Source organism: Erythrobacter epiphyticus, from assembly GCF_034653295.1.
In the GTDB taxonomy this organism is placed as follows: Bacteria; Pseudomonadota; Alphaproteobacteria; order Sphingomonadales; family Sphingomonadaceae; genus Erythrobacter.
Genome location: NZ_JAYEEU010000005.1, coordinates 57,672 through 111,892, shown reverse-complemented (window position 1 = coordinate 111,892; position 54,221 = coordinate 57,672). Strand labels below are relative to the sequence as shown.

At 64.7% G+C, this 54,221-nt stretch carries 60 protein-coding genes and 1 riboswitch (2 of these 61 cut by a window edge); of the genes, 38 read left to right on the top strand and 22 right to left on the bottom strand.

Going from position 1 to position 54,221, the window contains the following annotated elements:
* The 6 genes from SOQ14_RS04320 to pyrE all read right to left on the bottom strand — a co-directional run.
* Nucleotides 1-267, bottom strand: the beginning of a protein-coding gene (locus SOQ14_RS04320; protein ID WP_322896829.1) for a DUF3089 domain-containing protein. 876 nt of this gene lie to the left of the window's left edge; 267 of the gene's 1,143 nt are visible here — the first part of the coding sequence; it begins with the start codon at nucleotides 265-267; the stop codon falls past the left edge of the window.
* 11 nt (nucleotides 268-278) lie between these two features.
* A complete protein-coding gene (lepB, locus tag SOQ14_RS04315) occupies nucleotides 279-1,172 on the bottom strand; it encodes a signal peptidase I (RefSeq protein WP_322896828.1) in 894 nt (297 codons plus the stop codon).
* A gap of 14 nt (nucleotides 1,173-1,186) precedes the next feature.
* Nucleotides 1,187-1,588, bottom strand: coding sequence for a holo-ACP synthase (gene acpS / locus SOQ14_RS04310; RefSeq protein ID WP_322896827.1), 402 nt, complete (start codon nucleotides 1,586-1,588; stop codon nucleotides 1,187-1,189).
* Between the two features lie 61 nt (nucleotides 1,589-1,649).
* Entirely contained in the window at nucleotides 1,650-1,910 is a 261-nt protein-coding gene (locus SOQ14_RS04305; RefSeq protein ID WP_322896826.1) for a pyridoxal phosphate biosynthetic protein, read from the bottom strand.
* A gap of 26 nt (nucleotides 1,911-1,936) precedes the next feature.
* Nucleotides 1,937-2,689: a pyridoxine 5'-phosphate synthase gene (locus tag SOQ14_RS04300; protein ID WP_322896825.1), complete on the bottom strand. Its 753-nt coding sequence runs from the start codon at nucleotides 2,687-2,689 to the stop codon at nucleotides 1,937-1,939.
* A gap of 8 nt (nucleotides 2,690-2,697) precedes the next feature.
* On the bottom strand, nucleotides 2,698-3,279 hold the full coding sequence (gene pyrE / locus SOQ14_RS04295) for an orotate phosphoribosyltransferase (RefSeq protein ID WP_322896863.1): 582 nt from the start codon (nucleotides 3,277-3,279) through the stop codon (nucleotides 2,698-2,700).
* A 236-nt stretch (nucleotides 3,280-3,515) separates the two neighbouring features.
* On the opposite strand from pyrE, the gene coxB reads away from it, so the two are divergent.
* The 16 genes from coxB (at nucleotide 3,516) to SOQ14_RS04215 (ending at nucleotide 15,206) form a co-directional block, all read left to right on the top strand.
* A complete protein-coding gene (gene coxB, locus SOQ14_RS04290) occupies nucleotides 3,516-4,571 on the top strand; it encodes a cytochrome c oxidase subunit II (RefSeq protein ID WP_322896824.1) in 1,056 nt (351 codons plus the stop codon).
* A 43-nt stretch (nucleotides 4,572-4,614) separates the two neighbouring features.
* The gene (ctaD, locus tag SOQ14_RS04285; protein ID WP_322896823.1) at nucleotides 4,615-6,321 is read left to right on the top strand and encodes a cytochrome c oxidase subunit I; all 1,707 of its coding nucleotides are present in this window, start codon (nucleotides 4,615-4,617) and stop codon (nucleotides 6,319-6,321) included.
* Between the two features lie 113 nt (nucleotides 6,322-6,434).
* A complete protein-coding gene (locus tag SOQ14_RS04280; RefSeq protein WP_416232726.1) occupies nucleotides 6,435-7,373 on the top strand; it encodes a heme o synthase in 939 nt (312 codons plus the stop codon).
* Complete coding sequence (locus SOQ14_RS04275) at nucleotides 7,370-7,495, top strand: cytochrome c oxidase system small membrane protein (RefSeq protein ID WP_322896822.1); 126 nt, start codon at nucleotides 7,370-7,372, stop codon at nucleotides 7,493-7,495. The genes SOQ14_RS04280 and SOQ14_RS04275 overlap by 4 nt, the downstream gene beginning before the upstream one ends.
* A gap of 3 nt (nucleotides 7,496-7,498) precedes the next feature.
* The gene (locus SOQ14_RS04270) at nucleotides 7,499-8,101 is read left to right on the top strand and encodes a cytochrome c oxidase assembly protein (RefSeq protein WP_322896821.1); all 603 of its coding nucleotides are present in this window, start codon (nucleotides 7,499-7,501) and stop codon (nucleotides 8,099-8,101) included.
* Between the two features lie 30 nt (nucleotides 8,102-8,131).
* The gene (locus SOQ14_RS04265; RefSeq protein ID WP_322896820.1) at nucleotides 8,132-9,001 is read left to right on the top strand and encodes a cytochrome c oxidase subunit 3; all 870 of its coding nucleotides are present in this window, start codon (nucleotides 8,132-8,134) and stop codon (nucleotides 8,999-9,001) included.
* Complete coding sequence (locus SOQ14_RS04260) at nucleotides 9,001-9,372, top strand: DUF983 domain-containing protein (RefSeq protein WP_322896819.1); 372 nt, start codon at nucleotides 9,001-9,003, stop codon at nucleotides 9,370-9,372. The genes SOQ14_RS04265 and SOQ14_RS04260 overlap by 1 nt, the downstream gene beginning before the upstream one ends.
* Entirely contained in the window at nucleotides 9,369-9,917 is a 549-nt protein-coding gene (locus tag SOQ14_RS04255) for an SURF1 family cytochrome oxidase biogenesis protein (protein WP_322896818.1), read from the top strand. The genes SOQ14_RS04260 and SOQ14_RS04255 overlap by 4 nt, the downstream gene beginning before the upstream one ends.
* A gap of 12 nt (nucleotides 9,918-9,929) precedes the next feature.
* A complete protein-coding gene (gene thrC, locus SOQ14_RS04250) occupies nucleotides 9,930-11,342 on the top strand; it encodes a threonine synthase (RefSeq protein WP_322896817.1) in 1,413 nt (470 codons plus the stop codon).
* Nucleotides 11,342-12,232 carry a class I SAM-dependent rRNA methyltransferase gene (locus tag SOQ14_RS04245; protein ID WP_322896816.1) on the top strand — a complete coding sequence of 297 codons (891 nt, stop codon included), beginning with the start codon at nucleotides 11,342-11,344 and terminating at the stop codon, nucleotides 12,230-12,232. The genes thrC and SOQ14_RS04245 overlap by 1 nt, the downstream gene beginning before the upstream one ends.
* Nucleotides 12,233-12,242: 10 nt before the next feature.
* The gene (locus SOQ14_RS04240; RefSeq protein WP_322896815.1) at nucleotides 12,243-12,641 is read left to right on the top strand and encodes a dihydroneopterin aldolase; all 399 of its coding nucleotides are present in this window, start codon (nucleotides 12,243-12,245) and stop codon (nucleotides 12,639-12,641) included.
* On the top strand, nucleotides 12,641-12,958 hold the full coding sequence (locus SOQ14_RS04235; RefSeq protein WP_322896814.1) for a Rossmann fold domain-containing protein: 318 nt from the start codon (nucleotides 12,641-12,643) through the stop codon (nucleotides 12,956-12,958). Before SOQ14_RS04240 ends, SOQ14_RS04235 begins: the two co-directional genes overlap by 1 nt.
* Complete coding sequence (gene moaA, locus SOQ14_RS04230) at nucleotides 12,951-14,015, top strand: GTP 3',8-cyclase MoaA (RefSeq protein ID WP_322896813.1); 1,065 nt, start codon at nucleotides 12,951-12,953, stop codon at nucleotides 14,013-14,015. The genes SOQ14_RS04235 and moaA overlap by 8 nt, the downstream gene beginning before the upstream one ends.
* Nucleotides 14,012-14,263: a MoaD/ThiS family protein gene (locus SOQ14_RS04225; protein ID WP_322896812.1), complete on the top strand. Its 252-nt coding sequence runs from the start codon at nucleotides 14,012-14,014 to the stop codon at nucleotides 14,261-14,263. Before moaA ends, SOQ14_RS04225 begins: the two co-directional genes overlap by 4 nt.
* A gap of 8 nt (nucleotides 14,264-14,271) precedes the next feature.
* A complete protein-coding gene (locus SOQ14_RS04220; protein ID WP_322896811.1) occupies nucleotides 14,272-14,712 on the top strand; it encodes a molybdenum cofactor biosynthesis protein MoaE in 441 nt (146 codons plus the stop codon).
* A gap of 68 nt (nucleotides 14,713-14,780) precedes the next feature.
* Nucleotides 14,781-15,206, top strand: coding sequence for a hypothetical protein (locus SOQ14_RS04215; RefSeq protein WP_322896810.1), 426 nt, complete (start codon nucleotides 14,781-14,783; stop codon nucleotides 15,204-15,206).
* 103 nt (nucleotides 15,207-15,309) lie between these two features.
* On the opposite strand, the gene SOQ14_RS04210 is transcribed toward SOQ14_RS04215, so the two are convergent.
* Nucleotides 15,310-15,999, bottom strand: coding sequence for a Crp/Fnr family transcriptional regulator (locus SOQ14_RS04210; protein ID WP_322896809.1), 690 nt, complete (start codon nucleotides 15,997-15,999; stop codon nucleotides 15,310-15,312).
* Nucleotides 15,996-16,499 carry a hypothetical protein gene (locus tag SOQ14_RS04205; protein WP_322896808.1) on the bottom strand — a complete coding sequence of 168 codons (504 nt, stop codon included), beginning with the start codon at nucleotides 16,497-16,499 and terminating at the stop codon, nucleotides 15,996-15,998. Before SOQ14_RS04205 ends, SOQ14_RS04210 begins: the two co-directional genes overlap by 4 nt.
* Nucleotides 16,500-16,757: 258 nt before the next feature.
* Between SOQ14_RS04205 and rplU the strand changes: the two genes are divergently transcribed.
* The 4 genes from rplU (at nucleotide 16,758) to SOQ14_RS04185 (ending at nucleotide 18,824) form a co-directional block, all read left to right on the top strand.
* Nucleotides 16,758-17,132 carry a 50S ribosomal protein L21 gene (gene rplU, locus SOQ14_RS04200; protein ID WP_322896807.1) on the top strand — a complete coding sequence of 125 codons (375 nt, stop codon included), beginning with the start codon at nucleotides 16,758-16,760 and terminating at the stop codon, nucleotides 17,130-17,132.
* A 12-nt stretch (nucleotides 17,133-17,144) separates the two neighbouring features.
* Nucleotides 17,145-17,414: a 50S ribosomal protein L27 gene (gene rpmA, locus SOQ14_RS04195; RefSeq protein ID WP_322896806.1), complete on the top strand. Its 270-nt coding sequence runs from the start codon at nucleotides 17,145-17,147 to the stop codon at nucleotides 17,412-17,414.
* A gap of 221 nt (nucleotides 17,415-17,635) precedes the next feature.
* The gene (locus SOQ14_RS04190) at nucleotides 17,636-18,169 is read left to right on the top strand and encodes a GNAT family N-acetyltransferase (protein ID WP_322896805.1); all 534 of its coding nucleotides are present in this window, start codon (nucleotides 17,636-17,638) and stop codon (nucleotides 18,167-18,169) included.
* A gap of 58 nt (nucleotides 18,170-18,227) precedes the next feature.
* Nucleotides 18,228-18,824 carry a TetR/AcrR family transcriptional regulator gene (locus SOQ14_RS04185; RefSeq protein WP_322896804.1) on the top strand — a complete coding sequence of 199 codons (597 nt, stop codon included), beginning with the start codon at nucleotides 18,228-18,230 and terminating at the stop codon, nucleotides 18,822-18,824.
* On the opposite strand, the gene ygfZ is transcribed toward SOQ14_RS04185, so the two are convergent.
* Nucleotides 18,821-19,555 (bottom strand): CAF17-like 4Fe-4S cluster assembly/insertion protein YgfZ, encoded by a 735-nt coding sequence (ygfZ, locus tag SOQ14_RS04180; protein ID WP_322896803.1) that lies wholly within the window; start codon nucleotides 19,553-19,555, stop codon nucleotides 18,821-18,823. The two genes, SOQ14_RS04185 and ygfZ, sit on opposite strands and share 4 nt — an antisense overlap.
* 141 nt (nucleotides 19,556-19,696) lie before the next feature.
* Here ygfZ and pyrC point away from each other — a divergent pair, with 141 nt between their 5' ends.
* Nucleotides 19,697-20,734 (top strand): dihydroorotase, encoded by a 1,038-nt coding sequence (gene pyrC / locus SOQ14_RS04175; RefSeq protein WP_322896802.1) that lies wholly within the window; start codon nucleotides 19,697-19,699, stop codon nucleotides 20,732-20,734.
* Nucleotides 20,735-20,813: 79 nt separating this feature from the next.
* On the opposite strand, the gene rarD is transcribed toward pyrC, so the two are convergent.
* From rarD to SOQ14_RS04155, 4 genes are all read right to left on the bottom strand, one after another.
* The gene (gene rarD / locus SOQ14_RS04170; protein ID WP_322896801.1) at nucleotides 20,814-21,722 is read right to left on the bottom strand and encodes an EamA family transporter RarD; all 909 of its coding nucleotides are present in this window, start codon (nucleotides 21,720-21,722) and stop codon (nucleotides 20,814-20,816) included.
* Between the two features lie 12 nt (nucleotides 21,723-21,734).
* Nucleotides 21,735-21,866, bottom strand: coding sequence for a hypothetical protein (locus SOQ14_RS04165; RefSeq protein WP_322896800.1), 132 nt, complete (start codon nucleotides 21,864-21,866; stop codon nucleotides 21,735-21,737).
* Between the two features lie 144 nt (nucleotides 21,867-22,010).
* Entirely contained in the window at nucleotides 22,011-23,423 is a 1,413-nt protein-coding gene (gene astD / locus SOQ14_RS04160; RefSeq protein WP_322896799.1) for a succinylglutamate-semialdehyde dehydrogenase, read from the bottom strand.
* A gap of 113 nt (nucleotides 23,424-23,536) precedes the next feature.
* Nucleotides 23,537-24,949 carry a protein adenylyltransferase SelO family protein gene (locus SOQ14_RS04155; RefSeq protein WP_322896798.1) on the bottom strand — a complete coding sequence of 471 codons (1,413 nt, stop codon included), beginning with the start codon at nucleotides 24,947-24,949 and terminating at the stop codon, nucleotides 23,537-23,539.
* A gap of 93 nt (nucleotides 24,950-25,042) precedes the next feature.
* Between SOQ14_RS04155 and SOQ14_RS04150 the strand changes: the two genes are divergently transcribed.
* From SOQ14_RS04150 to SOQ14_RS04135, 4 genes are all read left to right on the top strand, one after another.
* Nucleotides 25,043-25,909, top strand: coding sequence for an alpha/beta fold hydrolase (locus tag SOQ14_RS04150; protein ID WP_322896797.1), 867 nt, complete (start codon nucleotides 25,043-25,045; stop codon nucleotides 25,907-25,909).
* Between the two features lie 38 nt (nucleotides 25,910-25,947).
* Nucleotides 25,948-27,048, top strand: coding sequence for a glycosyltransferase family 4 protein (locus SOQ14_RS04145; RefSeq protein WP_322896796.1), 1,101 nt, complete (start codon nucleotides 25,948-25,950; stop codon nucleotides 27,046-27,048).
* 167 nt (nucleotides 27,049-27,215) lie between these two features.
* Entirely contained in the window at nucleotides 27,216-28,022 is an 807-nt protein-coding gene (locus SOQ14_RS04140; protein ID WP_322896795.1) for a tetratricopeptide repeat protein, read from the top strand.
* A 21-nt stretch (nucleotides 28,023-28,043) separates the two neighbouring features.
* Nucleotides 28,044-29,378, top strand: a complete 1,335-nt coding sequence (locus tag SOQ14_RS04135; RefSeq protein WP_322896794.1) for a PQQ-like beta-propeller repeat protein — start codon at nucleotides 28,044-28,046, stop codon at nucleotides 29,376-29,378.
* A gap of 6 nt (nucleotides 29,379-29,384) precedes the next feature.
* Here the strand turns inward: SOQ14_RS04135 and SOQ14_RS04130 are convergent, their stop codons facing one another.
* The 3 genes from SOQ14_RS04130 to SOQ14_RS04120 form a co-directional block, all read right to left on the bottom strand.
* Nucleotides 29,385-29,558: a putative quinol monooxygenase gene (locus tag SOQ14_RS04130; RefSeq protein WP_322896793.1), complete on the bottom strand. Its 174-nt coding sequence runs from the start codon at nucleotides 29,556-29,558 to the stop codon at nucleotides 29,385-29,387.
* Between the two features lie 148 nt (nucleotides 29,559-29,706).
* Nucleotides 29,707-31,077: a glutamate--cysteine ligase gene (locus tag SOQ14_RS04125; RefSeq protein ID WP_322896792.1), complete on the bottom strand. Its 1,371-nt coding sequence runs from the start codon at nucleotides 31,075-31,077 to the stop codon at nucleotides 29,707-29,709.
* Between the two features lie 89 nt (nucleotides 31,078-31,166).
* Nucleotides 31,167-31,910, bottom strand: coding sequence for a 16S rRNA (uracil(1498)-N(3))-methyltransferase (locus SOQ14_RS04120; protein ID WP_322896791.1), 744 nt, complete (start codon nucleotides 31,908-31,910; stop codon nucleotides 31,167-31,169).
* A 38-nt stretch (nucleotides 31,911-31,948) separates the two neighbouring features.
* On the opposite strand from SOQ14_RS04120, the gene ubiA reads away from it, so the two are divergent.
* Nucleotides 31,949-32,851, top strand: a complete 903-nt coding sequence (ubiA, locus tag SOQ14_RS04115; protein ID WP_322896790.1) for a 4-hydroxybenzoate octaprenyltransferase — start codon at nucleotides 31,949-31,951, stop codon at nucleotides 32,849-32,851.
* Between the two features lie 76 nt (nucleotides 32,852-32,927).
* On the opposite strand, the gene SOQ14_RS04110 is transcribed toward ubiA, so the two are convergent.
* Complete coding sequence (locus tag SOQ14_RS04110; protein WP_322896789.1) at nucleotides 32,928-33,299, bottom strand: VOC family protein; 372 nt, start codon at nucleotides 33,297-33,299, stop codon at nucleotides 32,928-32,930.
* A gap of 120 nt (nucleotides 33,300-33,419) precedes the next feature.
* Between SOQ14_RS04110 and soxR the strand changes: the two genes are divergently transcribed.
* Nucleotides 33,420-33,875 (top strand): redox-sensitive transcriptional activator SoxR, encoded by a 456-nt coding sequence (soxR, locus tag SOQ14_RS04105; protein ID WP_322896788.1) that lies wholly within the window; start codon nucleotides 33,420-33,422, stop codon nucleotides 33,873-33,875.
* Between the two features lie 41 nt (nucleotides 33,876-33,916).
* Here the strand turns inward: soxR and SOQ14_RS04100 are convergent, their stop codons facing one another.
* Together SOQ14_RS04100 and SOQ14_RS04095 are read right to left on the bottom strand one after the other, a co-directional pair.
* A complete protein-coding gene (locus SOQ14_RS04100) occupies nucleotides 33,917-34,456 on the bottom strand; it encodes a SixA phosphatase family protein (protein WP_322896787.1) in 540 nt (179 codons plus the stop codon).
* Nucleotides 34,453-37,113, bottom strand: a complete 2,661-nt coding sequence (locus tag SOQ14_RS04095; RefSeq protein WP_416232727.1) for an ATP-dependent DNA helicase — start codon at nucleotides 37,111-37,113, stop codon at nucleotides 34,453-34,455. The genes SOQ14_RS04100 and SOQ14_RS04095 overlap by 4 nt, the downstream gene beginning before the upstream one ends.
* Nucleotides 37,114-37,344: 231 nt before the next feature.
* On the opposite strand from SOQ14_RS04095, the gene SOQ14_RS04090 reads away from it, so the two are divergent.
* Nucleotides 37,345-38,970 carry a lysine--tRNA ligase gene (locus SOQ14_RS04090; protein ID WP_322896786.1) on the top strand — a complete coding sequence of 542 codons (1,626 nt, stop codon included), beginning with the start codon at nucleotides 37,345-37,347 and terminating at the stop codon, nucleotides 38,968-38,970.
* A 3-nt stretch (nucleotides 38,971-38,973) separates the two neighbouring features.
* On the opposite strand, the gene SOQ14_RS04085 is transcribed toward SOQ14_RS04090, so the two are convergent.
* Nucleotides 38,974-39,654, bottom strand: coding sequence for a prolyl hydroxylase family protein (locus SOQ14_RS04085; protein ID WP_322896785.1), 681 nt, complete (start codon nucleotides 39,652-39,654; stop codon nucleotides 38,974-38,976).
* Nucleotides 39,655-39,758: 104 nt separating this feature from the next.
* Between SOQ14_RS04085 and SOQ14_RS04080 the strand changes: the two genes are divergently transcribed.
* Nucleotides 39,759-40,316 (top strand): cytochrome b, encoded by a 558-nt coding sequence (locus SOQ14_RS04080; protein WP_322896784.1) that lies wholly within the window; start codon nucleotides 39,759-39,761, stop codon nucleotides 40,314-40,316.
* 67 nt (nucleotides 40,317-40,383) lie between these two features.
* On the opposite strand, the gene SOQ14_RS04075 is transcribed toward SOQ14_RS04080, so the two are convergent.
* Nucleotides 40,384-41,430: an RcnB family protein gene (locus tag SOQ14_RS04075; protein ID WP_322896783.1), complete on the bottom strand. Its 1,047-nt coding sequence runs from the start codon at nucleotides 41,428-41,430 to the stop codon at nucleotides 40,384-40,386.
* A gap of 145 nt (nucleotides 41,431-41,575) precedes the next feature.
* Between SOQ14_RS04075 and SOQ14_RS04070 the strand changes: the two genes are divergently transcribed.
* Entirely contained in the window at nucleotides 41,576-42,157 is a 582-nt protein-coding gene (locus SOQ14_RS04070; protein ID WP_322896782.1) for a pyridoxamine 5'-phosphate oxidase family protein, read from the top strand.
* Between the two features lie 45 nt (nucleotides 42,158-42,202).
* Here the strand turns inward: SOQ14_RS04070 and ettA are convergent, their stop codons facing one another.
* Nucleotides 42,203-43,876, bottom strand: coding sequence for an energy-dependent translational throttle protein EttA (gene ettA, locus SOQ14_RS04065; protein WP_322896781.1), 1,674 nt, complete (start codon nucleotides 43,874-43,876; stop codon nucleotides 42,203-42,205).
* Nucleotides 43,877-43,998: 122 nt separating this feature from the next.
* Here ettA and SOQ14_RS04060 point away from each other — a divergent pair, with 122 nt between their 5' ends.
* From SOQ14_RS04060 to SOQ14_RS04025, 8 genes are all read left to right on the top strand, one after another.
* On the top strand, nucleotides 43,999-45,420 hold the full coding sequence (locus SOQ14_RS04060; protein ID WP_322896780.1) for a M28 family peptidase: 1,422 nt from the start codon (nucleotides 43,999-44,001) through the stop codon (nucleotides 45,418-45,420).
* Between the two features lie 38 nt (nucleotides 45,421-45,458).
* A riboswitch (cobalamin riboswitch) is annotated at nucleotides 45,459-45,683 on the top strand.
* A 147-nt stretch (nucleotides 45,684-45,830) separates the two neighbouring features.
* Nucleotides 45,831-47,792 (top strand): TonB-dependent receptor plug domain-containing protein, encoded by a 1,962-nt coding sequence (locus SOQ14_RS04055; RefSeq protein WP_322896779.1) that lies wholly within the window; start codon nucleotides 45,831-45,833, stop codon nucleotides 47,790-47,792.
* Nucleotides 47,793-47,794: 2 nt separating this feature from the next.
* Nucleotides 47,795-48,163, top strand: a complete 369-nt coding sequence (locus SOQ14_RS04050; RefSeq protein WP_322896778.1) for a hypothetical protein — start codon at nucleotides 47,795-47,797, stop codon at nucleotides 48,161-48,163.
* A gap of 74 nt (nucleotides 48,164-48,237) precedes the next feature.
* On the top strand, nucleotides 48,238-49,119 hold the full coding sequence (locus SOQ14_RS04045) for a LysR family transcriptional regulator (protein WP_322896777.1): 882 nt from the start codon (nucleotides 48,238-48,240) through the stop codon (nucleotides 49,117-49,119).
* A gap of 114 nt (nucleotides 49,120-49,233) precedes the next feature.
* Complete coding sequence (locus SOQ14_RS04040) at nucleotides 49,234-50,784, top strand: proton-conducting transporter transmembrane domain-containing protein (protein WP_322896776.1); 1,551 nt, start codon at nucleotides 49,234-49,236, stop codon at nucleotides 50,782-50,784.
* A 28-nt stretch (nucleotides 50,785-50,812) separates the two neighbouring features.
* Nucleotides 50,813-53,215: a YbcC family protein gene (locus SOQ14_RS04035; RefSeq protein ID WP_322896775.1), complete on the top strand. Its 2,403-nt coding sequence runs from the start codon at nucleotides 50,813-50,815 to the stop codon at nucleotides 53,213-53,215.
* Nucleotides 53,216-53,324: 109 nt separating this feature from the next.
* Nucleotides 53,325-53,732 (top strand): low affinity iron permease family protein, encoded by a 408-nt coding sequence (locus SOQ14_RS04030; protein WP_322896774.1) that lies wholly within the window; start codon nucleotides 53,325-53,327, stop codon nucleotides 53,730-53,732.
* A 29-nt stretch (nucleotides 53,733-53,761) separates the two neighbouring features.
* Nucleotides 53,762-54,221: the 5' portion of a LysE family translocator gene (locus tag SOQ14_RS04025; protein ID WP_322896773.1), read on the top strand. The gene runs 152 nt beyond the window's last position; 460 of the gene's 612 nt are visible here — the first part of the coding sequence; the start codon lies at nucleotides 53,762-53,764; its stop codon lies beyond the right edge, outside the window.

Below are 54,221 nucleotides of genomic sequence, written 5' to 3'. Positions count from 1 at the left end.
CGCGGCGGCAGGCGCGGCGGGCGGCGTGCTGCCTTCGGCCCAGGCGGGCTGCCAGCGTGCCGGATCATTCACTCCGATACCGGGCCGCGAGTACCACAGCGCCGGGTCTTCATAGGCATTGTCTTCCAGCGGCGTGGTGGGGACGAATTCGGTCGTCGGCACCAGCGCCAGCGCCGTGATTTCGGCCTCGAACCGCTTGTAGATGATGCCCGCCACCAGCACGATGACGATGCAGGTCGCGACAAAATAAAGGAACTTCTTGGCCATCGTGCGCGGCCTTATTCAGCGGGTTTCAGAGGGGTTTCAGCCAACGGTGGGCGCAAGGTCGTCCATGCGCGTTCGGGGCGCAGGCTGGTGAACCAGCTGATCGGGTTCCAGGTGGTCGACCCGTCGAGTGAGAAGGTGATGAATTCGGCACGCCCGCCGATATTGGCCAGCGGCACCCCGTCACCCAATCCGCTTTCTATGGCGCGCGCCCGGCTGTCGGCGCTTTCATCGCGGTTGTCGCCCATCACGAAGACATGGCCCTGCGGCACCACATAGGGCCCGTAATTGTCGAGCATCTGATCGCGATGGTCGATCACCAAATAGGTCGCGCCATTGGGGAGCGTTTCGCGCCAGGTCGGCGGTTCGAAGAAGATGCGGCCATCGGCATCTGTCACGCGGTAATTGTCGAGCGCTTCAAGGCACGGGCGCCCGCGGCAGAGCAGATCGGGCTCGAACGGGATGCGCACCGGCGGGACCACTTCACGCTTGATCGGCGTGCCGTTGAGGATGATCGCGCCGCCCTGCACTTCGATGGTGTCGCCCGGCAGTGCGACCACGCGCTTGATATAATCCTCATCGCGCAGCGGGTGCACCGGGATCACGATATCGCCATATTCTGGCGTGGCCGGCCAGATCCGCCAATCGGCGCGCGGCAGCAGGTGGAAGCTCGCCGAGGCCCACGACCAGCCATAGGGATATTTGCTCACCACCAGACGATCACCCACCAGCAAGGTCGGCATCATCGAGGTTGACGGAATGTAGAACGGCTTGGCGACAAGGCTGTGGAACGCCAGCACGGCCAGCAGCATCAGCGCAAGGCCGCGCACCTCGGCAAACCAGTTGATCTTGTCCGGTGTTTCGGATGCAGGGCGTGTCGTCACTTGCGGGCTTTCGGTGGTGGCCATGGCTGGGGAGCCGATCAGAGTGGGATGGCTTCGATGATCACGAAGGCCTGCGCCCATGGATGATCATCGGTGAGGGTAAGATGAATGCGCGCCTCATGGCCTGTCGGCGTCATTTCTTCAAGCCGCTTTGCCGCCCCGCCGGTCAGCGCCAAGGTTGGCGCGCCCGAGCGTCCGTTGACGACGCCGATATCCTTCATGAAGACGCCGCGGCTGAAGCCGGTGCCAACCGCCTTGGAGAACGCCTCTTTGGCGGCAAACCTTTTGGCGTAGGTGCCCGCAATGGTGAACGGGCGGCCGCGCGCTTTGGCAATCTCGATCTCGGTGAAGACGCGGTTCTCGAACCGCTCGCCATAGCGGGCGAGCGATTGGCCGATCCGCTCGATGTTGCAGAGGTCGCTGCCCATCCCAATGATCATGACGGCTCTCCCAAGCCGTCGCCCCGGACTTGATCCGGGGTCCCGCTTGTCATGCTCAGGTTCATTGGAACGCCCTTATCGTCACCGCCACCAGCAGGCTGACCGCAACAACGTGAAGCATCACCTGCGATTTGAACAGCGGGTGCGCGAAATCGCCCTTCGCCATTTTCAAAGCGCCGACATAGCCAAAGATCTGCAAGGCGATCCAGCCCACCGCGAAGACCCGCATCCCGCGCGCATTGAGCGCCATGCCGAGGAAGCCCAAGGCCAGCAGGAACAGCGCCGCCGCGCCAAAGGCCCAGAGCTTCTGTTCACGTGTCAATTCGGGAGGTGGATTCGCAGCCATCGTTAGCGTGCGGCATCCATCAGCTCGCGCATCCGGCGGATCGCGTTTTCAAGACCGACGAACACGGCCTCGCCGATCAGATAGTGGCCGATGTTGAGTTCCGCGATCTGGGGGATCGCGGCAACCGGCTGGACATTCTCGAAGGTGAGGCCGTGGCCGGCATGCGGCTCGATCCCGTTCTTCGCAGCCAATGCGGCCATATCGGCAATCCGTTTCAACTCGCGGGCGACCTTGTCGCTGTCACCATCAAGAAAGGCGTGGGCATATTCGCCGGTGTGGAATTCCACCACCGGTGCGCCAAGCCGCAAGGCAGCATCGAGCTGGCGTTCATTCGCCTCGATGAACAGCGAGACGCGGATGCCCGCCGCGCGCAATTCCTCGACAATCGGCGCCAGCGTGTTGTCCATCCCCGCCGCATCAAGCCCGCCTTCGGTGGTGCGTTCCTCGCGCTTTTCGGGGACAATGCAGGCGGCATGCGGCTTGTGGCGCAGGGCAATCGCCAGCATTTCGCGCGTCGCTGCCATTTCGAGGTTCAAGGGCAGATTGGTCGCCGCCTGGATGCGCGCCAGATCCTCGTCACGGATGTGGCGGCGGTCTTCGCGCAGGTGGGCCGTGATGCCATCGCCGCCCACCGCGGCGACGATTTCCGCCGCCCGCACCGGATCAGGATGATCGCCCCCGCGCGCGTTCCGGATGGTGGCGACGTGATCAATGTTGACGCCCAGACGGAGCGGACGGGCTTGCGAGGGGTTCATGCGAGGGCTCAGGCTTTGCGGCTGCCGGGCTTGGTGACTGCAATCGCGGCGAGCGCGGCGGGCACTTCGTCCTCGGCGTAGGTGGGAAAATCAAAGGCGACGAGCGGGTAGAACGGCACGCCCAAGTCAACCGTTCCCGCCGAGCGATCAATAATGGCGCACTCGGCGATCACTTCGCCGCCTTCGCGCCCGACAGCGGCAATCGCCTCGCGGCTCGAAAGGCCGGTGGTGACGACATCTTCCACCATCAGCACCTTTGCCCCCGCTTCGAGCGCAAAACCGCGCCGCAGGTGAAAGACGCCTTCGGGCCGTTCGAGGAACAGCGCATCCTTGCCAAGCACGCGGCCGATTTCGTGGCCGATGATGATGCCGCCCATTGCGGGCGAGACCACCACATCGATCGCGGCGCGCACATCGGCCGGGATCGCGGCAACCACGGCTTCGGCAATCCGGGCGGCGCGCGCCGGGTTCATCAACACCCGCGCACATTGCAGATAATGCCCGCTATGGCGCCCGGAGGAGAGTTTGAAATGGCCTTCGAGCAAGGCGCCGCTGGCGCGAAATTCGCCCAGAACATCGTCGAAATTCATCGTGTTGAGAGGAGCGCTATGCATGATAGAGAGGCCTTGTCTTGTGGGGCGTGCCCGGCGCATTCTTGCGCGAGGGGCATGGCTGCTTGCATAATTTTCTCCCTAGAAGCGCTTGAGGCACCCCGCAAGCATCGCTAAGGGCCAAAGGTGGAGGGTTGGCACGTGTGCCGGCTTTTGCGCTGTGCGCTGCGCGAGTGGCAAACAGCATGGGATCAGTTTTACAAACCTTTAGGCACATGAAGATGGGTCATATGCACACCCGTATCAAACAGGCTACTGTCGCGGCGATCGCCGCAGGTCTGGCGCTGGCCGCGCCGATTTCCGCCACCGCGCAGGATGCGCCCGCTGCGGCTCCGGCCACGGCGGTTGCCGCCGATCCGATGGTCACGCAGGCAACTCCGCCGAGCGAGGCTCAGGTCGAAGCGGTGACCGAAGCATCGACCCTGCCTTCGGATTACACCCCGATGGCGCCCACCAAGGGCAAGGGCATGCCGACCTCCTATGAGGACGATGCGATCAAGAGCCTGAGCTTTCAGGATCAATACACCGCCAACGGCGAATATGCGCTGTGGATGCATGATGCGATCCTGCTGCCGGTGATCACCATCATCAGCCTGTTCGTGCTGGGTCTGCTGCTTTACGTGATCCTGCGCTTCAGCCGCCGGGTCAACCCGGTGGCCTCGCGGGTGACGCACAACACCAAGCTGGAATTCATCTGGACGATCATTCCGGTGCTCATCCTCGTGGCGATTGCCTATCCCTCGCTGACCCTGCTGGCGCGCCAGTATGAAACCCCGCCGGAAGATGCGGTGACGGTGAAGGCGATCGGCTACCAGTGGTACTGGGGCTATGCCTATCCCGATCACGGCGATTTCGAGATCGTCTCGAACATGCTGCCCGAAGAAGAAGCGGTGAAGCGTGGTGAGCCGTTCCAGCTTGCGGTGGACAACCGCATGGTCGTGCCCGCTGGCGTGCCGCTGCGCATCCAGACCACCGCTTCGGACGTGATTCATGCCTTCGCGGTGCCCTCGCTGTGGTTCAAGATGGACGCCGTTCCGGGCCGCCTCAACGAAAAGCTGCTCGTGATCAAGGAGCCAGGCGTGTATTATGGCCAGTGTTCGGAACTGTGCGGCTCGCGCCACGCCTATATGCCGATCACGGTCGAGGCGCTTCCGCCGGAAGATTTCGCCAAGTGGGTGCGCGCGCAGGGCGGCACAATGCCAGGCGAAGCGGAAGCACCGGCGCAGGCCGCAGCTGCACAGCCTGCTGCCAAGCTTGCTTCGGCCCAGTAATTCGCAAATTTCATACGATTTAGTCACCTGAGAGTATCAGACCATGGCAACCACCGCAGAAGGCTTTGACATCCATCACGATGATCATGCCCACGATCATGCCGATCACAAGCCGGGCTTTTTCGCCCGCTGGTTCATGTCGACGAACCACAAGGATATCGGCACGCTTTACCTGATCTTCGCGATTATCGCGGGGATCATCGGTGGGGCAATTTCGGGGATCATGCGTCTCGAACTGGCCGAGCCGGGGATCCAGTATCTCCACTGGTGGGCCCAGTTCATGGGTGGCGGCAATGATCTGAACACCGCGCTCCACATGTGGAACGTGTTCATCACTGCGCACGGCCTGATCATGGTGTTCTTCATGGTCATGCCCGCGATGATCGGTGGCTTCGGCAACTGGTTTGTGCCGCTGATGATCGGCGCGCCGGACATGGCCTTTCCGCGCATGAACAATGTCAGCTTCTGGCTGACCGTGGCCGGTTTCTTCAGCCTGCTGTTCTCGATGTTCGTGCCGGGCGGTTCCGGGCCGGGCGCGGGCGTGGGCTGGACGGTCTATGCACCGCTCTCGACGACGGGCTCGGTTGGTCCGGCCGTCGACTTTGCGATCTTCGCGCTGCACCTGTCGGGCGCAGGCTCGATCCTCGGGGCGACCAACTTCATCACCACCATTTTCAACATGCGTGCGCCGGGCATGACCCTGCACAAGATGCCGCTGTTCGTGTGGTCTATGCTCGTCACCGCCTTCCTGTTGCTGCTGGCGCTGCCGGTGCTGGCTGCCGCCATCACCATGCTGCTGACCGACCGCAACTTCGGCACGACCTTCTTTGATCCGGCGGGCGGCGGCGATCCGGTGCTCTACCAGCACCTGTTCTGGTTCTTCGGCCACCCGGAAGTCTACATCATGATCCTGCCGGGCTTCGGCATGATCAGCCAGATCGTGGCGACCTTCAGCCGTAAGCCGGTGTTCGGCTACCTCGCGATGGCCTACGCCATGGTCGCGATCGGCGTCGTCGGCTTCATCGTGTGGGCGCACCACATGTACACCGTCGGCCTCGACGTGAACACGAAGATGTACTTCACCGCTGCCACCATGCTGATCGCGGTGCCGACGGGTGTGAAGATCTTCAGCTGGATCGCGACGATGTGGGGCGGCAGCCTTACCTTCAAGTCGCCGATGGTCTGGTCGCTGGGCTTCATCTTCCTGTTCACCGTCGGCGGTGTGACCGGCGTGGTGCTCGCCAATGGCGGGATCGACGATAACCTCCACGACACCTACTATGTGGTAGCGCACTTCCACTACGTGCTGTCGATGGGCGCGGTGTTCTCGATGTTCGCCGGGTTCTACTACTGGTTCCCGAAGATGAGCGGCCGGATGCATTCGGAGCTTCTCTCGCACCTGCACTTCTGGACGTTCTTCATCGGTGTGAACGTGATCTTCTTCCCGCAGCACTTCCTCGGGATGCAGGGCATGCCGCGCCGCTATCCGGACTACCCGCAGGTGTTCCAGTTCTGGCACGAGATCAGCACCTACGGCTATTACATCATGGCCGGTTCGATGATCTTCTTCTTCGTCAACATCGCCTATGCGCTGATGGCGGGCCGCAAGGCGGAAGCCAATCCGTGGGGTGAAGGCGCAACGACGCTCGAGTGGACACTGCCGAGCCCGCCGCCGTTCCACCAGTTCGAAACGCTGCCGGTGATCACCGACGCCAACGACTACCACGATCACCGTCCGGCAACGGCGTGATGTGACAGGGCCTGTCCGGCGGTGACCACAAGGGGTCGCCGGACAAGGACGCAAACCATCTAGGGGGGCGCGGCCAAGGGTCGCGCGCTCTCACACATGAAGCAGATGCACGAATGAGCATGGACGCAACCACCACCAGCACGGCGAGCGGCACTCCGATGCCGACGGAGTGGCGTGATTTCTTCACGCTGACCAAGCCGCGGGTGATGACGCTGGTGATCTTCACCGCGATCTGCGGCGTGCTCGCGGCGCCGGGGAGCATTCACCCGGTGCTGGGCTTTACGGCGATCCTTGCGATCTCGATGGGGGCCGGCGGTTCGGCGGTGCTCAACATGTGGTGGGAAGCCGATATTGACGCCGGGATGAAGCGCACCATGAACCGTCCGCTGCCCGGTGGGCGGATGCGACGAGAGGATGCGCGAGATTTCGGGATTTTCCTCTCGGCGGTATCCGTCGCGCTGATGGGCGTTGCGATCGGCTGGCTGGCAGCGGCGCTGCTGGCGCTGGCGATTGTCTATTATGCTGTGATCTACACCATGTGGCTCAAGCCGCGCACCCCGCAGAACATTGTGATCGGTGGCGGCGCGGGGGCCTTCCCGCCGATGATCGGCTGGATTGCGGTGACTGGCGAAGTTACCGCCATGCCGATCCTGCTGTTCGCGATCATCTTCTTCTGGACCCCGCCGCATTTCTGGGCGCTCGCGCTGTTCGTGCAGTCGGATTACGCCAAGGTCGGCATTCCGATGTTGCCGGTGGTCGCGGGCGAAAAGCCGACCCGCCGCCAGATCTGGTGGTACACGCTGGGTCTCACCCCGATTGCGATTGCCCCTTGGGCGATTGGCGGGACAAGCTGGATCTACGGCATGACTGCCGTGACGCTGTCGGCGCTGTTCATGTGGCTCGCCTGGCCGGTGGGCCAGCGGATGCGCGCCGAAGTCGACACGATGCTGCCTGAAAAGAAGCTCTTCAAGTTCAGCATCTATTACCTGTTCGCGCTGTTTGCCGCGCTCGTGCTCGATCGCGTCGCGGCCTATCAGGGGTGGATCGCATGACGCCCGAAGAACAGGCCGAATTCACCCGCCGCCGCAAGGCGCGCAATTATGTCGTCGCTGGCACGCTGCTGTTCTTCGTGGTGCTGTTCTACGCCATCACCATTGTGCGGATGGGGGATTGAGCGATGGCTTCGCAACCCGCGCCCCTGCATGACGATATGACCCGCCGCAACGCGCGCGTCGGCCTGATGGCGGCGGCGGGCGCGCTGGCAATGCTCGGCCTCGGCTATGCGGCAGTCCCCCTTTACCAGATGTTCTGCCAGGTGACGGGCTTTGGCGGCACCACCATGAAAGCCACCGAAGATGATGCGGCGCGCGCCGCGGCGGTGGCGACCGGGCAGAAAATCTCGGTGCGCTTTGACGCCTCGACCTCCGCCGGGATGCCGTGGATTTTCAAGCCGACCGATGCGACCCAGACGGTCACCATCGGCCAGCGCGATATTGCCACCTATACCGCGCGCAATGATGGTTCGGAGCCGATCACCGGGGTTGCGACCTTCAACGTGACGCCGGAGCAGGCGGGCAAGTATTTCAATAAGATCCAGTGCTTCTGTTTCACCGAACAGACGCTCGCACCGGGGCAGGAAATCACCATGCCGGTGCTTTATTACGTCGATCCGGCCATGCTCGATGATCCGAACATGGCAGGGGTTCAGCAGATCACGCTGAGCTACACTTTCCACCGCGCGAAAGAGCCGCAGCTGGCGGCTCTGGACAGCACCAATTGATCCGCACATCCTAGGGACGGGAACTTCCACATGGCTGGCAAAGTAAACCACGAATACCACATTCTCGAACCCGATATCTGGCCGCTGGTCGGCTCGATGTCGGCGCTCACCTTCACCAGCGGCATGGTGCTGGGCTTCCACCCCGAAATTTTCGGGGCGACTAGCTCGTTCGTGATGTGGGCAGGCCTCGCCGGTCTGATCGCGACCTTCTTCATGTGGTTCAAGAACATCGTGGTCGAGGCCGAGCGCGGCGATCACACTCCGGTGGTGCAGCTGCACATGCGCTACGGGATGATCCTGTTCATCGCTTCGGAAGTGATGTTCTTCGTTGGCTGGTTCTGGAGCTTCTTCGACTTCGCGCTGTTCCCGACAGCCTTGAGCTATGACGCGGCTTCGGACGCGACCACCAGCCTGTTTGGCGAAGCGGGGGCGATTGCCTCGTTCATTCCCGAAGGCATGGAAGTGCTCGATCCCTTCGCGCTGCCGCTGCTCAACACGCTGATCCTGCTGTGTTCGGGCACGACGGTGACCTGGGCGCACCACGCGCTGATCCATGGTGATCGCGTGGGGCTGAAGCAGGGCCTGTGGGCGACGATTGCACTCGGCGTGCTGTTCAGCGCGATCCAGGCTTACGAATACAGCGTTGCGCCCTTCGGCTTCGGCGGCAATACCTATTCGAGCGCCTTCTACATGGCGACCGGCTTCCACGGCTTCCACGTGCTGGTTGGCACGATCTTCCTCGCCGTGTGCCTCTACCGCGCCTATCTCGGCCACTTCACGCCGCGCCAGCACTTCGGCTTCGAAGCAGCCGCGTGGTACTGGCACTTCGTTGACGTCGTGTGGCTGTTCCTGTTCGTCGCCATCTATGTGTGGGGCGGCTGGGGCGCTGAATTCCATTGATGCAGCCGGGCGAAAGTCCGACAGAACACGAAGGGCAGCCGGGATTGGTCTCGGCTGCCCTTCATGGTTTATGCCCGCGCTGCGGCGCGGCGAGCCTGTTTGCCGCCCCGGCGGCGGTCGCGGATACCTGCCGGTCATGCGGGCTCGCTTTCCGCCCGCTTGAACGAGGGAGCCGCTGGGCCGGGGTGTTCACTCTGTTGTTGGCGCTGGTGCTGACCATCCTTGCGCTGACGGTTGACTGGCTGCTGGCGCCGCCGCTGTGGCTCCAACTCGCCTTCTGGGCACCGGTCACGGTGGGCGGCGTGATTTTCGCGCTGCGCCTGTTCAAGACCGTGCTGCTTTACGCCGCATACGAAAGGACACATGCGTGACCCGCCGCTGGCCCGTCATCCCGACCATCATCGTGCTGGCCGCCGTTGCGACCATGATCGGTCTTGGCGTCTGGCAATTGGGGCGCATGGACGAGAAAGCCGCGCTTCTCGCCCGTTATGAGGCCGCCGCTGGTGCCGAGGGCGAGGCCACCTTCCCGCTGCAAGGCGAGGGTGCGGAAGTCTGGTTTCGCCGGGCTACGCTGCTGTGTGAGACGCCGTCGCGGATCGAGCCGGTGGCTGGCACCTCCGCGCGTGGCCAAAAGGGCTGGGTGCAGCGCGCCACCTGTGCTTCGGGCGCGCTGGTCGATATCGGCTTCACCCGCAAGCTGGCGACCCCGGACTGGACGGGCGGCACGGTGACGGGCGTGATTGCGCCGGGGCCGCGGCTGGTGGCCGATCCCGCTGTCGCCGGGCTTCAGGCGATGGCCCGGCCCGATCCCTCGGATCTGCCCAATAATCATCTCGCCTATGCCGGGCAGTGGTTCTTCTTCGCGATTACCGCCTTCATCATCTACGTGCTGGCCTTGCGGCGGCGAGGGCGCTAACCGCCTTCGCCTATGCAATATGTCTCGACACGCGGGAGCGCACCGACGCTCGATTTCGAAGGGGTCACGCTGGCAGGCCTTGCCAGCGATGGCGGGCTTTACCTGCCGGCTGAGTGGCCGCGCCTGTCGCCTGACGAAATCCGCGGTCTGCGCGGTCTACCCTATCCCCGGCTTGCTGCGCGCATCATGCAGCCCTTCGTGGCGGGGAGCCTGACCGAGGCCGAGCTGTTGGCTGTGTGCGAGGCTGTCTATGGCCCGTTCGGCCATGCCGCTGTCGCACCGCTGGTGCAGCTTGATGAAACGCATTGGCTGCTTGAGCTCTTCCACGGGCCGACGCTCGCCTTCAAGGATGTGGCGCTGCAACTGCTTGGCCACCTGTTCGAGATCTTCCTCGAACGGCGCGACCAGCGCCTCACCATTGTCGGCGCGACCAGCGGGGATACCGGCTCGGCCGCGATCCAGGCGGTGGCCGGGCGCACCCGCAGCGAGATTTTCATGCTGCATCCCGCAGGCCGGGTCAGCGATGTGCAGCGCCGCCAGATGACAACCGTGCGCGCGCCCAATGTGCATAACCTTGCGATCGACGGCAGCTTTGATGATGCGCAGGCGCATGTGAAGCGCATGTTCACCGATGCCGAGGTGACAGGCGTGCTCAATCTCGGTGCGGTCAATTCGATCAATTGGGCGCGGCTGATGGCGCAGGTGGTCTATTACTTCTCCTCCGCGCTGCAATTGGGTGCACCTGACCGACCCGTCGCCTTTTCGGTGCCGACCGGCAATTTCGGCGATGTCTTTGCCGGTTATGTCGCCGCCAAGATGGGGCTGCCGATTGCGCGCCTGATCGTCGCTACCAATGTGAATGACATCCTGCACCGCGCGCTTTCGAGCGGCGATTACTCCGCGGGCAGTGTCACCCCCACCTTCACGCCGTCGATGGACATTCAGGTGTCCTCCAATTTCGAGCGCCTGCTGTTTGATGCCGGTGGGCGCGATGGCGCGGCGCTGGCGGAGCAGATGCACCGCTTCGAAGCGACCAAGGTGATGCAGCTTACCAACCGCCAGCGCGAAGCGACCGCTGCGCTGTTCACCAGCGCGCGGGCCGATCAGACTGAGACCGCGCGCGCGATGCAATGGGCCTCGCGCAATGCCGGACAGGTGATCGATCCGCACACCGCCGTCGGCCTCCACGCGGCGCGCGCGGTTGCTATGGCTGGCGATATTCCGTCCGATGTGCCGATTGTCACGCTCGCCACCGCCCATCCGGCGAAATTCCGCGAGGCGGTCGAACGGGCAATCGGGGTGCGCCCGGCCTTGCCTGCGCGGGTCGGCGATCTGTTCGGGCGTGAGGAGCATTTCACGACGCTTGGCGGTGACTATGCCAGCGCCCGCGATTTTGTGCTGGGCCACGCTGCGCGCAGGGCCTGATGGCAGTCCTGATCGAAACACCGCAGGTGATGGCCTGCGCCGGCTGGGAGAGCTATCGCCTGCTCGATAGCGGGGCGGGGCGCAAATATGAGGCCTTCGGCCCCCATGCCTTTATCCGCCCGGAGCCGCAGGCGATGTGGCAGCCACGGCGGGCGCAGTGGCCTGCGGCAGGCGAATTCATTCCCGGCTCGGACGAGGATGGCGGCGGGCGCTGGCAGTTCGCCGAGCCTCTGCCCGATGAAGGCTGGCCGCTCGGGTGGGACACGGTGCGCTTTACCGCCAAGCCGACGCCGTTCCGCCATCTGCAATTCTTTCCCGATATGGCCCCGGTGTGGGACTGGATGCGCACCCAGCTTGGCGGGATGAGCGAAGCCGAAACGCTCAACCTGTTCGGCTATACCGGGCTCGGCACGCTCGCGCTGTCGCAGCATGGCCGGATCACCCATGTCGATGCCTCAAAGAAATCGGTGGCGCAGGCGCGCGCCAATGCCGCGCTTTCGGGTATGGAGGACCGCCCGATCCGCTGGCTCACCGATGATGCGGCGAAATTCACCGCGCGCGAGGTGCGGCGGGGCAAGCGTTATGATGGCATCATCCTTGATCCGCCCAAGTTCGGGCGCGGGCCGGAGGGAGAGGTGTGGCGGCTTGAAGAGCATCTGCCCGGCCTTGTCGCGGATTGCGCCCGGCTGCTCGATCAGGACAGCCGCTTCCTGTTCCTGACAGTCTATGCCGTGCGGATGAGCAGCCTTGCGATTGCCGGCTTGCTGGCCGAGGCGCTGCGCGATCTGCCGGGCCAGATCGAACATGGCGATCTGGCGGTGCGCGAAGAAGGAGCAGGCGGGCGCCTGCTGCCGACCGCGATCTTCGCGCGCTGGTCAAATCCCGGCTAAGGGCGCGCTCATGGTAACCCGATCCGATTCGCTCATCCTTGAAGTCAATGATCTCGTCGTGGATGTCCTCACCGGCATCTATTCCGAGGAAACGGGCAAGCCGCAGCCGCTGCGCATCTCGATCGCGGCGCGTTACGCGGTGGCGGATCGCTATGATCCCGATACCCCGCTTGATGCCAGCAAGAACTACATGGACCTCAAATTCGCGGCCAGCGAAGGGCTGCCCAGGGGCGTCCATTTCAAGCTGATCGAAGCGGTGGCCGATCACATCTGCGAAAGCCTGTTCGTGGGCGATGCGCGGGTCGAGGCGGTGACCGTCAAGATCGTGAAGCTCGCGATTGCCGAGGCTGATGAACAGATCGGCATCACGCTCCACCGCGAACGGCCGCTGCCCCACGGGGCGCGGTGATGCAGCAGCGGCTGGAAGTCGGCGCTCTGCCCGACAGCCCGCTCGATGCGGGGGCTGCTGTCATGGCACTGCATCTGCTGCAGGCACGCGCCCTGATCGAAGCGCCGGGTGCCACGGCCCTCGCCATCATTCTCCCGCCCGCAGACAAAGCGCATGGCGATTGGCGGCGCGCGCTCGCACGCGATCTGGCGCGTGAATATGCCCCCAAGCGCGCCAATATCGTCGCTGCGCTGCCCGGCGCGGCATGCGAGGCCATGCTACAGTTTTTATCAGATGCGCAAGGCGTGACGGGCCACTATTGTGAGGTCCATGAATGACCAGTCCGGCCCTTTTGTCCCGCGCAGGCGTGATCTGATTGTGGTCCGCGCGGCGGGTGACAGGGGGCCACCCTTGATCGATGCCTTCCAGCGGCGGATTTCCTATCTGCGCCTGTCGGTGACGGATCGCTGCGATCTGCGCTGCGCCTATTGCATGCCCGAGCAGATGCAATTCCTCCCCAAGGCCGAGGTGCTCACTCTCGAAGAGCTGTACGAACTCGCCACCGGGTTCATCGCGCGCGGGGTGACCAAGCTGCGCATCACCGGGGGTGAGCCACTGGTGCGGCGCGACATCATGGATCTCTTCACCGCGCTCGGGCGCAGGCTCGGGCATGATCTGCACGAATTGACGCTGACGACCAATGGCACCCAGCTTGCCCGCCATGCCGAAGGTCTGGCGCGGGCCGGGGTGCAGCGGGTAAACGTGTCGCTGGATACGCTTGACCCCGCGCGGTTCGCCGCGCTCACGCGGCGCGATGTCCTGCCTCAGGTGCTCGAAGGCATTGCTGCGGCGAAGGAGGCGGGCCTCAAGGTCAAGCTGAATGCGGTCGCGCTCAAAGGCTACGCGGATGAATTGCCCGATCTCATCGCGTGGGCGCATGGGCAGGGCCATGATGTTACCCTCATCGAGGTCATGCCGCTCGGCGATGTCGAGGAAGAACGGCTCGATCAATATCTGCCGCTCGATGCCGTGCGCCGCGATCTGGAAAAGCGCTTTACCTTGCGCGACATTGCTTTTTCCACTGGCGGCCCGGCGCGCTATGTCGAGGTGGCGGAAACCGGCGGGCGGCTCGGCTTCATCACGCCGCATACCGGCAATTTCTGTTCGGGCTGCAACCGGCTGCGGGTAACGGCGACCGGCCAGCTCTACCCCTGCCTTGGCGGCGGGGAGCGGATTGATCTGCGCGCTGCGCTGCGCTCTGACGATCCCGAGCGCAATGTCGCGCTTGCCATCAACGAAGCGCTCGCGATCAAGCCGGAAAAGCATCATTTCCGCATGGACGCGCGCGGGGCTGCGCCCGCCGTGGCGCGGCATATGTCCAGCACCGGGGGATGAGGGTGAAGGGCATCGGGATCGTGTTTCTCGGCAAACTGGCCGATCTCGCCGGTGCGGGCGCGCTGGTGGTCGATGGGCCGCTCGATTGGCCGGGCCTGCTCGCGCGCTTGCCCGAACCGCTGGCTGAAGCCGCCCAAGACCCGCGCAACCGGGTTGCGGTCAATGGTGCGCTGCTGGCGGACAAGGCCGCGCTGCAAGCCGCGGCAGGCGACGAGATTGCCCTGCTTCCGCCTGTTTCTGGTGGCTGACGTTGCCGATGCGCGACATCCGTCTGCTCGATCAGATCTTCATCCCCGGCAGCCTGATCGGCCCGTTCACGCAGGCCAATCCGGGACTGGGGGGCGTGTGCACCTTTGTCGGCGAGGTGCGGGCTGATGACGGGGTCGAGGCGCTCGAACTCACCCATTACGCGCCGCTGACCCTGCCCGGTATGCACCAGTTGGCTGACAGCGCCTTTGCCCGGTTTGATCTGATGGGGCTGCTGATGGTCCACCGCATCGGGATGATGCGACCGGGTGAGCCGATTGTCTGCGTTTCGGCCGCAGCGCTCCACCGCCGCGATGCGATTGATGCGGTCGACTTCTGCATGGACCATCTCAAGAGCGCAGCGTGGTTCTGGAAGCGCGAGAAGCGCGCTGACGGGTGGCGCTGGATCGAACCGCGTGTGCAAGACCACCGCGATCTCGCGCGGTGGTGATTTGATCTCGCTCAAGGCGCGGTAGGCTGGCGAATCGTAGTCTCTCCTTCACACGAGGAGGACACCCGATGAGCAAGCAGGTTCAGGATATCATTGCCCGCGGCGAAGCCCGCATTGTTGAAGCCCCGGTGCAGGGCAGGCATCAAGTGGATCGCAATTTCGGGCTGCCCGCAGCGCTTTATGGCTCGATGGTGGGTTGCTATCTCGGCTTTCTCGCGATTGCCGCGCTCGCCTTTGGCAATCCCGCTCTCGCGATCCCGCTGGTGATCTTTGCCGTGGCCATTCTTGCAGGGTTCGGCGTGCCGACGATGTGGACGCGGCTCCGCGATAATCCCGGCGCGCCGCCCACGATGGGTGAATTTGCCCGCGACGGGGTGATGACCAACACCGGGCGGCTGAGCGCTTCGGATGCGGCGATCCAGATGCTCACCCTGCCAGTGCTGGTGCTGGTGTGGGGCGTGGTTGCTTTCGTGATTGCCGCGCTGGTCCGCTGAACCACTCTGGCTGAACAGACCGACTCCCTCTTCAGGGGCAATGGCTACGGACCCGCCATTGCCCCTGTTTTTTGCCTTGTCGCCACCTTCGGCGCAGCAAAGATTATCGGCCTGAGATATCGTGCAGCATCTGGGCATCGCGCACGGTAATGCCGCGTTTGCCCTTGCGGATGATCGCGCCCATCTCTTCCAGCTCACCAAGCTTGCGGCTGACGGTTTCGATGGTGAGGCCGAGCATGTTGCCCATCTCGCCGCGCGTCAGCGGCAATTCAAATTCACGCGCGAGATGGCAGGATGATTCGCTCGCCGCGGCCGCAAAATCATGCAGCAAGGCGGCAAGCCGCGCCTCGGCGCTGGCATGGCCCGTGAGTTCGAGCAGGCTGCGCGAGGCCAGCAGATCGGCCTGGCTGCGCTTGAGCAGGGCGCGCGCCAGCGCGGGATAATCATTGATCGCGCGCTCGATATCGCCGCGGGCAAAGGTGCACAGGCGGCTTTCGGTCAGGGCCACGACATCGTGATGGGCAAAGGGCGCGAACAATTCACCGATGAAACCGGCCGGGTGCACCAGCGCGAGAATCTGTTCATTGCCATCCTGATCGATCGCCGCGACTTTCAGCGCGCCGCTGATCAGCGTGGCGCAGGCGGCATCCTCGTCGCCCGCGGCAAACAGCATTTCGCCGCGTTTGAGGGTGCGGGTCCGCCCGGCTGCCGCCATGGCGTCACGCTCCTCCGGGGTCAGCACCGCGCAGGCGGCATTGTCACGAACCGGGCATGTGCTGCACGCAAGGTTCATTGCCCCAACTCTCGCCACAGCGCGTCAAGCGCGGCATCTTGCCTTTTGAGCAGCGCCAGCACCTCGGCCTGCGCGGCGGTGATCGGCGCGGTTTCGCCATAGGTGGCCGCCGCGTCAGCCGCGAGCCGATCGAGATCGCCCAGCGGCATGAAGGTCGTGCTGCGCAGCGCGGTCAGATCAGCAAGCGCCACCAGCGCCCGTGCGCGGGCATCGCTTTCCGCGCCTTGTCCGCGCGCCCGCGCAACCAATGTGGCGGTGGCGGGCTGCTGTTTGGTAAAGGCCGCGGCTGCGGTCTCGGCCTGCTGGCGCAGCGCCGTGATCCGCGCCAGATCGGCGGGCTGTGCCGGCGCGGCAGGCGCCACAGGCGCCGTGGCGGTGATCAGCGGGCGCTTTTCCGCCTCGCGCAGGGCAAGCGAGGGATAGGGCCCGCCATCGCTGGCACAGCCCGCCAGCGCCAACGCGCTTGCCAGCCCGGAAACAGAGGTTGATCGCAGTCCCATACCCATCCCGCCTGCTGTTAACACGGCTGCCCTGCACGGCCAAACAGACACGCGCAAGCGTCGGATAGTTTCTCGCGCGGTGGCCGTGCACGAAATTGTCATGCCATGGGCGTTGACTTCGCCGCGCCTTTCTCTTAACGGCACCCATCTTTCCGGGGCTGCATCCGCGCTAGCCTCGCATTGCCGTTCGGTTTGCGGGTTTCGTTTCAACGAGCTTCGTGGTCGCCGGACACAGCACGAGATTGAGAGTATATAGCCATGTTCGCTGTAGTGCGCACGGGCGGCAAGCAATACAGGGTTGCCGCCGGAGACAAGATTGCCGTTGAAAAGCTCGCAGGCGAAGCCGGCGACACCATCACGCTGGGCGATGTCCTGCTGGCTGGCGAAGGCGATTCGCTCGCCGATGTCAAGGGTGTGACGGTTTCGGCCGAGATCATTGCCCAAGCCAAGAGCGAGAAGGTGATCGTCTTCAAGAAGCGCCGTCGGCACAATTATCGCCGCAAGAACGGCCACCGCCAGCAGATGACCCTGCTGCGCATCACGGCTGTGGGTGCCGGTGAAGCCAAGGCTGCGCCGAAGAAGGCCGCTGCCAAGAAGAAGGCTGAGGCTCCGGCCGAAGCCGCTGCAGAATAAGGAGCGCGCGCAATGGCACACAAGAAAGCAGGCGGTTCGTCGCGTAACGGTCGTGATTCGGCCGGTCGTCGCCTTGGCGTGAAGAAGTTCGGCGGTCAGGAAGTGATCGGCGGCAACATTATTATTCGCCAGCGTGGTACGCGCGTCTATCCGGGCGTCAATGTGGGTATGGGCAAGGACCACACCCTCTATGCGCTCGGTGCAGGCGTAGTCCGATTCCACGCAGGCAAGCTTGGCCGCAAATACGTGTCGGTCGACGCGGTGGCCGAAGCCGCCGAATAAGCGGACGGTTCGATAAAGGGATCGTCCAACCGGGCGATCCTGGCGGGCCTTAGGGCCAGCAATTCATGAAAGGGAGACAGGATCGCCCCCAAGCGGGGAGGTTTTGTCTCCCTTTTGCGTTTCTCCCTTTCACCATGCTGTTGGAATCATAAAATTTCACGGCCATGAAATTGTCATGCAGTGTCCCTAGGGCGTTGCAGGGCGAGGTAGGGAGAATTCTCGTGTTTCATCGCAGCGAAAGACTGTTCCTGAGGCCCGCTTTCCCCGAGGATGGCGAGGCCATTCTGGCCAGCATCGGCGATGCCGGTATCGTGCGCAATCTCGCGAGCGCGCCGTGGCCCTATGGGATCACAGACGCCCGCAGCTTTGCCGCGATGCCGCAGGATCAGCGCCTGCCGCACTTTCTCGTCACGCTGCCCGGCACCGGGATCATCGGTAGCGCGGGGCTGTGCGCGCACGAAGGACAGGCGGAGATCGGGTATTGGATCGCGCGCCCGCATTGGGGGCAGGGCTATGCCACCGAAGCGGCCGAAGCCGTGCTGCAAATTGCCCGCACGCTGGGTCACCGCCGGGTGATGGCCGGGCATTTCACCGACAATCCGGCCTCGGGCCGGGTGCTGCGCAAGCTCGGCTTTGTGCCGACCGGGCGGATCATGCCGCGGTTCAGCCGTGCCCGAGACGGGTTGGCCGATGCGGTCGAATATACGCTTGATCTGCAATGTGAAATCGCTTCTCCCGTCAGGTGTGCCGCCTGACGGGATAGGCCCTTGCGGGCTTGTTCGGCCCGGTGAAAGAGCCTAGGCGATCTCCACGATGACTGTCCGCAAACGCCTGAGTCCCGAAGAGTCGCGCAATTCCGCACTTGAAGCGGCGCGCGCCTTGCTGATCGAGGCCGGGCCGCAGGCGGTTACGCTCAAGGCGGTGTCGGCGCGGATCGGGCGAACCCATGCCAATCTGCTGCACCATTTCGGCTCGGCTTCGGGCTTGCAGCGGGCGCTGGCGGAACACCTCGCCAAATCGGTGTGCGAGACCATCATCGACGCGGTTCATGCCAGCCGTGCCGGGCTCGGCAGCCCGCGTGAGGTGGTGGATCTGGCGTTCGATGCCTTTGACCGCGAAGGCGCGGGCGCACTCACCAGTTGGATGCTGCTGACGGGCAACGAAGATGCGCTCGATCCGATCATTTCGACGATTCATGATCTGGTCGATGAAATTGCCCCCGAAGAAGCGCAGCATGATGTCGCCGCGCGGCGCATCCACCGCGAAACGCTTAGCCTGGTGCTGTTGGCGCTGGGCGATGCGCTGATCGGCGGGGCGCTGGCGAAATCGCTCGGCCTGCCGCGCGATGCCGCCCGGGTCCGGGCCGAAGCGATGCTGGCGCAGTCGCTCGCGGATTACGAACAGGCCTAACCCGCTTCCTCGGTCAGTGCGGCAGCCTGCCATGCGGGCAGCTTCGCCGGATCGAGGCTCTCGACCCGGAGGTGATCAACCGCCAGTCCTTGTTCGGGATAGGCCACCACCCGGCGCGCTTCGTCCGATTCGCCAAGCGGCACCACCACCAAGCGCCGGTTGACCTTTTGCCGCCAGTTCATCCGCGCGGTGTTTTCCTGCCCAACATAACACCCCTTGGTGAAGCTGACGCCGTGGAGCGCAACCGCGTTGGTTTCGAGCCACAGGATATCGCCCAACTCGGCGCGCCCTTCGGGCACGCCCAGCGCGAGGCGGTGGGCCAGCCATGCGGCATCCGCGCTTGTGCCAGCCGGCGCGGCCAGCCAGCGCCAGCCGAGCCCGGGCAGCCGCGGATCGGGGACAGCGCCATCTTGCGGCTGTGGGCTCCAATGCACCGCAAGGCTATCGTCACGCGCAATCATGATCTTGCGGCGCAGGCGATACATCGAGAGGCGCTTTGCCAGCTCGTCGGCATGCGCGGCTTCGCAATCGAGCAGGAGATCCGTGCCCCCTCCCCAGACAAGAAAATCGAACATATGCTTACCCTGCGCCGTGAGCAGCGCGGCGTAGCAGGGCAGGGCGCCCTTCACGTCATTGGTGACGAGGCCTTGGAGGAAGGCGGCGACATCCTCGGCTTCCTCGAGCGGCGAGAGGCGGATGATCGCCCGTTCATTAAGTTGCGTTGCCATCATGCGTGACAGATAGGCATGGCCAAAGCTGGCGCAAAGTGGGTGATCAAGGAATTACCCACTTTGCGCCAGCCCGTTGTGTTCGCATCACTTGGTGCCGAAAACCGGTTCCCACTTTTCGGCGCGATGCTTTAAGGGGAAGGCATGACAGACACACTTACCATCCGCCGCCCTGATGACTGGCATCTCCATTTCCGCGATGGCGATATCATGCGCGAGGTGGTGCCCTATACCGCGCGGCAATTCGCGCGGGCGATCGTGATGCCGAACCTGACCCCGCCGGTGACGACAACCGCGCTGGCCGCGGCCTATCGCGCGCGGATTCTCGCCGCCGTGCCCGAAGGCGTGCGCTTCATGCCGCTGATGACGTGCTATCTCACGGACAACACCGACGCCGATGATCTGGCGCGCGGCGCGGCTGAAGGCGTGTTCACAGCGGCCAAGATGTATCCGGCGAACGCCACCACCAATTCGGCCGCCGGGGTCACCAATGTCGAGAAGCTCTACCCCGTGCTCGCGCGGATGGAGGCCGAAGACATCGTGCTGTGCATCCATGGCGAGGTGACGGATCACCACATTGACGTGTTTGACCGCGAGAAAGAATTTATCGAGCGGCATTTGCGCGCGATTGTCGCCACCTTCCCCAAGCTGCGCGTGGTGTTCGAACATATCACCACCAGCGATGCCGTGGATTTCGTGATGGAATCCGGCCCACAGGTCGCGGCGACCATCACCCCTCAGCACCTCCACATCAACCGCAATGCGATGCTGGTCGGCGGGATCCAGCCGCACAATTACTGCCTGCCGGTCGCCAAGCGCGAAAGCCACCGGCTGGCGCTGCGCAAGGCGGCGACCAGTGGCAGCCCCAAGTTCTTCCTCGGCACCGACAGCGCGCCGCATCTCCGGAAGGACAAGGAAAGCGCCTGCGGCTGCGCGGGCATTTTTGGCGCACCCTATGCGCTCGAAAGCTATGTCACGGTGTTTGACGAAGAGGGCACGCTCGACAGGTTCGAGGGCTTTGCCTCGCTCCATGGCCCGGCGTTCTACAAGCTGCCGGTGAACGAGGAGATGGTGACGCTCGAACGCGCTGCTGTGGCCGTGCCGCCAATGCTTGAGGTAGTGGGCGCGGAGATTGTCCCGTGGCACGGCGGGCAGACGCTGGGGTGGAAATTCCTGGGGTGACTTGAGCCCGTTCGCCTCGATCGTAGTCGAGAGGCTGTGACATGTGTCTCGACTTCGCTCGACACGAACGGATCGTTGGTCACCGCGCCCGTCGCTTCGCCCACAGATCCCATACGAACACGGCAACCGCCACCCAGATCAGCACGAAGCTGGCGAGCTTGGTCGGCGCCAGCGGCTGGTGGAAGACGAACAGCCCGAGAAAGAACACGATTGTCGGCGCGAGATACTGGATGAAGCCGAGCGTCGAATATTCCATCCGCCGCGCCGCAATCGCAAACAGCAGCAGCGGCACAGCGGTGATCACGCCTGACAGGATGATCAGCCCGCTCATCGCCCAGTCGTGCCCGAAAGCCGAACCTTGCGGGCTGGCCGCATACCATACCGCGATCCCGATCGAGGGCACGAGCAACAGCCCGCTTTCGATTGTCAGACCCGGCAGCGAGCCGACCGCAACCTGTTTGCGCACCAGCCCGTAGAGCGAAAAGCTGAGCGCGAGGCTGAGGCTGATCCACAAGGTGGTGATGGCGCCCGCAGCCAGCAGCGCCACGGCCAGCGCGGCAATCGCCACCGCGAACCATTGGCGGCGCGACAGGCGTTCTCCGAGAAAGGCCGTGCCGAGCAGGACGTTGAGCAGCGGGTTGAGATAATAGCCAATACTCGCCGCATAGACCTCGCCCGCCATGATCGCCCAGACATAGACAAACCAGTTGATCCCGATCAGTCCTGCGCTGCCCGCCAGCGCCAGCATGGTGCGGCGGTTGGTGAGCGCGCCGCGCAGCTCGGGAAACTGGCGGCGAAACGCCACGATCAGCAGGCACAGCGGGAGCGTCCAGATGATCCGCCAGCCGACGAATTCGAACGGCGGAACGCTCGCCACCAGCATGAGGTAAAGCGGCAGGAAGCCCCAGATCAGATAGGCGCCAAGCGCAAACGGCAGGCCTGACGGGCCGTGCTGCGACGGTTCGGAAGAGGAGGGGGGCTGGGCCATGCTGCGCGCGGCCTAGGCGGCGCGGCGGCGCATGGCAAGCGGCGTTGCATGGCGCTTTGGCTGAACCGCGGCTTGCAGCGTCGCTTGCTCTGCGTTCAGAATCATCAAGCTATAGATGAACGAAAGCAGGGTTGCGGCCGTCACAACCGAATCCCTCTGCGATCATCTTGGGCCATTCCCACCAAATGGCCCCGGCGCGGCATATCCATGCTGCGGGAAGCGCCCTTGCCGCCGCGTGTGGCAGGGGCGCTTTCACATGATCGGGTCTACGCCCTGAGCCTGCGCGGATCAGCCCTTGAGGCCGACCCCGATATTGGCGCGCGGCTCTTCCATTTCGTTGCTCGCCACCGGGTAGGCGCAGTAATCAGCGGCATAATAGGCCGCCGGACGGTGGTTGCCCGACAGGCCAATCCCGCCAAAGGGCGCGGCGGACGAGGCGCCATTGGTGGGCCGGTTCCAGTTGATGATCCCGGCGCGGATATTCGCCCAGAAGCGCCCGTAATCCTCGGGCGATCCGCCGATCAGCGAGGCCGAGAGGCCAAAGCGGGTGTTGTTTGCCTCGGCAATCGCGCTGTCGAGATCGGGCACCCGGATCACTTGCAGCAGCGGGCCGAACAGCTCGATATCGGGGCGTTCGGGCACGTCGGTCACATCGATGATGCCGGGCGTCAGGAACGGCAGGTCGGGATAGAGACGGCGCATATGGGCCAGCGGTTTCCCACCTGCGGTGATGAGCGCAAGGAAGCTCTCCATCAGCTGATCGGCGGTGTTGTTGTCGATCACCGGACCCATGAACGGCTGCTGCCCGGCGAGCGGATCGCCGACGATCAGCTTGCGCGTCAGCTCAAGCACGGCCTCAATCAGCTCATCATATATGCTTTCGACAACGATCAGGCGGCGCGCCGCCGTGCAGCGCTGCCCGGCGCTGGTGAAGGCCGATTGCACGATCAGCGTGGCGGCATCGGCAATCTTGCGGGTGTTGGTGACAACAATCGGATTGTTGCCGCCCATCTCCAGCGCGACAATCTTGCCCGGATTGCTCGCCAGTTTCCGGTTGATCGCGATGCCGACCTCGGGTGAGCCGGTGAACAGCACGCCATCGGTGCCGGGATGGGCGACCAGCGCCTTGCCTTCGTCCGGTCCGCCGATCACCACCTGCGCGACATCTTGCGGAACGCCCGCTTTGTGCATGAAGCCGATCAGCGCCGCGCCCACTGCCGGGGTCTTCTCCGACGGCTTGAGCAGCACGGCATTGCCGGCGATCAGCGCGGGGACAATATGCCCGTTGGGCAAGTGCGCGGGGAAATTATATGGCCCCAGCACCACCATCACCCCGTGCGGCTTGTGCCGCAGGGCGGTGCTGCCATTGAGCGCGCTGTCGTGCTTTTTCTTGCCGGTGCGTTCGGCATAGGCTTGCACCGAGATATCAACCTTGGCGACCACGGCATCGACTTCGGTGCGCGCTTCCCACAAGGGCTTGCCCGCTTCGCGCGCGATCAGTTCGGCAAAGCCTTCAGCCTCGCGCTTCACTTCATTGGCAAAGCGGCGGAGGCGTTCGATCCGTTCGGACGGCGCAAGTGCTGCCCATTCCGGCCAGGCGCGGCGCGCCCGGCTGACGGCCTCATCAACATCGCTGTAGTCCCCGCGCCACAATTCTTCGCCACTTGCGGGTTCGTAGGAAATAAGCGTTTGTGCCGTCACTGCTTGCCTGCCGTCCTGTTGGGGGTGCCGCCAAGGCGAGCCGTGATCGCCTGCACACACCTTTGTGCGCCCATAACCTCAGGTATCGCAAAAAGATAGGGTGCAGGCCTGTGCTAGCAATGCCCTTGCGGACGTGGCGGGGCGCCATGGGCTTCGCCCATCCGGCGGATCGCGGCGATCTTGTCGTGAAGCGGCTGCCAGTTGTCGGCTTCGTCGATGGCCGCCCAGATCGCCTCGACCTCGTCGATCAGCAGCGATTGCGGAGCATCATCGGCCCAATAGGGATGGCTGCTGCCGATCGGTTGATATTGGCTGAGCATGTCGCCCAACGTGCCCTCCCCTGCGCCGCGCCCGCCGCGATGCGCGAAGAAGAAAGCATCGGGCCCCATTTCGCCTTCCCGCATGGCCTGTTCGCACAGCGCGACAAGCTGCGTATCGGCATCCGTGCCGGTGGGTTTTACCCCGAGCCGCCACAGCCAGCGCCGGGTGATCGCCTGCATGTAGAGCGGGCCGAACCGTTCGAGCGCGGCAATCAGCGGCGGGCTATCGGCCAGCAAACGCAGCGCCACCGCCAATTGCCCGCAATTCCAGTGGAGCGCTTCGGGCTGGCGGCCAAAAGCGTAAAGCCCGCCATGATCGAAATAGGCTGCGGTGAAGCTCTGATCCCACTGCGGGAGCCAGCGCCACGGGCCGTAATCGAAACTCTCGCCAGTGATGTTCATGTTGTCGGTGTTAAGCACCCCGTGGACAAACCCGGCCACCATGTAGCTCGCCGCGAGATCGGCCATCCGCTCGACCACCTGGTGCAACAGGCGCACCGCCGGTTCGTCGCCTCCCGGTGCCTCAGCGGGCGGGGGCGGGCCGGGAAAATGCGTGAGGCAATAGTCGATCAGCGCCGCCATGTGATCGCGTTCTTCCAGCGCCAGCAGCCGCTGGAAGGTGCCGATGCGGATGTGCGAATGGCTGAGCCGCACCAGCACCGCCGAGCGCGTGGGCGAGGGCTCATCATTGCGCCACAGCGCTTCGCCCGTCTCGATCACCGAGAAGGTTTTCGACGTGTTCACGCCCAGCGCTTCGAGCATTTCGGTGGCGAGGATTTCACGCATCGCGCCTTTCAGCGTCAATCGCCCATCGCCGCTCCGGCTGAACGGGGTCTGCCCCGAACCTTTGGTGCCGAGATCAAGCAGGCGGCCGCGATCATCGCGCAGCTGGGCGAACAGGAACCCGCGCCCGTCGCCGATCTCGGGATTGTACACACGGAACTGGTGCCCGTGATATTTGAGCGCCAGCGGCTGCGGCAGATTGCCGGGCAGCGCGGCGAAGCGCCCGAAGTGCCGGGTCCATGCCGCATCATCGAGATGGACGAGCCCGACGCGCGCCGCCGCGCCATCATGGCGCCAGCGCAACTGCGTGGAGGGAAAGTCTGCCGCGGCAACCGGATGACCCAGCCAATCCGCCAGCGCAAGGATCGCCGGATCAGGTTGATAGGGGTGGGGTGAATTGGATTGTTGCGCCGCGCCGTTCATCCCGCGATAGTGGGCCGAAGAATCCGGCGGTGCAAGCTGGCAACATCTGCCACATCCCCCGATCGCCGCATTCGTCAGGGAACTACGCCGCCCATGGCCGCCAGATATGAAGATTGCAGCTGGACCAGCGCTGATGGTCTCACCTTGCATTACCGCGACTATCCTGCCCCCGCCGGAACCACCGCCTTGCCGGTGCTGTGCCTGCACGGGTTGACCCGCAACGCCCGCGATTTCGCAGCGCTCGCCGAACATCTTTCAGCGACCCGCCGCGTCATCGTGCCCGAAATGCGCGGGCGCGGGCTGAGCGACTATGCCCCCAATTCGGATAACTACACCCCCATCACTTATGTCGCCGATGTCGAAAAGCTGCTGGCCGAACAGGGCATCACCCGTTTCTGCGTGGTCGGCACGTCGATGGGCGGGCTGATGACAATGCTGATGGCGCAAGGCGCGCCGGGCCGCATGGCAGCCGTGGTGATGAATGATATCGGGCCCGAAGTGGATGCGGCCGGCCTCGCGCGGATTTCGGGTTATGTCGGGCAGGGGCGCTCCTACCCCACCTGGATCCACGCCGCGCGCAGCCTTGCCGAAGTGCACGGCGCGGCCTTTCCCGATTACGATCTCGACATGTGGCTCGACATGGCCAAGCGCACCATGGTGGTGACGCAGAACGGCCGCATCAGTTATGATTACGACATGGCGATTGCCGAGCCTTTCGCGAAGCCCGGCAATGCCGCGCCGCCCAATCTCTGGCTCGCGTTCGAGGCCTTGCGCGGGGTGCCGATGCTGCTGGTGCGCGGCGAATTGAGCGACTTGCTCTCCCCCGGCACGGTCCGGCAGATGGAGACCCGCAACCCGGCGATGACGGTGATCACCGTGCCGCGCGTGGGCCATGCGCCGACGCTGGACGAACCGGAGGTGGTCGCCGCGATTGATGCCTTGTTTGCCGGGGTGGAATGAGCGCGCCGCCGCTTCCCCCTTTGCGTATCCTGCATTGTTTGTCCTCCCTGCCGGGGGAGGATCGTGCGCCGCGCCTTGCCACGCTGATCGCTGGCTTGGGCAGCGATGCCGCGCATAGCCTCGTGGGCGATGCGGCGGCTGTGGCGGCAATCCGCGCGCATCTTGCACCCGGCTGCAAGGTCAGCACCCCTGCCTCGTTCCCCAGCCTTGCAGGCAAGCCGACACCCGGGCGGCTCGTCACCTTGGCCGAAGCGATGCAGCCCTATGATCTCGTCTGCACCTACAACTGGGGGGCGATTGATGCGGCGATGGCGCATGGGGTGTTTGCCAAAAGTCTCACGCTGCCGCCGCTGATCCATCACGAGGATGCTTTTGATGCCATCGAGGCCGAGCGCCTGCGGACGACCCGCAATCTCTATCGCCGTGCGGCCCTGCGCCATGCCCATGCGCTGGTGGTGCCGAGCCTGCTGATCGCACGGATCGCGCAGCAAGCCTGGCAACAGCCCGCCAACAAGGTGGTGCGCATTGCCCCCGGCATCGACTGGGCGGCCTTTGCCGCCACGCCTGATCCGCATGCGATCCGGGTGATCAAGCGTCCGGGCGAGCGCTGGGTCGGCACCGTCGCCAGCCTCGATCCGGCCAATCAATTGCCCCTGCTGGTCGAAGCCATGCGCGCGCTGCCCGAGGAATGGCATCTGGTGATCGTGGGCGAAGGGCCGGAACGCGATGCGATCCGGGCCGAAGCGGCGGCGCGGGAATTGAGCCACCGGGTGCATCTCGCGGGCGCGATGGCCGAACCGGCGCGCGTCATGGGCTTGTTCGATGTCTATGCGCTGGCCGCGCCCGGCGAACCGCATTCTCTTACCGTGGTTCAGGCCATGGCGGCGGGCCTGCCGGTCGCTGCGCCCGATATCGGCGATATCCGCGCCATGGTGGCCGAGCCTAACCGGCCCTTTATCGCGGTGCCCGGCAAGGCGGTGGCACTCGGGCAAATGCTGGCTGATCTGGCTGAGGATGGCGCACTGCGCGCCGCCATCGGTGCTGCCAATCGCGCGCGGGCAAGCACCGAATATGCCGCCGACCGGATGATGGCCCACTATCGCGCCCTCTATTGGCAGGCCGTTGGGCGTGCGGCATGAATATCCGCTTCACCTGTCGTTCAAGCGCGCAATCCTAGCGATGGGCGGCGCAAGAGTGGCGCAGTCAAGGCTGATCCGCCATTGCGGAAGGGCGGGTAGCGGCCTAAAGACCGCGCGAATTCAGCCGCGCCTGTGCGCCCGTGCTTGATCAAAGGACTTGAAGCCAAGTGGCACGCAATCTTACCCCGTCATTGTCCAAAGGCGCTTCCGGTAATGGCCCGGATGGCGCGCCCAGCCCCGAGGATGATATCCTCATCCGCGAGATCGACGAAGCGGTGCGGCAGGATGATGCGCTGAACTTTGTCAAAAAGTATGGCGCGGCAATCCTCGGGTTGGTGATCGCCGGGCTGGCCGGTCTTGGCGGCTATCTGTGGTGGGACGCAAGCCGCGAAAGCAAGCTGGAAACCCAGTCCGAAACCATCATCAGCGCGCTCGATCTTGCCGGGGCGAATGATTTCAAGAGCGCGAGCGAGAAGGTCGCGCCGTTGCTTGCCGATGGCAGCCCGGCTGCCCGCGCGGCGGCGCGCTTCATCCAGGCAGGCGCTGCGCTCGAAGCGGGCAAGGATGCCGAGGCCTCCAAGATTTACGCCGCCATTGCCGCCGATGCCGAAGCCCCGCAGGCGCTGCGCGATCTCGCGCTGGTGCGCGAGGTGTCCGTCAGCTTTGACCAGCGCAAGCCTGCCGATGTGATCGCGCGGCTCAAGCCGCTGGCCGTGCCGGGCCATCCCTTGTTCGGCAGCGCTGCGGAATTGACTGCGATGGCGCAGCTCGAAGCGGGCAACCGCCGCGAAGCCGGCGCGCTGTTTGCCGCGATTGCCAAGGACGAGGCCCTGCCCGAAACCCTGCGCTCGCGTGCACGGCAAATGGCTGGCTTGCTGGGTGTCGATGCGATTGTTGATGTGACGAAATTGCTTAAGGACGAAGGGGTGGTCGCGTCCGAGGGGGATGGCGAGGGCGCTGCGCTTGCCGAATAGGGCTGAAGGTTGGACGGATTGATGAAAGCGATTGTACATTACGGGCGCGTTGCGTTCGCCGCCGGTTTGCTGGCCACGGCCCTCACAGGCTGCGGCGGCAAGGGCGACAAGAAAGTCACGCCTACTGTCGGCCAGCGCGTCCCGATCCTCTCGCGGATCGAGAGCGGCGCCGAGGTTGATAGCGCGCTCGCCAGCGTTTCGATCGTTCTGCCCCCTGAACGGCGCAACGCTGAATGGGCGCAGGTTGGCGGCAATGCGGCCAAATCCTATGGCCATCTCGCGCTCTCCGCCAATCCGGCGAAGGTTTGGACGGCGCGGATCGCAGGCTCGACCAATCGGGTGCGGCTGGGTGCTTCGCCCGTGGTGGGGAGCGATAGTCTCTTCGCTGTCGGATCGGATGGAACCATTCATGCTTTCGACAAGGCGACGGGCGCAGTGCGCTGGACATCACGCTCTGATGTTGCGCAAGGCGCGCAGGCTTCGGCCTTCGGCGGCGGGGTGAGCTACGAGAATGGCCGCCTTTACGCCACCAACGGGGTTGGTGAGGCCAAGGCGCTTGATGCCAAGACCGGCGAAGTGCTGTGGAAGGTCACGCCGGCCGGGCCGCTGCGCGGTTCACCGACCATCGCCTTTGGCGAGGTTTTCGTGATGACGCAGGACAACCAGATCCTTGCGCTGAGCGCCAAGGACGGAGCGGTGAACTGGCTGGAAACCGCCTCGACCACGCAATCGGGCGTGTTCGGTGTGGCGGCACCCGCGGCTGGTCAGGGCACGGTGATTGCGGGCTTTTCGAGCGGTGAACTCAACGCCTATCGCTACGAGAACGGGCGCATCCTGTGGTCGGATGCGCTGGCGCGCACCAATATTTCGACCGCGGTCAGCTCGCTCACCGATATTGATGCCGATCCGATCATTGATTCCGGCCGTGTCTATGCGCTCGGGCAGGGTGGCCGGATGGCGGCCTATGAACTCCTGTCGGGCCAGCGCATCTGGGAGCTTAACCTGGCAGGGATTTCCACCCCGGCGATTGCGGGTGAGTGGATCTTCACGCTGACCGATGATGGCCGCTTGCTGGCGATTGCCCGCTCGTCAGGCCGCGTGCGGTGGATCGCGCAGTTGCAGCGCTTCAAGAACGAAAAGAAGCGCGAGAACCCGATCTTCTGGACCGGGCCGGTGCTGGCTGGCGGCAATCTGTGGGTTGCGAGTTCGCGCGGGGAGTTGTGGAAGGTTAATGCCACCTCGGGCGAAGCGAGCTTCTTTGCCGATGTGGGGCAGCCGGTGAGCATGTCGCCCGTGGTGGCGGATGGTCACCTCTACATCCTTGATGATTCAGGGACGATCCACGCTTTCCGCTAAGCGTCCTTACATCACCGGTGCACCATCATCGGCATGATATTTGATCGCCTCGATGATGGTGAAATCCGTACCGGCAATCGCCGCGCCAAAGGCGGCCATATGCGGGTTGGCAAAATGCGCGGCGAGCGCGGCTTCATCGCGCCATTTCTTGACAATGTGCAGCACTGTGGGATCGAGCACATCGGTGGCGAAGCTTTAGGCAAGGCAGCCATCTTCGGCGTTGGACGCCGCCACCATCTCGGCGATTGCGCCGTGCATGGCGTCCAGCGCGCCGTCCCCCAGCTTGGCCTTGGCCAATACGATCAGCATGTGTGCACCCTCCCTTGGGTCAGAAGGATTGTTCGTAAACCCTGCTGATATCGCCTGCCCACTCGCCATGATAGGCATCAAGCAGGCGCTGGGCGGGCACCTTGCCGCTCGCAACGATTTCATCGAGCGTTTCGAGATAGCCGGTTTCATTATCGCCGCTGGCGTTCAATTGGCCACGCGCGGCGAGCCCGCCATGCGCGATCTTGAGCACCTCGCGTGCCACATCGCGCAAAGTGCCGCCGTCCGGTGCCGGGGCATCAAGCGCGAGGCGGGGCGCATCGTGGCGCAATTGTTCGCGCGCCTCCATCGACCAGCCCTTGACGAGATCCCAGGCCGCATCGAGCGCGCCCTGATCATAGAGCAGGCCCACCCAGAAGGCCGGCAGCGCACAGATCCGGTTCCACGGCCCGCCGTCGGCGCCGCGCATTTCGAGGAAGCTTTTGAGACGCACTTCGGGAAAGGCGGTCGAAAGGTGATCCCACCAATCGCTCTGCGTCGGGCGCTCGCCGGGGAGAACCGACAGTTTGCCGTCGAGGAAATCGCGGAACGAAAGCCCCGCTGCGTCGATATACTTGCCGTCGCGGAAGACGAAATACATCGGCACATCAAGCATGTAATCGACCCAGCGCTGATAGCCGAAGCCCTCTTCGAACACGAAGGGCAGCATTCCGGTGCGTGCGGGATCAGTGTCTGACCAGATGTGCGAGCGGTAGCTCAGGAAGCCGTTGGGCTTGCCTTCGGTGAAGGGCGAATTGGCAAACAGCGCCGTCGCCAGCGGTTGCAGCGCGAGGCCGACCCGGAATTTCTTCACCATGTCGGCTTCCGACGCATAGTCGAGATTGACCTGGATGGTGCAAGTGCGCAGCATCATGTCGAGACCCATCGTGCCGACGCGCGGCATGTGGCGCAGCATGATGTCATAGCGACCCTTGGGCATAATCGGCAGCTCGGCGCGGGTCTTGTCGGGCCACATCCCGAGGCCGAGATAGCCGACGCCGCATTTCTCGCCGATGGCCTTCACCTGTTCGAGATGCCGCCCGGTTTCCGCGCAGGTCTGGTGCAGATTGACGAGCGGCGCGCCCGAGAGTTCGAGCTGCCCGGCGGGTTCGAGGCTGACTGCGCCATCAGCGCCTTTGAGCGCGATGACATTCCCGCCTTCCTCCACCGGGGCCCAGCCGAACTGGGTCAACCCCATCAGCAGATCGCGGATGCCGCAAGGCTCGTCATAGGAGGGCGCGCGGAAATCGGATTTCTTGAAGACGAGCTTTTCGTGCTCGGTGCCGATGCGCCATTGGTCCTTGGGCTTTTCGCCCTTGATCATCGGCAAGACCAGTTGATCAAGGCTCTCGATGATGGGATCGTCAGCCGTGGTTGCTTCGCGCGTGCTCATCGAGAAAATGCCCCTGTCTGGCCGGTTGCCTTAGAAAACTGGTCGGCATGTGGGAAGCGCAAAACCGCTTTGTAAGGGGCTGGCGCGTCTTACCAGTCGCCGCGTGCCGCCATCCAGACAGCGAGCGCCGCGATGGCAGCGGTTTCCCCGCGCAGGATGCGCGGGCCGAGGCTGATCGGGCGCGCTGCGGGAAGGGCGCGGATCGCTGCGCGTTCGCCTTCATCAAAGCCGCCTTCCGGGCCGATCAGGATCGCGGCGGGGCCGGTGTAGGCGGCGAAGGCGGCGGCAGCGGGTTCGCCGCCATTTTCATCCGCGAAGAACAGCGCGCGCTCCGCAGGCCAGGTGGCGAGCAGCGCGGCGAGCTTCACCGGCTCGGCCAGATCGGGCAGCGCGGTGCGCGCGCATTGTTCGGCAGCCTCGATGGTGTGCGCGACGGCACGCTCGCGGTTGAGCTTGTCCGCCACGCAGCGCCGGGTGATCACCGGCTGGATGCGCGCCGCGCCCAGTTCCGTCGCCTTTTCAAGCACGAGGTCAAAGCGGTCTTTCTTGAGCAAGGCAGGGCACAGCCACAGATCGGGCACGGCTTCGCGCGGACGCAGGATCGCAGAAACTTCCAGCACCACCTCGCGCTTGCCCGCATCCCCAACCCGTGCGGCCCATTCGCCGGTGACATTATCGCACAGGATCACCACATCGCCTGCGGCCACGCGCATCACCCGTGAAAGGTAATGCGCCTGCGGGCCATCGATCACCACTTGGCCGCTTTCGTGCAGGGCCTGCGCGACAAACAGGCGCGGGGCGCTTTTCGGAGGCCAGGCGGGGGTGGCGGGCATCGCTTTGCACTAGGCGCTTCGCGCGCTAGGGGGCAAGCATGAACACCGAGATCGTCCCCGATAGCGAACATCGCGGCGTGATGGCCCGCCTGCCGCAAGGCCTGCGCGATCTCGCGCTGCTGGCGCGGTTTGATCGTCCGATTGGCTGGTGGCTGCTATTCTGGCCATGTGTCTTCGGGGTGTGGCTCGCGGGCGAGGGCGTCCAGCTTGCCCTGCTGGGCTGGTTGCTGCTTGGCGCGATCGCGATGCGGGGGGCGGGGTGTGTCTATAACGACATCGTCGATGCCGATCTCGATGCCAAGGTCGCCCGCACCGCTGCGCGGCCCATCGCGAGCGGCCGGGTTTCCAAGAAAGCCGCGTGGGGCTGGCTGATCGCGCTCAGTCTGGTAGGGCTACTCGTGCTGCTGCAATTGCGGTGGGAAGCGCAGTTGGTTTCGCTGGCGAGCCTCGCGCTGGTCGCCGCCTATCCCTTCATGAAGCGCATTACATGGTGGCCGCAGGCGTGGCTTGGCATGGTGTTCAACTGGGGGGTGTTGGTCGGGTGGAGCGAACTCAGGCTCGATAACCTTGGCGCGCTCGCAGCGATCTATGCCGGGTGCATCTGCTGGGTGATCGGGTATGACACGATCTATGCCCTGCAAGACCGCGAGGATGATGCGCTGGTCGGAATCCGTTCGTCAGCGCTCGCCATGGGCGGCAAGGTGATTGGCGGGGTAGCCGGATTTTATGCGGCGGCGGTTGGCCTGTGGGGGCTGGGCGTGTGGCTCTACCGGCCCGATCCGCTGGCGCTGTTCGCGCTGCTGCCGGTGGCGGTGCATCTCGGCTGGCAAGTGGCAACGCTCGATCCCGATGATCCCGACAATCCGCTTGCCCGCTTTCGTTCGAACCGGCTTGCCGGTGCGCTGATGGCGGCGGCGTGTTTCGTGGTGGGTAACGCCTGACAACCGCAAGGCCGGACTGTAAGCCCCCTTCAGAGCACGCATCGCGCGCCTCGCTGCCCGGCAGCCAACGGCCGGGCTAGACGTAGCTTACCATCTCGAATTCAATCCCGTCCCAATCGAAGAAATAGAACCGCTTGCCGGGTTCATAACCGGCGTGATTGAAGGGGATAAGCCCTGCTTCCTTCACCACGGCTTCTGCGGCGTCGAGATCGTCGACCACCAAACCGAGATGGTTGAGGGGCACGCCCTTGGCGAAAGGCTCCGGCACCGCCCCGCGGGTGTAGACTGCGATGTAATCCTGCGCCCCGCCGACATGGATCGTCTCCCCGCCGAGCTGTGAGGGTCCGCGCCAGCGGATGTGCCAGCCCATCAGCTTCATGAGGAAGGCAGCGCTGCGTTCAATATCGCTGACAGTGATGTTGACATGTTCGAGATGGCCGGAGGGCATGGGAATGGTCCTTTCGTAAGTTGACGACGCCCACCTGCAAGCAGGTGCGAATCGATGAACTTGCGCAGCTTGCGATCTCAACCTAACTTGAGGTCAAGCTTTATTCGCGAGAACACCCTGATGCCTGCCCGCCGCCTCAAGCCCACGGACTTGCTCACCATCGGCGAAGTTGCCCGCCGCACCGGGCTTTCGGTCTCGGCGATCCGCTTCTACGAGGCGCATCATCTGATCGAGCCGGTGCGCACCGGCGGCAACCAGCGGCGCTTTCTGCGCTCGGACATCCGCCGCCTCTCGTTCATCCTGATCGCCCAACGCCTTGGCCTCTCGCTTAGCGAGATCGCGGCGGAGCTGGCCGGCCTGCCGCATGGCCGCACACCGACCGCGCGCGATTGGGAGGCGATCAGCACGGCTATTCGCGCGCGGCTCGATGCGCGGATTGCTGAACTCACGCGCACCCGCGACCGGCTCGATGGTTGCATCGGCTGCGGTTGCCTCAGCCTTGAACATTGCGCGATCTGGAACCCGGGCGATTGCCTCGGTGCTGATGGGCCGGGGCCGCGCAAGCTGCTCGCGTAACAAGCCGCGCCAGCCCATCGGGTGGGACGAGACGTGGCCGCTTAATCCTCGGGCGCGAGCGAGGGATCAAGATCGCGCGGGCGCATGAAATGCACCAGTTCCGCGCAGTATTTCTTGAGCTGCGACCAATGCTCGATGTCGCATTCGAGCACGGCATAGGCCGCGGTCGGGAATTTCACGACCGCTTCCTTGAACAAGGCGTTTTCCTTGCCCGGCGCGACCAGTTCGAGCAGCACATCCTGCAAGCCCGGATTGTGGCCGACGATGAGGACCGAATCGACTTCATCCGCGCCCTTGCCGGCATGGGCCTCGATCGTTTCGATGATCGTATCATAGCTGGCGAGGTAGAGGCGCTGATCGAACACGGCGTCCTGCGGGAGCTGCGCGCCTTCCAGCGTCAGCGTGACCCGTGCGGCCGGGCTCGCGAGCACCAGATCCCATTCCGGGCCATGCGAGCGGATATGCCGCCCGATGACCCGCGCGCCCTTGCGCCCGCGCGCATTCAGCCCCCGGTCGAAATCGCGCTGCGCCGTATCGTCCCAATCGGACTTGGCGTGGCGCAGGAGACCGAGGGTTTTCATGTCAGGCGCTCTTCATTGGCGGGTGGGGCAAGGCCGGAGAGGTCCAGCGCGGCATCGGCTTTCGAAACACCAGAGGCGAGCCGTTGTAAAGCCTCATCAAGCGTGAGCCGCAAAACCGGCGTGCCTTCGGGAAAGGCCGAAAGCAGCCGGGTCGGGAAGGCCGAGGAAAGGACGATGAAATGCCCGGCATCGTCCTTGGAACGGATCAGGCGGCCAAAGGCCTGCGCCAGCTTGGCGCGGATGATCCGATCATCATAGGTACTCCCGCCACCGGCGGCACGGCGTGCCTTGTGGAGGATATCGGGGCGCGGCCACGGCACCTGTTCGAGCACCACGCAGCGCAGCGATTCGCCCGGCACATCCACGCCGTCGCGCAGCGCATCGGTGCCGAGCAGGCTCGCGCGGGCATCATCGCGGAAGATATCGACCAGCGTGCCGGTGTCGATCGGATCGACATGCTGGGCATAGACGGCAAGCCTCGCGCGCGCGAGGCGATCGGCAATCCGTCCGTAAACGGCGCGCAACCGCCGGATCGCGGTGAACAGGCCGAGCACGCCGCCCCCGCTTGCCTCGATGATCCGCGCATAGGCGCCCGCCAGCGCGGGCAGATCGCCTTTCTTGATGTCGGTGATGATGAGCACTTCGGCGCGCCCCGCGTAATCGAACGGGCTCGAGGCCGCCGACAGCAGCGGACGCGCCTCGATATGCGCTGCGCCGGATCGGGCGATGGCGCTGGCCCATTCCTCGTCGGGATCATGGCTTTCGATCCGGTCGGTCAGGGTCGCGCTGGTCAGCATCACGCCGTGCGCCGGTTCGAGCACGACGCGGGCAAAGGGCTTCATCGGATCAAGCCAGCGGCGGTGGATCGCGATATCGAACTCGCGCGCTTCGGAGCGATCAACCGCCAGCCAATCGACGAATTCGGGATCAGCCGGGCCGCCCAGCCGGGCGAGCAAGGCTTCCCACGCGGCGAGGAGATCGATCCGCCACGCGAGCGCGAAGCGCGCCCCTTCGATCCGCGCGCGCCCTTGCGCATCGAGCCAATCGGGCGGATCGGCGAGCACCGCTTCCAGCCTGCCGCCCAGCCGGATCAGCGGCACGCGGATCGCCGCGAGTGCATCGGCCGCGCCCATTGCCGCTTCGATCACTTCGCCGGGCAAGTCAGCCGCCTCGGTCTCGATGCCGTAGCCCTGATCAAGCGCGCCGCTTTCATCGCGGGCATAGGTGACGGTGCGCACCGCCCCCAGCAGGGCTTCGAACGGGCCGAAGGGATTGCCTTCGTGGATGCGCGCCAGCCAGCCTTCGGAGGGCAGCAATTGGGCAGCCTTGACGGCGGCGGCAATCGCCTCGCCGCCCGCTTCGTCATAGCTGGCAACATCGGCAAGCCGCGCCGCCAGACCGCGCCTGCGCCCGCGTCCTTCGCGTTCGGGGCCGGTCAGCCACCGCTTGAGCTCGATTGCCTCCTGTGCCGAAAGCGTCGCCGCGAAGGTCGAATCCGCTGCATCAAACACATGATGGCCTTCATCGAAGATCAGCCGGGTCGGGCGCTGGTTGGGATCGCGCGCGCGGGCGGCATTGACCATCACCAGCGCGTGGTTGGCGATGACGAGATCGGCTTGCGCGCTGGCGCGGGCGGCACGCTCGATGAAGCATTTGCGGTAATGCGGGCAGCCCGCATAGATGCATTCGCCCCGGCTATCGGTGAGCGAAGCAATCCCGCGCTTGCGGAACAAGGTGCCGAGCCAGCCCGGCAGATCGCCGCCGATCATATCGCCATCGCTGCTGAACGCCGCCCAGCGCGCCACCAGCTGTGCCAGGATCGCGGGCCGCCCGGCAAAGCCGCCTTGCAGCGCATCCTCCAGATTGAGCAGGCAGAGGTAATTCTCGCGCCCCTTGCGCACCACCACCGGGGGTGAGCCATCGGCGCGCTTCATCGGCCATGCGCGGCGGCTTTCGCGGCGCAGCTGGCGTTGCAGGTTCTTGGTGAAGGTCGACACCCACACCGTTCCGCCCGATGCCTTGGCCCACAGCGATGCGGGCGCGAGATAGCCGAGCGTCTTGCCGATCCCGGTGCCGGCCTGCGCCAGCGCCAGATGCGGAACACCGCGTTCGGTGCGGGGGGCGAAGATACGCGCGGCATCCTGCGCATAGGCGCGCTGGCCCTCGCGCTGTTCGGCGCTGCTGCCTGTCAGTCGCGCCAGTTCGACGAGGACATCGGTGGGGGCGAGATCAACCTGCCGCGGGGCAGGGCGTTCGGGCGCTTCTTCCCATTCGGGCAGCGCCGCAAACAGCCAGCGTTCCGCCCTCGTCGGCCGCGCCACATGGGGCTTGAGCACCTGCGCCCACGGCCAGCGCAGCCGTTCAAGCGATTGCAGCGCGCTCCACGCGCCTTCGCGTTCGAACCATTCGGGATCGCTCACCGCCGCGATCAGCGCGCCCGCGGCCTGTTGGAGCAGCGCGGGCACCGCATCGTCACCAGCAGGGACGGGCAGGCCAAGCGCTTCGGCAAGCCCACGCGGGGTTGGCACGCAAAAGCGGGCCGGGTGGACGAAGGCAAAGGCTTCGAGCAGGTCCAGCCCCGAAAGATCGGGATAGCCCAGCCGGGCCGCCACCAGCGGCGCATTGATCAGCAGCACCGGGGTATCCGCCGCCGCCATGATCGCCTCGCCCTTGGCAATGGCATTGGTGCTGCCATCGGCCGCGCGCAGCCATGTCCCGCCATGGCTGGCATGGAGCGCGGGCAGGTTTACCCGCGGCAGATCGGTGGGCGGAGAGGTCACAGTCCCAGCCCTAAGGGCTCACTCTGGCCGCGTAAACGCGCTGCGCCCGGTTTTGCCGTGGTTATTCGCTTGAAGTGCGCCGCTGCCTCTGCCTATGCGCTGCGCATTATGTTGACCGATGATCTGATCGCCGCCGCTCGTGTGTCCAAGGCCTGGCCGTTCCAGGAAGCGATGAAGCTGGTGAAGCGCTATCCCGATGGCAAGCGCGGCCCTGATGGCGCGCTGGTGCCGGTGCTGTTCGAAACCGGCTATGGTCCTTCGGGCCTGCCGCATATTGGCACCTTTCAGGAAGTGCTGCGCACCACGCTGGTGCGGCGCGCCTATGAAGTGCTGACCGGCGGTGCGCCGACGCGGCTGGTCGCCTTCTCCGACGACATGGACGGCCTGCGCAAGGTGCCGGACAATGTGCCCAACAAGGATGTGCTGACCGCCAATCTCGGCAAGCCGCTGACGCGCATTCCCGATCCTTTCGGCACCCACGCCAGCTTTGCCCATCACAACAATGCGCGGCTGTGCGCATTCCTCGATCAGTTCGGGTTCGATTACGAATTCATCTCGGCTTCGGATTGCTACAATGGCGGGCAGTTCGACGAGGCGCTGCGGCAAGTCCTGCGCCACTATGATGCGATCATGGACATCATGCTGCCGACCTTGCGCGAGGAACGCCGCCGCACCTATTCGCCCGTGCTCCCCGTCAGCCCGACCAGCGGCGTGGTGCTGCAAGTGCCGGTCGAGGTGATCGATGCCGAAGCCGGTATCGTGCATTTTGTGGATGAAGGCCAAACCATCGAGCAATGCATCTTCGGTGGGCAGGCCAAGCTGCAATGGAAGGTTGACTGGGCGATGCGCTGGTATGCGCTCGGCGTCGATTACGAGATGTGCGGCAAGGACTTGACTGACAGTGTCACCCAATCGGGCAAGATTGTGCGCGAGCTGGGCGGGCGCAAGCCCGAAGGGCTGATCTACGAGCTGTTCCTCGATGCCAAGGGCGAGAAGATTTCCAAGTCGAAGGGCAATGGCCTCTCGATCGAGGAATGGCTGACCTATGGCAGCGAGGAGTCCTTGGGCTTCTACATCTTCCGCGAACCCAAGAGCGCCAAGCAATTGCATGTCGGCGTGATCCCCAAGGCGATCGACGAATATTGGCAGTTCCGCGCAAGCCTTGGCGAACAGCCGCTCGACAAGAAGCTCGGCAATCCGGTGTGGCACCTGCTGTCCGCCAATGCCGCAACGCTGGCCGAAAATCCGGCAGGCGCAGGGGAAAGCCTGCCCGTGCCCTTCAGCCTGCTGCTCAATCTGGTGGGCGTGCTCGGGGCCGGGGCAACCCGCGAGGCGGTGTGGAGCTATCTTGGCAATTACATCGCCAACGCTGATCCCGCCGCGCACCCCGCGCTTGATGATCTGGTGGGCAAGGCGCTTGCCTATAACCGCGATTTCATCGCGCCGACGCTGGTGAAGCGCGCGCCTAAGGGCGGTGAGGTGGCGGCCCTGCACGCGCTTGATGCCGCGCTCGCCGCCGCGCCCGCGGATATGAGCTCCGAGGATTTGCAGACCATCGTCTACGAGATCGGCAAGCGCGAGGAATTCGGGTTTGAATCGCTGCGCGACTGGTTCCGCGCGCTCTACGAAACCCTTCTCGGCAGCGAGCAGGGCCCGCGCATGGGCAGCTTTATCGCGCTCTACGGGATCGGCCCGAGCCGCGCGCTGATTGCCGAGGCTCTGGCCAAAGCGTGATCGCTACCGCCACGGGCGGGTGCGATACCACTTGGTGATGACATATTTGGCGCCGCGCACCACCGGGGTTCCGGCGTGCATCGTGTCGATATTGGGCGTGCCATCGGGATGGGCATTGTTCCAGATCATCAGCACGCCGGGCTTGGGCTCGATCGACAGGCCGACATGGGTGAAATGAGTCTCGCCGCCTTCCTCGACCGTGTTGAGATAGGCCATCGCGGTCCATGATCGCTGGCCGCCGCGCGCCTGTTCGAGCGGCCAGTATTTTTCGCTGGTGTAGAACCAGTCATTATGCGGCTTGAACTGCTGGCCCGGCAGATAGCGCTGGCCCTGCACGAACTCGCCGAAGGCCGGATCAATCCCCAGCACATCGTCGATCCGCCGCGAAATCCCGCGCACAAAGCTGTCACCGGGATCAAGATCGCCGGAAAAGGACGTGCGAAAGCCGCTGGCGTAATCAAGCTCGTGCAGGCTCGAAGGGCGCGCGACATCATCGATCATCGCGCAAAGCTGGGCGCATTCGCCGGGGCTGAGAAAATCGCCGATGGCGAAGATTTCGGCCTTGTCGGTCGGCACGGTGTACACCGCCGGATCGCGCGCCAGCCGTGCGCGCACCTGCGCGCCGACTTCGGCCAGTGCAGCCTGATCGGCGATCTCGTCGGGGGCGGAATGGGTCTCGGCCATGGCGCCGTGCATACCGTGGGCCTGTGCGCGCTGGCAAGCTTGCGCTGCGAACGCGGCATGGTACCTTCCCGCGCAAAACAAGGGTCGTATGGGAGGGTAAGACCATGGGTATCGGTCAGAAGACCAAATATTCCGGGCTGGCGATGGCGCTGCACTGGCTGGTCGGGGTTGCGGTCATTACCAGTTGGCGCATCGCCGAGGCGGCCGAGGGCGCGCCAACCCGCGAGCTGCGTGGTGAAATCATGGGCAATCATTTTGCGCTGGGCGTAGTGATCTTTGCGCTGGTGCTGCTGCGATTTGGTTGGCGGATGGTCAACCCTCCGCCGCCGCCGAGCCTGCGCCATGCGGCGTGGGAGCGGGTGCTTGCGCGGGTCACGCATGGCCTGATCTACACGCTGCTGCTGGTGATGCCGCTTGCCGGGTGGTTCGCCATGTCGAAATTCGGCAATGGCATTTCGGTGTGGGGCCTGATCGAGATCCCGCCCTTGCCGGTCGCGCCGGATGAAAAGCTGGCGGAACAGATCTTCGAAACCCACGCGGTGGCGGGCACGATCCTGTTGGTGCTGATCGCGGTGCATGTGCTCGGCACGCTCAAGCACACGCTGATCGACAAGGATGGCACGATCTACCGCATGCTGCCGTTCGGCGAGGCGCGAGGCTAGGGCTGTTCCAAACACAACCCCCGCCGGTATGCTCCGACGGGGGTAGCGCCCTGCCGCGTGCAGCGGGTTACCAGAAGAAGTTCTCGATCACGTCGACCACTTCGCCGGTGAACACATCGACGAGCAGGACATCGTCGTAATAGCGTACCCAGCGGAACCGGTCCCCTGAAGGGGGCAGGCGGTAGGCCCACGGATCATTCAGGAAAAAGCGCGGCTGGAAGAACAGCGGATCGAGGAAAAATCCGATCCCCACTGGGCGATAGAAGTGCCCCGAAAAGGGCGCGAAGTAAGGGCCGGGGCGGAACAGGAAGCGGTTGGCTTGCCGGTGCCCGTACCAGTTGAAGCGGCGGTTATCGCGCCAGCCACGATCCCAGCGTGCCCCATCGCGGAAGCCCTGACGATAGGCATATTGCCGCCCGACGCGGTTATCGCCGCGCCAGCCATCGCGGCGGTTGTCGCGCCAGCCATCGCGCTGCCAATCGCCGCGATCATTGTCGCGCCAGCCGTCGCGCCGACCATCCCGGCGATTCCGGCGCCAGTCGCCGCGATCATTGTCACGGCGGCCGTTCCAGTCTCCGCGCCGGTCATCGCCGCGGCGATCCGAAAAGCGCGTATTGTCTGTGGTGTTACGCTGGACCGGAGCGACGGCATCGCCGCCACCACGCCTGTTTTCAAAGCCGGGGCGGCCCGCGAAGGTGCCGCCGCCGTCGCGTGAACCATTGCCGCCGCGCCGTTCAAAACCACCGGAGGGCGGCGCTGCCGGGGCACCGCGGGTTTCGGCGGAACGCACCTGCGACCCGCGATCCCAGTTCCGACCGCCGCCCCGATCCCCGGCGCGATCCCCACCGCGCTGGCGGGCCTGCGCACCGTTCCAGCCGCGTCCACCATCGCCGCGACCTGCGCGTTCACCGCGTCCGCCGCGCCCGCGATCCTGCAAGGCGGCGGAGGGCGCAGGCATGCTCACCGGTGCGGTGATCGGTGATGCGCCCGAATCGGGCAGGATCATCATGTCAGGGGTAATCTGTGGTGCAGCGCTGGCGGAGGGCGCGGCCATCGCCAAGATCATGGCGAGGGTGGCAAAAGCGCCGGAACCAAGCAATCGGGTGTCAATCATGACCGTCTCCAGAGTTGCGGTTCCACCACCCGCGGCTTGTCGTGTCATACTATTAGTTCATGCTGACTGTCAGAAAGCTGAACAAATTGACGCGGCCGCGCACCACCTCTTGACCCGCCCCGGACATGCGCGGAAAGGCCCGCTGATGTTCGAAACGCTTGATGAAGTCCGCCGCGATTGGCTGGGGCGGCTTGCCCGCGCTCCACGCGATCGCAAATGCCCGATGCACACGCCGGTGGTGGTCAGCGCGCCGGCCGATGCGCGGGTGATGGTGCTGCGCGCTTTTGATCAGGCGACAGGGGTGCTGCGCTTCCACACCGACACCCGCTCCCCCAAGGTCGCCGCGATTGCGGATGATCCGCGCATGGCGGTGCTGCTCTATGACAAGAGCGCCAAGATCCAGATCCGGCTGCGCGGCACGGGCCGGGTGGAGACCGATGGGCCGATTGCCGATGCGGCATGGGCGGCTGGGACGAATTTCGCGCGGCGCTGCTATCTTGGGGATGGGCCGGGCAGCCTTGCGGATGGGCCGACATCGGGCCTGCCGCCCGAATTCGAAGGGGCCGAGCCCGACGATGCCCAGCTTGTCCCGGCGCGGCCCAATTTCGCGGTCTTGCTGATCGAGCTGGCCGAAGTCGATTGGCTCTACCTTGCCCATACCGGGCACATGCGCGCGCAATTCACGCGTGGCGGCGAGAGCTGGGAAGGGCGCTGGGTAACCCCCTAGGCCCGCCGCCCAGCCGCCCGTTTGTCGAGCGGCTGGGCTTTGCTGTCAGCGCGTCAGCTTCTTGTAGGCGAGACGCGTCGGCCGGTCGGCGGCATCGCCGAGACGGCGGCGCTTGTCTTCCTCGTAGGCTTCGAAGTTGCCTTCGAACCATTCGACATGGCTGTTGCCTTCGAACGCGAGGATGTGGGTGGCCAGACGGTCGAGGAAGAAGCGGTCGTGGCTGATGACCACGGCGCAGCCTGCGAAATTCTCGATCGCGTCTTCGAGCGCCGCCAGCGTTTCGACATCGAGATCGTTGGTCGGCTCGTCGAGCAGCAACACGTTGCCGCCTTGCTTCAGCATCTTGGCCATGTGCACGCGGTTGCGTTCACCACCCGACAGCTTGCCGACATTCTTCTGCTGGTCGGCGCCCTTGAAGTTGAACGCGCCGACATAGGCCCGCGTGCTCATGTCCTGCCCGTTGACCTTCATGTAATCGAGCCCGTCGGAGATTTCCTCCCACACGTTCTTGGTCGGATCGAGATGATCCCGGCTCTGGTCGACATAGCCGAGGCGCACGGTCGAGCCGATCTCGATCGTGCCGCTATCGGGCGTCTCCTTGCCGGTCAGGATCTTGAACAGCGTGGACTTACCTGCGCCGTTCGGGCCGATCACGCCGACAATCCCGCCCGGCGGCAGGGTGAAGCTGAGGTTTTCGAACAGCAGCTTGTCGCCATAGGCCTTGGAGATGTTCTTGGCTTCGATCACCTTGCCGCCGAGACGCTCGGGCACCTGGATGACGATCTGTGCCTTGCCAACCTGGCGGTTGTCCTGGCTGTTCTGGAGCTCTTCGAACTTGCGGATACGCGCCTTGGACTTGGTCTGGCGGGCCGCCGGGGTCTGCCGGATCCACTCCAACTCGCGCTGGAGCGCCTTCTGCTTGCCGCTTTCCTCGCGGCTTTCCTGCTCAAGACGCTTGGCCTTCTTTTCGAGATAGGTCGAATAATTGCCTTCGTAGGGATAGTAGGAGCCGCGATCGAGTTCGAGGATCCATTCGACGACGTTATCAAGGAAGTAGCGGTCGTGGGTGATCATCAGCACCGCGCCGGCATATTCCTTGAGGTGGTTTTCGAGCCACTGGACGCTTTCGGCATCGAGGTGGTTGGTCGGCTCGTCGAGCAGCAGGATCGACGGCTTCTGGATGAGCAGGCGGGTGAGCGCGACGCGGCGCTTTTCCCCGCCCGACAGATCCTTGACCGGCCAGTCGCCCGGCGGGCAGCGCAGCGCTTCCATCGCGACTTCGAGCTGGTTGTCGAGCGTCCAGCCATCGACCGCGTCGATCTTGTCCTGCAACTCGCCCATTTCCGCGCCCAAGGCGTCGAAATCGGCATCGGGCTCGCACATCAGCGCGCTGACTTCGTTGAAGCGCGCGACGAGATCGGCGGTTTCCTTCGCCCCTTCGCGCACGTTCTCGAGCACGGTCTTGGTCGGATCGAGTTCCGGCTCCTGTTCGAGGTAGCCGACGGTGATGTTCTCACCCGGCCAGGCCTCGCCAGTGAAATCCTTGTCGATCCCCGCCATGATCTTGATCAGCGTGGATTTGCCCGCACCATTGGGGCCGACAATACCGATCTTCGCACCCTGATAGAATTGCAGGTTGATATTGTTCAGCACCGGCTTCTGGGCGCCGGGGAAGGTCTTGGTCATGCCCTTCATGACATAGGCATATTGCGCGGCCATCGGATGGGTCCTTATGCGGATCGATAAAAACAGGATCGGGAATTGGCTGCGCAGATAGGGAAGGGGAGAGGGAGAGGCAAGCGGCTAGACAGGGACGAGGCGCAAGGATAGCACCCCGTCCCATGAAAAACCTTGCTCTCGCGCTCGCTGCGCTGCCGCTCACCGCGCTCGCTCTTCCCGCTCTGGCCCAACCGGGCGATCTTGCCGCGCTCGAAACGGTTGCCGACCGCGCGCTGGCGGCTGATGCCATTGCTTATGGCTTCACCGAAGGGCTGACCACCGAGGTCGGCCCGCGTCAGGCCGGGACCGAGGCCGAAGCGCGGGGCCGCGCCTGGGCGATGGCATGGCTCAAGGCCAATGGCTTTGCCAATGTCGCGGACGAGCCGTTCGAGATGGAGACCTGGGTGCCGGGGGATATTGCCCGCGCGCGGGTAACCGGGCCGTTCGCGCAGGATCTGGTGGTGCTCCCGCTCGGGGACAGCGCGGCCACACCGCAGGGCGGGATCGAGGCCGAGGTGGTGTTCTTCCGCACCTTCGAAGATTTGCGCGCCGCGCCCGAGGGCAGCCTCAAGGGCAAGATCGCCTATATCAGCCACCAGATGCGGCAGGCGCAGGATGGTTCGCACTATGGCTTTGCCGGGCCGGTGCGCTGGGTTGGCCCCGGCATCGCCGCAAGCAAGGGCGCAGTGGCAGCGGTGATCAAGTCGATCGGCACCGATCATCACCGCAACCCGCATACCGGCGGCACGGATTTCGCCGCTGGGGTCAAGCCGATCCCGGCTGGCGCGCTGAGCCTGCCCGATGCCGAAAACCTTGAGCGCATGTTCGCCCGTGCGGGCGGCAAGCCGGTGACCTTGCGCCTCGAAATGAACCCGCGCCAGCTGGGCAAGACGACGAGCGGCAATGTCGTGGGCGAGATTGTCGGGCGCAATCCGGCGCTGCCGCCGGTGCTGCTCGCCTGCCATCTCGATAGCTGGTGGAATTCGCCCGGTGCATTCGATGATGCGGCGGGCTGCGGGATCATTGCCGCGGCGGCCAAGAATGTCGCGTCGGCGGGGCAGCCCTTGCGCACCATCCGCGTGCTGTTTGCAGGGGCCGAGGAAGTCGGGCTCCACGGCTCGGTCGCCTATAGCAAGGCGCATATCAACGAACCCATCGCGGTGGGCCTTGAAAGCGATTTCGGTGCGGATCGCATCTGGCGCTTTGAAAGCAATTTCCGCGAGAGCAATCCCGATCTGCATGCGCGGCTCGCGCGGGCGGTGGCGCGCTTTGGCGTCGCCAATTCCCCGCTGGTCGCCACCGGCGGGGCGGATTTGAATGTGGTGCGCGATCAGAAGGGCGCGCTCGTCGATCTCCAGCAGGATGGCACGCGCTACTTCGATCTGCACCACACGCCTGATGATACCCTCGACAAGATCGACATCGTCCAGTTGCGCCAGAATGTCGCGGTGTGGACGCAGGTGACCGGCATCCTCGCGAATGAGCAGAACGGCATCCTGACGGGCAATTTCGAGCGCACTGGCCCGGATGTGATGGGTGACTGATCGCACCTAACCCCTTGCCAACGGGCTTTTTTGCGTCCATTGCGCTTCGTGCAACTGGTGCCCCGCGAGGGGCTTGAAAGGGAACCCGGGACATTCCGGCTTGTCATATGCGGCAAGCCAGAATGAGGCCGGGGCTGTGCCCGCAACTGTGACCGGGGAGTTCTCGCCCCACAATGCCACTGGCCCCTTCACACGGGCTGGGAAGGCGGGGCGGGACATGATGATCCGGAAGCCAGGAGACCTGCCTGTTGCGGTCGATCCTTTGTGTGGACGGGTCCATCCACATGATCGGAGCATCGCCTCCGCGTGACGACATGAGCGAAGGTGGGGTCGGCCCGATTGCGGGCTCGCGTCATGTCGCGCCGTGTCTGCCGGCGCCTGCCTTCTGTGTGTGAAGACAGGAGGTTCTTGTGACCAATTTTGTTGATTATCTGCGCCAAAAGCGCGCAATCTTGCTTGTTTCCGGTGTTTTTGGCGCGGTTTTGCCGGCCCATGTCGCAGCAGAGGATCTTGCGGCGGAGAATGCCGATCCGGCGCGTGAGATCATCGTCACCGCCGCGACCCGCACCGAGCAATCGCTCGACAAGGTCGGCCAGACGGTCAGCGTGATTGATCTGGCGGAAATCGAACGCCGCCAGACCCAGAATGTCGCGGATATCCTGCGCACGATTCCCGGCGTCACCATTGCGCGCAATGGCACCATCGGCGGGGTCGCTTCGGTGTTCATCCGCGGGGCGGAAAGCGATCAGACCGTGGCGCTGGTCGACGGCGTGAAGCTGAATGACCCTTCCAGCGTTGGCGGCGGCTTCAATTTCGGCAACCTGATGACCGGCAATATCGAGCGCATCGAAGTGCTGCGCGGTTCGCAATCGGTGCTGTGGGGCAGCCAGGCCATCGCGGGGGTCGTCAACATGGTGACGCGCCGCCCGACAGAGGAATTGCAGGTCAATGCCCGCGGCGAATACGGCTTTCGCGATACGGTGAACCTTGTCGCCAATGCATCGGGCAAGGCCGGACCGCTTTCGGCGAGCGTGGGTGCCGGCTGGTTCCGCACCGACGGGATTTCGAACTTCGCCGAAAGCCGCGGCGGTGTGGAGCGCGATGGCTATGAGAATTTCGGCGCCAATGCCAATTTCAACCTCGCGATCAGCGAAGCGATTTCGCTTGATGCGCGCGGGTGGTATTCGCGTGGCACGCTCAATCTCGATGGCTTTGCCCCGCCGACCTTCGCCTTCGGGGATGTGAACGAGGAAGGCATCACCCGCGAGCTGGTGGGCTATACCGGCCTCAACGTGGCCCTGTTTGACGGGCGGTTCCGCAACCGGATCGGCTTTGCGCTCACAGATACCAAGCGCCGCAACACCGCGCTCGATGGCCCCCCCGCCGAAACCTTCCGCGGTGAAGGGCGCAACGAGCGGCTGGAATATCAGGGCATTGTCGATATCGCCAAGGGTTGGGAGGTGACCTTCGGGCTCGAACAGGAAATCTCGCGTTTCAACTCCAGCAGCTTTGGCGGACCTGAAGCCCGCGCCCGTGCGCGCCTTTACAGCGGCTATGCGCAGGTGGTCGGCACGATCACCGAGGGCTTCACCGTCACCGGCGGGGTGCGCCACGATGATCACGACCGCTTTGGCGGCGCGACCACCTTTGGCGCGAGCGCGGTCTACAACCTCGCCGCCACCGGCACGACGGTGCGCGCGAGCTATGCCGAGGGATTCAAGGTGCCCTCGCTGTTCCAGCTTTTCAGCAATTTCGGCAACACCACCTTGCAGCCCGAGCGTTCGCAAGGCTGGGATGCGGGGATCACGCAAAGTCTAGTGGACGGGCGGCTTGAACTCTCGGCCACCTATTTCCAGCGCGACAGCGAGGATCTGATCCTGTTCATCGGGTGCCGCGCGCCCTTTACCGGGATCTGCACCAACCGTCCGTTCGGGACCTATGACAATGTCGGACTTGCCCGCGCGCGCGGCGCTGAATTTGCGGTGACGATGCGACCGACCGATAGCCTCAGCGTGCAGGTGACGCACGGCTATGTCGACAGCCGCAACCGGGCAGCGGGTATGGCCAATTTCGATCGCCGCCTGCCGCGTCGCCCTGAAAACGCGACCAGCCTCTTGGTCGATTACCGCTGGCCATTCGGGCTGGAGACGGGCTTTACCCTGACCAATGTCAGCGCTGCGTTCGAGAACGCGGCCAACACGCTCCGCCTGCCCGGCTACACCCTGGGCGATATCCGCGCGATGATGCCGCTGGGCAAGAATCTTGAATTGACAGCGCGGATCGAGAACCTGTTTGACGAAAGCTACGAAACCGCGCTCAATTTCGGGCAGATGCCGCGCGCGGGCTATGTGGGCGTCAGGGTGAAGATGTAGCGATGGATGGGGCGGCGGCAGAGGCAAGCGACGGGCTGGTTCGGCTTGAACAATTGCTGATCACAGCCGCGCAGGGGCAGCAGGTGATGACCTATGCTGCCGTTGCGCGTGCACTGGCCTTGCCGCCGCCCTATACCATTCACAAGGCTGCTGAACTGATCGAGGCGCTGATGCTCCGCCACGCGGCAGCGGGCGCGCCGCAACTCGCCAGCCTGGTGGTGTCGAAAGCGCGCGGCGGCCTGCCCGCGCCGGGCTATTTCGTGCTGCTGCGCGAGCTGGGGCTCTATGCCGGGCCAAGCGAGGGGCCAGAGGCCCAAGCCTTCCATGCCGGCGAAGTCGCCGCTTGTTTTGCGGCGGTCGCCACTGCCTGAGCCGCTTGCGCACTGGCGGGCGGCGGCGCGGTGCTCTATCATGACATCCGAGGCTCTGGGGGTTTGTTCGCGCGATGCATCTCAATTTCAAGCACCTGCGCTATTTTCATGCGGTTGCGCACGAAGGCAATCTGACAAGCGCGGCGCGGCGGCTCAATGTCTCGCAATCGGCGCTCTCGACCCAGATCCGCCAATTGGAAGAGAGCATCGGGCATGATCTGTTCGAACGGCGCGGGCGCAGGCTCGAACTGACCGAGGCGGGGCGGGTGGCGCTTAATTACGCTGACGGCATTTTCGAAACCGCGCGCGAGATGGTGGCAACCTTTTCGGGCGGGGCAGGACAGACGCTCCGCCACTTGCGGATCGGCGCGGTGAGCAACCTGTCGCGCAACTTCCAGATCAGTTTTCTCGGCCCGATGCTGGCGCGCGATGATGTCCATCTGGTGATCCGCACCGGCGCCTTGGCGATGCTGGTGAGCGCGCTTGAGGCGCATGAAATCGACATCCTCCTCACCAACCGCCTGCCGTTCCGCGACAGCGCGACCACGTGGCGCGCGCATCTCTTGGATGAAGTCCCCGTTAGCCTCATCGGCCACACGCCGATGGAGCGCACGGGCGACAGTCTCGAGGATGTGCTGGCGAGCGCGCGGCTGATCGTGCCTGCCAAGGATAGCGGCGTGCGCGCCGATTTCGATCTGCTGGTCGACCGGCTCGGCATCCTGCCCAATATCATCGCCGAGGCCGATGACATGGCGATGCTGCGTCTGCTGGTGCGCACCGGCACGGGCATTGGTCTTGCCCCGCCAATCGTTGTGCGGGACGAGCTTGAAGCCGGTCTGCTGCACGAGCTGATGACCATTCCCGGCCTGAGCGAAAGCTTCTACGCGGTGGTGCAGGCGCGCCGGTTCCAGCACCCGCTGGTGGATGATCTGCTGGCGCTGCACGGGGTTTCCTAGTTCTTTATATCAGAACGATCATTTAATTTCATTGAATTTTGCAGAACGCTAGGCGGTCGCTATCCCGCCCCCTCAAACCACGCCTTGATCCAAGGCCTCAGGGGAAGATGCATCATGGATATCGCTTTTCTGATCGCTGCCGGGATCGGTGCCTCTCTCGCACTCGGCATGCTGGCGCTGGTCGTGCGCGATGGCAGCGCGCGTGTGATCAGCCTTGCGCTCGAAAGCGTGATGCTCGGCCTGCTGGCAGTCGCGCTGGTCGCGCTGGTGCAGGTGTTGCAGGGCGATGCCTACACCGCGGGCCTGCTGACGTTCCATGATGCGGGTCTCAGCATCCGGATGGATGCGGTAAGCCTGCCGATGATCGCGCTGGTCAGCTTCATCGGCTGGATCGTGCTGCGCTATGCCCGCACCTATCTGGCCGAAGAACCGCGCCGGGCGCGCTTTACCGGCGTGCTCGCGCTAACGCTCGCCAGCGTGCTGCTGTTTGCCGGGGCGGGCAATCTGGTGCAGCTGGTGGGCGCGCTGATCGCGACGAGCCTCGGGATCAACCGGCTGCTGCTGTTCTATCCCGAACGGGCCGCGGCCCGGCGCGCGGCGCGCAAGCAGTTCATCACCGCGCGGATTGCCGACTTTGCCCTGCTGAGCGGCGCCGCACTGCTGAGCTTTGTCTATGGCACCAATGATATCGCCGCGATCCTCGAAGCGGCCCGGATGGGCACCGGCGGCGTCGCCGCGGCGCTGGCTGCTGCATGCCTCGCCATCGCTGCTGTGATCATCTCGGCGCAGTTCCCGCTCCACGGCTGGCTTTCCGAAGTGATGGAAGCGCCCACCCCCGTTTCCGCGCTGCTCCACGCCGGTGTGATCAATGCCGGCGGGCTGCTGCTGATCCGCTTTGCCGATGTCATGCTGCTGTCCCCGGCGGTGATGGCGGGGCTGGTGATGATCGGCGGCTTCACCGCGCTGTTCGGCGGGCTTGTCATGCTGACCCAGCCTGCGGTCAAGACCTCGCTCGCTTGGTCGACTGTCGCGCAGATGGGCTTCATGATCATGCAATGCGGCCTTGCGCTGTTCCCGCTCGCGCTGATGCATATTCTCGCGCACTCGCTCTACAAGGCGCACAGCTTCCTCGCTTCGGGCGGTGCGGTGGAACAGATCGCCGCGTTCAAGCGCCCCGGCCCGGTCGCGGTGCCCGATGCCAAGGCGGTCGCGCTCGCCTTTCTTGCGGCGCTCGGCATCTATGCCGCGATGAGCCTGGGCCTGCCCGTTGGCGAGAAGTCGCCGCAGGCAAGCGCGCTCGGCGCGATCCTGATCTTCGGCGTGGCCTATCTGCTGGCGCAGGGTCTGGCCGGATCCGCGCCCGCTGCCCTGATGCGGCGCATGGCAATCTATTCGCTGGCGGCCTCGCTGGGCTACTTCGCGCTCCACGCCATCGCCATGGCGCTGACAGCGGGCACGCTGCCTGCCGCGCCGGCTCCGCAGGCGCTCGAATGGGTGCTGATAGGGCTCGCGGTGGTGAGCTTCGGCGTGGTCGCCGTGGCGCAGTCGATGTTCCCGCTGTGGGCCTATCACCCGGCCGCCGCAGGCCTGCGCGTCCACCTTTCCAACGGCCTTTATGCCAATGCCATGCTCGATCGCCTGCTCGGCGGCTGGGCCCTGCGCTGAACTGCCATCGCAACGAGGAGTGACCCAAATGACGATCAAGAAGACCGCCAATCTGTGGGACGTTGCCGATGCTGCCGCCCGCCAGATCCCGCCAATGTGGCCGCTCGCCTCGAGTGTCGCGGTGAACCCCTATTTCGGGCAGAGCGGGCGTGATCTCGCCGAAACCGCCGCGCTGCTGGCGCGGGTGAGCGCGGCGCGCACCGTCATGCCGCGCGACTGGTTCGCCAGCCAGATCGCCAGCGGCGCGATCAGCGATGATGATCTCGCGGCCGCGCTGGCGGCATGTGCCTCTCCGCTGCGCCCTGCGAGCATGGAAGCGCTCAAGCTGGCGGCAACGGTGGCGCGTCCTGCCCCGCAGCCCTTGCCGACGATCGCCGATCTTGCGGCCGAGGTTTCGGGGATCGATTGGCCTGCGCTGATTGCCGAGCGTTTTGGCCATTGGGCGGCCGGATGGTGCGATGAAGGGCAGGCGCTGTGGGCTGCGCCCAAGGGTCGCAACGCCTTCCGCGCATGGCAGGCCGCGGCGCAACATGATCTCACCTGCGAGATTGCGGGCCTTGCCGGGTTCGGCGCCTTCGTGGCCGATGCGCCCGACAGCGCGATCGAGGCGATGGCACGCAATGTCGCGCGGCTGGATCTGACGCCCAAGGCGCTGCCGACCTATTTCCATGCGCTGCTCATCACGCTCGGCGGCTGGGCGCAATATGCGCGCTATATCCAGTGGCAGGCCGAGCTGGCGGGCGGTGAGGACAGCGCACCTGCTGATTTCCTCTGCATCCGTCTGATGTGGGAAGCGGCGCTTTATGCCCAGTATGAACCGCTGATCGCAGCGCGCTGGCGGGTGGTGGCTACGGCTCATGCCGCGCCTGCTCAGGCGAGCGGCGATGATGTGGTCGACATGATCCTTCAGGAAGCGGCCGAACGCGCCGCCCAGCGCGAATTGGGGGCGAGTCTGCAACAGGGCGCACAGCCTGCCGCTGACACGGCCGCGCTGGTGCAGGCCGCCTTCTGCATCGATGTGCGTTCGGAAGTGTTCCGCCGCGCGCTCGAATCGCTCGATCCGCGGGTCCAGACGCTCGGCTTTGCCGGGTTCTTCGGAATTGGTGCATCGCACCGGCGCTTTGCCTCGGATGTTGCCGAACACCGCCTGCCGGTGCTGCTCAACGCGAGCGTGTCGAGCACCGCGGGCACGGCGGAACACGCCGACAAAGACTGTTCGGCGCGCTATCTCGCACGGGCCAAGCGCGCGTGGGGTCGCTTCAAGCTGGCGGCGGTGTCGTCCTTCGCTTTTGTCGAGGCCGCCGGGCCGGTCTATGTCGGCAAACTGGTCAAGGATACGCTGGGATTGAAGCGCCCGGCGCTGCCGCATGATCCGGCCCCGGTGCTTGCGCCCGCGCTGGATCGCGCGGCGCGCATCGGTGCGGCCAAGGCGGTGCTCGGCGCTATGTCGTTGACCCGCGATTTCGCGCCGCTGGTGCTGCTCGTCGGCCACGGCGCGAATGTCGTGAACAATCCGCATGCAAGCGGCCTGCATTGCGGGGCCTGTGGCGGCTATTCGGGCGAAGTGAATGCGCGGCTGCTCGCCAGCTTGCTCAATGATCCCGAAGTGCGCACCGGCTTGGCCGAGGCGGGTATCGCCATCCCTGCTGGCACGCTGTTCCTTGGCGCGCTGCACGATACCACCGCCGATAATGTGCTCATCTATGCCGAGGATCATCCGTCGGCCGATCATGCGGAAATCCTTGCCCAGACGCGCGAGTGGATGGCGAGCGCGGGTCTGATCGCGCGGTCCGAGCGGGCACTGCGCTTGCCGCGGGCCGGAACAGGTCATGAAATCGCCCGGCGCAGCCGCGATTGGGCCGAGGTTCGCCCCGAATGGGCGCTTGCCGGGTGCAAGGCCTTTATCGCCGCCCCGCGCAGCCGCACGGGCGGGACAAGCCTCGCCGGGCGCGCCTTCCTGCACGACTATGTCTGGCAGCAGGATGAAGGCTTCGGCGTGCTCGAACTGATCATGACCGCGCCGGTTGTCGTCGCGAGCTGGATTTCGTTGCAATACTATGGCTCCAGCGTCGATCCGGAAGTCTGGGGCGGCGGCAACAAGCTGATCCACAATGTGATTGGCGGGATTGGCGTGGTCGAAGGCAATGGCGGCACGCTGCGCGCCGGATTGCCGTGGCAGTCGGTGCATGACGGCGAAAAGCTGGTGCACGAACCGCTGCGGTTGACAGTGTGCATCGAAGCCCCCGTCAAGGCGATGACCGATATCCTCGCGCGTCACGATGGGGTGCGCGCACTGTTCGACAACCGCTGGCTGCATCTCATCGCGCTTGATGAAAATGGCCAGATGGCACAGCGTTATACCGGCAATCTCGGCTGGGAAGCGATCGATCCGGCAGGCCGGGCTGCCGTGCAACACGAGCTCGCCGCCTAGGCCTGTTTAAGAACCGGGCGCTTCTGTGGCATGGCAAGGCCTGGGGCCGGGGCGCGACTCGTGCGCGCTCTGGCCCGGGAAAGCCACTCTGCTGCGGAGACACCGGCCCATGGATCGCCTGTTCACGATTGTCGCATCGCGCACCGCCTTTGCTGCGGGCCAGCCCGCCGCCTTCATGGTCGCGGTGCTTATCATTGTCGGCTGGGGGATCAGCGGGCCGGTGTTCGGGTGGTCGGATACGTGGCAACTGGTGGTCAACACCGGCACCACCATCGCCACCTTCCTGATGGTGTTCCTGATCCAGAATTCGCAAAACCGCGATGCCGCCGCGATGCAGGCCAAGCTCGACGAACTGATCCGCGCGGTGCACAATGCGCGCAACGAATTTGTCGGCATCGAACATCTCACCGATCACGAGATCGAAGCGATCCGCCGCGCGCTCGAAGAATCGGTCGGCACCGATCACGCGGGCCTTGGCCAGCATCAGAGCATCGCCCGCCTGCTCAAGCGGCGCTAGGGCAGGGCAGGCAGCGCGAGGGGGCTGGTTTGGACATTCTCGGCTTTGCGCTGGCGGTGCTGCTGATCGAGCTGACACCGGGGCCCAACATGGCGTGGCTATCAGGCCTTGCCGCCACCGAAGGCAAGGCGGCGGGGCTCGCGGCGGTTGCCGGCGTGGCGCTGGGCTTGCTGATCAATGGCCTGCTGGCGGCGCTCGGCCTTGCGGCACTGCTGCAAGTCGCTCCGCAATTATGGAGCGCGCTGCAATGGACCGGCGCTGCGATGATGATCGTTCTTGCGATCGAAACCTGGCGCGGGGCGGGGAACGGGCGTCTGGCGCGCCCGGTTTCAAGCACGGTGCGGCGCGCTTTTTTGACCGGGGCGCTGATCAATCTGCTCAACCCCAAGGCCTATGTGTTCTTCGTGGCAGTGGCCCCGCGATTTATGGGCGGGGCAACGCTCAGCCTTAGCAACGCCGTGCTGCTGGCGGTGGTCAGCGCCAGCATTG

Bases quoted from the DNA above. Each gene is read 5' to 3' on its own strand.
- SOQ14_RS04215 (WP_322896810.1), top strand. From the start codon at position 14,781: ATGAGCAAGCAGGTTCAGGATATCATTGCCCGCGGCGAAGCCCGCATT.
- SOQ14_RS04100 (WP_322896787.1), bottom strand. From the start codon at position 34,456: ATGAAAACCCTCGGTCTCCTGCGCCACGCCAAGTCCGATTGGGACGAT.
- rarD (WP_322896801.1), bottom strand. From the start codon at position 21,722: ATGGCCCAGCCCCCCTCCTCTTCCGAACCGTCGCAGCACGGCCCGTCA.
- SOQ14_RS04225 (WP_322896812.1), top strand. From the start codon at position 14,012: ATGAGGGTGAAGGGCATCGGGATCGTGTTTCTCGGCAAACTGGCCGAT.
- rpmA (WP_322896806.1), top strand. From the start codon at position 17,145: ATGGCACACAAGAAAGCAGGCGGTTCGTCGCGTAACGGTCGTGATTCG.
- SOQ14_RS04070 (WP_322896782.1), top strand. From the start codon at position 41,576: ATGTTCGAAACGCTTGATGAAGTCCGCCGCGATTGGCTGGGGCGGCTT.
- SOQ14_RS04080 (WP_322896784.1), top strand. From the start codon at position 39,759: ATGGGTATCGGTCAGAAGACCAAATATTCCGGGCTGGCGATGGCGCTG.
- moaA (WP_322896813.1), top strand. From the start codon at position 12,951: ATGAATGACCAGTCCGGCCCTTTTGTCCCGCGCAGGCGTGATCTGATT.
- SOQ14_RS04260 (WP_322896819.1), top strand. From the start codon at position 9,001: ATGCAGCCGGGCGAAAGTCCGACAGAACACGAAGGGCAGCCGGGATTG.
- SOQ14_RS04085 (WP_322896785.1), bottom strand. From the start codon at position 39,654: ATGGCCGAGACCCATTCCGCCCCCGACGAGATCGCCGATCAGGCTGCA.
- SOQ14_RS04125 (WP_322896792.1), bottom strand. From the start codon at position 31,077: ATGAGCACGCGCGAAGCAACCACGGCTGACGATCCCATCATCGAGAGC.
- SOQ14_RS04050 (WP_322896778.1), top strand. From the start codon at position 47,795: ATGGATGGGGCGGCGGCAGAGGCAAGCGACGGGCTGGTTCGGCTTGAA.
- SOQ14_RS04040 (WP_322896776.1), top strand. From the start codon at position 49,234: ATGGATATCGCTTTTCTGATCGCTGCCGGGATCGGTGCCTCTCTCGCA.
- SOQ14_RS04045 (WP_322896777.1), top strand. From the start codon at position 48,238: ATGCATCTCAATTTCAAGCACCTGCGCTATTTTCATGCGGTTGCGCAC.
- ygfZ (WP_322896803.1), bottom strand. From the start codon at position 19,555: ATGATGGCAACGCAACTTAATGAACGGGCGATCATCCGCCTCTCGCCG.
- SOQ14_RS04300 (WP_322896825.1), bottom strand. From the start codon at position 2,689: ATGAACCCCTCGCAAGCCCGTCCGCTCCGTCTGGGCGTCAACATTGAT.
- SOQ14_RS04220 (WP_322896811.1), top strand. From the start codon at position 14,272: ATGCGCGACATCCGTCTGCTCGATCAGATCTTCATCCCCGGCAGCCTG.
- SOQ14_RS04030 (WP_322896774.1), top strand. From the start codon at position 53,325: ATGGATCGCCTGTTCACGATTGTCGCATCGCGCACCGCCTTTGCTGCG.
- SOQ14_RS04280 (WP_416232726.1), top strand. From the start codon at position 6,435: ATGAGCATGGACGCAACCACCACCAGCACGGCGAGCGGCACTCCGATG.
- thrC (WP_322896817.1), top strand. From the start codon at position 9,930: ATGCAATATGTCTCGACACGCGGGAGCGCACCGACGCTCGATTTCGAA.
- soxR (WP_322896788.1), top strand. From the start codon at position 33,420: ATGCCTGCCCGCCGCCTCAAGCCCACGGACTTGCTCACCATCGGCGAA.
- SOQ14_RS04205 (WP_322896808.1), bottom strand. From the start codon at position 16,499: ATGGGACTGCGATCAACCTCTGTTTCCGGGCTGGCAAGCGCGTTGGCG.
- SOQ14_RS04120 (WP_322896791.1), bottom strand. From the start codon at position 31,910: ATGCCCGCCACCCCCGCCTGGCCTCCGAAAAGCGCCCCGCGCCTGTTT.
- SOQ14_RS04240 (WP_322896815.1), top strand. From the start codon at position 12,243: ATGGTAACCCGATCCGATTCGCTCATCCTTGAAGTCAATGATCTCGTC.
- SOQ14_RS04235 (WP_322896814.1), top strand. From the start codon at position 12,641: ATGCAGCAGCGGCTGGAAGTCGGCGCTCTGCCCGACAGCCCGCTCGAT.
- ctaD (WP_322896823.1), top strand. From the start codon at position 4,615: ATGGCAACCACCGCAGAAGGCTTTGACATCCATCACGATGATCATGCC.
- SOQ14_RS04135 (WP_322896794.1), top strand. From the start codon at position 28,044: ATGAAAGCGATTGTACATTACGGGCGCGTTGCGTTCGCCGCCGGTTTG.
- SOQ14_RS04110 (WP_322896789.1), bottom strand. From the start codon at position 33,299: ATGCCCTCCGGCCATCTCGAACATGTCAACATCACTGTCAGCGATATT.
- ettA (WP_322896781.1), bottom strand. From the start codon at position 43,876: ATGGCCGCGCAATATGCCTATGTCATGAAGGGCATGACCAAGACCTTC.
- coxB (WP_322896824.1), top strand. From the start codon at position 3,516: ATGAAGATGGGTCATATGCACACCCGTATCAAACAGGCTACTGTCGCG.
- SOQ14_RS04270 (WP_322896821.1), top strand. From the start codon at position 7,499: ATGGCTTCGCAACCCGCGCCCCTGCATGACGATATGACCCGCCGCAAC.
- SOQ14_RS04075 (WP_322896783.1), bottom strand. From the start codon at position 41,430: ATGATTGACACCCGATTGCTTGGTTCCGGCGCTTTTGCCACCCTCGCC.
- pyrC (WP_322896802.1), top strand. From the start codon at position 19,697: ATGACAGACACACTTACCATCCGCCGCCCTGATGACTGGCATCTCCAT.
- SOQ14_RS04095 (WP_416232727.1), bottom strand. From the start codon at position 37,113: ATGGCGGCGGCGGATACCCCGGTGCTGCTGATCAATGCGCCGCTGGTG.
- lepB (WP_322896828.1), bottom strand. From the start codon at position 1,172: ATGGCCACCACCGAAAGCCCGCAAGTGACGACACGCCCTGCATCCGAA.
- SOQ14_RS04035 (WP_322896775.1), top strand. From the start codon at position 50,813: ATGACGATCAAGAAGACCGCCAATCTGTGGGACGTTGCCGATGCTGCC.
- SOQ14_RS04185 (WP_322896804.1), top strand. From the start codon at position 18,228: ATGACTGTCCGCAAACGCCTGAGTCCCGAAGAGTCGCGCAATTCCGCA.
- acpS (WP_322896827.1), bottom strand. From the start codon at position 1,588: ATGATCATTGGGATGGGCAGCGACCTCTGCAACATCGAGCGGATCGGC.
- SOQ14_RS04155 (WP_322896798.1), bottom strand. From the start codon at position 24,949: ATGAACGGCGCGGCGCAACAATCCAATTCACCCCACCCCTATCAACCT.
- pyrE (WP_322896863.1), bottom strand. From the start codon at position 3,279: ATGAATTTCGACGATGTTCTGGGCGAATTTCGCGCCAGCGGCGCCTTG.
- SOQ14_RS04210 (WP_322896809.1), bottom strand. From the start codon at position 15,999: ATGAACCTTGCGTGCAGCACATGCCCGGTTCGTGACAATGCCGCCTGC.
- ubiA (WP_322896790.1), top strand. From the start codon at position 31,949: ATGAACACCGAGATCGTCCCCGATAGCGAACATCGCGGCGTGATGGCC.
- SOQ14_RS04150 (WP_322896797.1), top strand. From the start codon at position 25,043: ATGGCCGCCAGATATGAAGATTGCAGCTGGACCAGCGCTGATGGTCTC.
- SOQ14_RS04275 (WP_322896822.1), top strand. From the start codon at position 7,370: ATGACGCCCGAAGAACAGGCCGAATTCACCCGCCGCCGCAAGGCGCGC.
- SOQ14_RS04090 (WP_322896786.1), top strand. From the start codon at position 37,345: ATGTTGACCGATGATCTGATCGCCGCCGCTCGTGTGTCCAAGGCCTGG.
- rplU (WP_322896807.1), top strand. From the start codon at position 16,758: ATGTTCGCTGTAGTGCGCACGGGCGGCAAGCAATACAGGGTTGCCGCC.
- SOQ14_RS04265 (WP_322896820.1), top strand. From the start codon at position 8,132: ATGGCTGGCAAAGTAAACCACGAATACCACATTCTCGAACCCGATATC.
- SOQ14_RS04060 (WP_322896780.1), top strand. From the start codon at position 43,999: ATGAAAAACCTTGCTCTCGCGCTCGCTGCGCTGCCGCTCACCGCGCTC.
- SOQ14_RS04245 (WP_322896816.1), top strand. From the start codon at position 11,342: ATGGCAGTCCTGATCGAAACACCGCAGGTGATGGCCTGCGCCGGCTGG.